Consider the following 57,671-nt stretch of genomic DNA (forward strand, 5'->3'; position numbering starts at 1 on the left):
CGGGCAGTAACGTGGACCGGTCCCCCGCTTCATTCCCGAGTACATCGCAGACAACTGCAGATTATCCTGAATCACTTCATGGGTAAATTCATTCGTATAAGTCAGCCAGCAAGGAATTTGCTCGGTGATTCCCTCCGTCGTTTCATAGGAAAAATGCTGCGGCTCATCATCCCCCGGCTGAATTTCCGTTTTAGAATAGTCAATGGTATGACTGTTCACCCTTGGCGGTGTGCCTGTTTTAAAACGGGTTAGCTCAAATCCGAGTTCCTCCAGGTTTTCCGACAGCTTAATCGAAGCACGCTGGTTATTCGGACCGCTTTCGTATTCCAGATCGCCCATCAGCACTTTGCCGCGCATGAATGTACCGGTCGTAACGATCACGGTTTCCGCCGAATAGGCTGCTTTGGTTTCGGTGATAACGCCTTTTACGACCTCATCCTCCACGATCAGTTCATTGACCATGCCCTGACGGAGTGTTAGATTTTCCTGGTCTTCAAGAATTTGCTTCATATCTTTTATATACATCGGTTTATCGGCTTGTGCGCGCAGTGCCTGCACAGCTGGGCCTTTTCCGGTATTGAGCATGCGCATTTGAATATAGTTCCGGTCAATCACTTTAGCCATTTCCCCGCCTAGGGCATCAATTTCCCTGACGACGATTCCCTTTGCCGGGCCGCCGATCGACGGGTTGCATGGCATAAAGGCGACCATATCAAGATTGAGGCTGAGCATCAGGGTTTTTGCACCCATCCGTGCAGAGGCAAGACCTGCCTCCACGCCGGCATGCCCTGCCCCAATTACGATCACATCATAATGGCCGGCATGATACGTCATAGCTGTTCATCCTTTCTTTACTATTTTTATTTACCTAAGCAGAATTGGGAAAATAGCTGATCAATCAGGCTGTCACTCGCCGTATCGCCAATGATCTCTCCTAAAAATTCCCAAGTTCTTGTGACATCAATCTGGACAATATCCATCGGCATGCCCATTTCAATGCCTTCCATCGCATCTTCCAAGGCCTGTTTTGCCTGCCTGAGAAGCTGGATATGCCGGACATTGGACACATAGGTTAAATCCCCCGTGTCGATGTCTCCGGCAAAGAAGGTTTCCGCAATAGCGGTTTCCAGTTCATCGACCCCTTTCTCTTCAATTAAGGAAGTCGTCAGCACGGGCTTTCCTTCTGCCAGTTCATGGACACGTTCGAGGTCCAGTTTTTGTTCCAGATCGGTTTTATTTACAATCACGATATATTCAAGCCCCTGAATTGCTTCAAAGAGCTTTTCATCCTCTTCGGTTAGTGCATCATTATTATTCAGCACAAATAAAATCAAATCGGCATCCTTGAGTACCTGGCGGGAACGCTCCACCCCGATTTTTTCGACAATATCTTCAGTTTCGCGGATCCCTGCCGTATCAACCAGGCGGAGCGGCACCCCGCGCACATTGACATATTCCTCAATAATGTCCCGGGTGGTGCCGGGCACTTCGGTCACAATCGCCTTGTTTTCCTGCACCAGCGTATTCATCAGGGAAGACTTTCCGACATTCGGACGGCCGATTATCGCCGTGGCGAGCCCTTCCCGGAGAATTTTCCCCTGTTTGGCTACCTGCAGCAGTTCCTCGATTTCCGCATGAACTTCCTTCGTTTTCACACGCATCATTTCATGCGACATTTCCTCGACATCATCATATTCCGGATAGTCAATGTTTACCTCGACATGGGCGACTGTCTCCAGCAGCGACTGGCGGTATTTCTGGATCATTCCGGACAAGCGCCCATCCATCTGCTTGAGCGCAACAGACATCGCTTTGTCCGTTTTTGCCCGGATTAGATCCATCACTGCCTCGGCCTGGGACAAATCAATCCGCCCATTCAGGAAAGCGCGCTTCGTGAACTCTCCCGGCTCGGCCAGTCTCGGTCCCTGGCTGAGTACGATCTCCAGCACGCGGTTGACCGCCACCATGCCTCCATGGCAATTGATCTCCACGACATCTTCCCGGGTAAACGTTCTTGGCGCACGCATGACGGAAACCATTACTTCCTCAGCCGCTTCCGCTGTGTCCGGGTCGATGATTTTCCCGTAATGCATCGTATGAGAATCCACCTGGTGTAAGTTTTTCCCCTTAAACAGGGCAGCCGCCACTTGGATCGCCTCAGACCCGCTCAGCCGGACAATCGAAATCGCCCCTTCCCCGGTTGGCGTCGATATCGCAGTAATTGTGTCTGTCTCCATCATCTGCACCTCCATTCTTTTTCTAATTTCCATCTATATCAACAACGAATTTATTTTATCGCCACTAACAAACTAGAATAGCATATTTTGCCTAAAAAAGAAACTTATCCACAAAAGTTTCTATAACAAAAAGAAAAAACCGTTTATCCACATGTGAATAAGCGGTTTTGTTTGCGTGAATCAAGGTTAACGGGGATGGCCCTTTCTGGGGATTTCTTTCCCGTCATGGCTTTTCAACTCACCTTGTTCGTCCAAACTGTCAATTTTTCCGTCAATTGTTCCTTCCATATAGCCATCTTCTACCTGTTCATGCGTGGTTTCTGTTCCTTGTGTCAGTTCATCCTGTCTTTCTTCTGCAGGATCGTACTTTTTCCCGGCATTTTTCCGATGTTTATGATCCAATTCGACCAGGCCTCCTTTCATTTACGCTTAGGTTTTCCTTTTACCAAAAGAGAATACAAAAAAACCTCGGATGGCCCGAGGTTTTCTTTCATACTACTATGATGGTTGAATTACAATATGGCGATGCGGCTCATCGCCGGCAGAATAAGTCTTTACGGCTTTTTGCTGCAGCGCATTATGAATAATTTTCCGTTCAAATGCCGGCATCGGCTCGAGTGCCACTTTTTTGTTCAGAGTCTCGGCTTTTTCCGCCATTTTTACGGCAAGGGACTCCAGGGTTTCTTTCCGGCGCTGGCGATATCCTTCTGCATCGACGGTTACCGAATAAAACTGATCCTGATTTTTATTCAGTGCAAGATGCACAATATATTGCAGTGCATTCAGCGTCTGGCCCCGCTTTCCGATCAAAATGGCGATGTTTTCTCCGCTCAGTTCATAGGTGACATGATTGTCTGTGACGGTGGTTTTTACCATTGCCTCAACATTCATCTTTTTGACCACATCTTCAAGGAAGGTCGCGGTTTTTTCCACCGGGCTGCTGATCTTCACCGCTTTTACAACGGCTTGCTTGGTGCCAAAAACACCTAAGAGTCCTTTCTTCCCCTCATCAATGACTTCAATTTCGGCTTGGTCCCTCGTGGTGTTTAACTGCTCTAGTGCTGACTGGACCGCTTCTTCAACAGTTTGTCCACTCGCAGTTACTTCTCTCACTTTTTGTCTCCTCCATTAGCTGGATTTGCAGTCATCATTGGTTTATTGATTAACAATGTCTGAGCAATCATAAAGATGTTACCGACAATCCAGTATACTGCCAGGGCAGCTGGCATGATAAATGCAAAAACACCAATCATAATCGGCATTACCCACAGCATAATCGTCATCTGTGCCTGCATTTGCGGGTTTTGTGACATGCCGCGGTTGTTCGCCATCATTAGTTTGGACTGCAGGAATGTGAAAAATGCAGTTAACAATGGCAGAATGAAATATGGATCCGGTGCTCCTAATTCAAACCATAGAAAGCTGTGGGTCTGAATCGCCTCAGTCCGCATAATTGCATGGTACATGGCAATCAGTATCGGCATCTGCACAATAATCGGCAGACAGCCTGCAAGCGGATTAACGCCATTTTTCTGGAATAGAGCCATCGTTTCCTGCTGCAGCTTTTGCTGGCTATTGGCATCTTTGGAACTGTATTTTTTCTGGAGCTCTTTCAACTCTGGCTGAATTTCCTGCATGGCTCGGGAGCTTTTCAGCTGTTTGACGTTTAATGGCAAGAGCACAAGCCGGATAAGAATAGTAACAATAATAATTGCTAATCCGTAGCCTTCCACAAACAAATCAGCAAAGAACGCAATCAGCCAAGACAATGGATAAACGAAGATCGTATTCCATATCCCTTCACTTTCTGAAGTGATTGGCTGTTCAATTTGCATACAGCCGGAAAGCAATGCCACCATCCCCATCAGGGTGAGCAGCAGTATATATTTTTTTCGCAATGTCGTTCCTCCTAAATTAAAGAAAACTGACTATCCTAAAAAGCATTAGCAGTGTTTTACATGAATGCTGTTAGAAATTGATCTCGCCTTTTGCATCAGTTTCTTTCCATCAATCAATAACTACAGGCTATTTTAACCTACTTGCCTAAAAGATTCTATCTTAATGTCGTGATTTTCTCTGATTGTTTTTCAGCAGGCACTCTTTGTACAGCAAATGGTTCAGACTTTTTCTGATTTCCTCTTGTCCCATGTCTTTGGTTGGCTTCCTCGCGATGATCACAATGTCATATTCTTCCCGGATCTGAGCCTCCATCTCCTGAAATGCCTGGCGCAGATAGCGCTTGATCCGGTTTCTGGTAACAGCGTTTCCAATTTTTTTCCCGACCGACAGACCGACCCGGATATGTTCCTGGTCCGGCTTTTTAACATAATAAATCACAAGCTGCCTGTTGGCAAATGACTTGCCATGCTTAAATGCCGCCTGAAATTCCTCATTCTTTTTTATCCGAAATGCTTTTTTCATGCCGATAAATCACCTTGTTTTTCTATGTACATCTCAATTTATAAATTTTGTTATTCATAGTTGATAGAAACAGCGACGTAATCCACCGCTCCGGAAATACCCCTCGCTTTCCGCGGGAAGCTGCCGAGCCTCCTCGCGCTGTCGCGCTGCGGGGTCTCGCCTATGCTTTTCATCCCGCAGGAGTCTCGGGGTATTTCCTCCGCTAACGGTGTGCTTTTTAAAAGCAACCAAATAGCTCCCACTCTGTTGGTGGTTGATTGGAGCTGACGGCAGTCGACTCCTGCGGGAAAGCCACTGCCTGCAACAGAAATCACTATCAAGGGTGGTAGTTGATTTAAACAGGATTAGAGTCAAAAACCACATCAGTCAGCGGAGGAAATATACGGAGACTCCTGGGAGGAATGGCCTCGGTGAGACCCCGCAGTGCGATAGCACAAGGGGGCTCACCAGCCACCCGCGGAAAGCGTAGTATATTTCCGCAGCGGCGATCATATACGTCACAGTTTATAAATATTTTCAAATAACAGCCTTTCTATTAAAGCAGAAAAGACCACTGACAGTCAGTGGCCTATGCAGACAATACTTTTCTACCTTTACGGCGGCGGCGCGCAAGTACTTTACGGCCATTTTTTGTGCTCATACGGGCACGGAAGCCGTGTACCTTTTTACGTTTCCGGTTATTTGGTTGATACGTTCGTTTCATTTTCCTGCACCTCCCTAAGGGCAATCCTTATCTAACGTAATGTTTCGTCCATACCCTAGACAGTCTTAGTAATTATACGTAAAATCTCCCCTCGCTGTCAACATCCTTTTCGTTTTTCCTCTGGATCTACTCGTTTTAGAATCATCTTCAGCATTATGTTCCATTCATCTCTGTACTATAACACGTGAACCATGCTTTTCCCCACCAGCCCGTTATCCACACCCCTCTGTTCAGCAAAAAACGACAAAAATTTTCTATCCACATCATCCGTCGACAAGATACGCACAAATTCTATGGCTGTTGGTAAAATTTATAGACAAGGATGGGTTTTTGTGGATAAGTGTCGAAAAACCATTGCATCGCTTACTTTATTTTGGTATTATTATTGTGTTTAACACTTGTGGATTCTAACAGAGAAAGAAAAGTTACCCACAATTTGTGGATAATCTGTGGATACTTGTTCACAGATCCATGAATAAACTTATCAACAGGAATGTGCATATCAAGGATAAATCAACGAGACCCTTACATATTCCATTATTTCCTGTCCACAGCATCATTAAAAGGACAGTTCCACAAAACTAGACGGCAGCGCTTGTATTCAGCCTGCCTATCATCATGTATAGTCATCCCAAGCCTTTCCATCAGCCCAGACACCGGGAGAGGCTTTTTCTGTCCTGATCAGGAGGATTATTTGGTTTTTTATACAGACTGTTTCAGAAAAGACTTTTAGTTAATTCTATATTTCGGGCTGCGGGCCAAATTAAGAGCCTTATATTAAATCGAAAGGAGGAGAACCGCTTGGAAAATATTCACGAACTATGGGTGGCAACCCTGGAAAAAATAGAAGAAAAAATCAGCAAGCCCAGCTTTGATACTTGGCTGAAAAACACCCAGGCGGAAGAATTAAGGGATACTACCCTGATTATTTCCGCCCCCAACGAATTCGCCCGTGACTGGCTGGAAAATCAGTATACCAACCTGATATCAGACACGCTCGAGGAAATTACCGGGACCCGCTTGGCTACGAAATTTATTATTCCGGATACGGCGCCGCAAGTGGAAGAAACCGCACCAGTACCGAAACCACAGCCGAATGGAAATGAATCGGAGGATACACCGAAATCCATGCTTAATTCAAAATATACATTTGACACCTTTGTCATTGGCGCGGGAAACCGTTTTGCCCATGCTGCCTCTCTGGCTGTTGCCGAGGCGCCCGCCAAAGCTTACAATCCATTATTTATTTATGGTGGCGTTGGTCTTGGCAAAACCCATCTGATGCACGCGATCGGTCATTATGTGATGGAGCATAATCCAAGTGCAAAGGTTGTCTACATGACATCCGAAAAATTTACCAATGAATTCATCAATGCGATTATGGACAACAAAACGAGCAGCTTCCGTAATAAATACCGCAGCGTCGATGTGCTGTTAATCGATGATATTCAGTTTATTGCCGGAAAAGAATCGACCCAAGAGGAATTTTTCCATACCTTTAATACCCTGCACGAGGAAAGCAAGCAGATCATCATCTCCAGTGACCGGCCGCCCAAGGAAATTCCGACATTGGAAGAGCGGCTTCGTTCGCGCTTTGAATGGGGATTGATTACTGATATTACGCCGCCTGATCTGGAAACACGGATTGCGATTTTGTCGAAAAAAGCCAAAGCGGAAGGACTGGATATTCCCAATGAGGTGATGCTCTACATTGCCAATCAAATTGATACGAATATCCGCGAACTGGAAGGTGCCCTGATCCGTGTCGTTGCCTACTCATCCCTGGTGAATCAGGATATTGATGCATCACTTGCTGCGGATGCTCTAAAGGACATCATCCCAAGCAGCAAGCCGAAAATGATTACGATCAATGGCATCCAGGAAGCCGTCGGGCAAAAATATAATATCCGGCTGGAAGATTTCCTGGCGAAAAAACGCACCAAATCAATCGCTTTCCCGCGCCAGATTGCGATGTATCTATCCAGGGAACTGACCGATTTTTCGCTGCCGAAGATCGGACAGGAATTTGGCGGACGCGACCACACAACGGTCATCCATGCCCATGAAAAAATAGCCAGAATGCTGGAAAATGACACATCCTTGAACCGGGAAGTGGAAGATATTAAGGAACAGCTGAAATCTTTTTAATCCCAAAAGCGGAAGCGCCCGATTAGCGACGTATGGACTGCGCCTGGCCACGCCAGGTGGATCAGCGGTGGCGCGGGAGGCCGGTTTTAGTCGGCTTTTCTTAAACTTCCAGCCGATGTTGACTTATCGTACGAAGGTGAAGGAAGTCTACCCAGCTTTAGCCCTGGAGCTAGCCGAGGCACATAGCTTGTGCACAGTGTGTAAAACGATGCACCCTTATGAACAACTTGTCCACAGTTGATAACTCAGTGAGATATTTGATTTAACCTGCTTATCCACATAGTCACAGGCCTTATTACTTTTATTATGATCTTTTTTTATAAAAAAATAATATATAATAGAACATCCCTAGGAGGATTTTTCCATGAAATTTATCATTCAGCGTGATCAGTTAATTGCAAGTGTCCAGGATGTCATGAAGGCCATCTCGTCTCGCACCGTGATTCCCATACTTTCCGGAATGAAAATAGAAGCAAAACCGGATGGTATTACTCTGACTGGAAGTGATTCTGATATTTCGATAGAATCCTACATTCCGGCAGAGGAAAATGAAATGGTCCACATTGAACAGATTGAACCGGGAAGCATCGTTCTGCAGGCAAAATATTTTCCCGACATTGTCCGCAAACTGCCAGAGAAAACCGTGGAAATTGAAGCCGATGATCAGTCCCAGATCACGATTCGTTCAGGAAAAGCGAAGTTCAGCCTGAACGGCCTGGATGCGGAAGAATATCCACAGCTTCCAAGACTGCAGACCGAAGACAGTTTTGAGATGCCTGGCGATTTGCTGAAAAGCATGATTAAGCAGACGGGGTTTGCCGTCTCCACGATGGAAACACGGCCGATATTGACAGGGGTTCACCTTAAACTCGACGACAACAAACTTACCTTTACCGCAACAGACAGCCACCGTCTGGCCTCCAGGGAAGTTCCAGTCGAGGCAGAAAATACATCATTTACCGGTGTAGTCGTGCCGGGAAAAAGTCTCAGCGAGCTGAACAAAATTCTTGCTGATACAGAGGATAAAGTGGAGATCAATGTCACCAATAATCAGATCTTGTTCCGGACAAAACGGATTCAGTTCCTCTCCCGCCTCCTGGACGGAAATTATCCGGAAACATCTCGCTTGATCCCTGAGCAGAGCAAAACTGTGCTCCATGTGAAAACAAAGGAATTGCTGAGCACGATCGACCGGGCATCCCTGCTTGCCAAAGACGAACGCAATAATGTGGTTCGCCTCACGACACAGGAAAATCAGGTCGTGGAAATTACCGGGAATTCCCCGGAAGTTGGCACAGTTACCGAGGATGTCGCTATCTCATCTTTGGAAGGAGAAGATCTGAAAATCTCCTTCAGCTCCAAATACATGATGGATGCACTTCGGGCCATTGAATATGACGAAGTAAAAATCGATTTCACCGGTGCAATGCGCCCGTTCATTATCCGGCCGGCTGACGGAGACCCTGTGCTGCAGCTGATCCTGCCGGTAAGAACCTATTAAAATAGCTAAAAACGAAGCTCTTATCTTAAGCGGATAAGGGCTTTTCTTTTCGGCTGGAAAGAATGTAAATATAAGGCATTTGCGGATTGCCGAGAAAATAATTCATTGTACAGCCCCCGTAAAATCATTTTTAAACACATAATGAGCGTTTTTTTTAGTTTTTAAGGGGTTAACCTTCCCTTTAAGAGAAATCTTTAGTAAAATAGGTATATGAAGTTATTTTACGAATCAAGCTTAAAAATCAATGGCTAAATACCGAATGAAACTTGGTGAGAAGATTGCATGAATCCATCGAAATCCAGACGGAATATATTCCGCTGGGACAATTCGTCAAGCTGATCAATATTTTGGAGTCCGGGGGCATGGTTAAGGCATTTCTCCAAGATGAGGGTGTGCTGGTAAATGGCGAACGGGAGCACCGGCGCGGCAGAAAACTCTATCCCGGAGATGTGGTGGAAATCGCGGAGGCCGGATCCTACCTTGTGACAAAAGAGGCTTGATGCATGCATATTGAACAGCTCAGATTAAAAAATTACCGCAATTACCGGGAACTGGATATTGCTTTTGATGACAAAATTAATGTGATCGTCGGCGAAAATGCCCAAGGGAAGACCAATCTGATGGAAGCGATCTATGTATTGGCCTTCTCCAAGTCCCACCGCACCCCGCGGGAAAAAGAACTGATCCGCTGGGACGAGGAATTTGCGAAAGCGGAAGGCCGGATCCGCAAACGCGGGCAGACGCTGCCGCTGGAGATAACCATTTCCGGCAAAGGGAAAAAAGCCAGACTGAACCATCTGGAGCAAAGACGGCTCAGTGACTATATCGGTGCACTGAATGTTGTGATGTTCGCCCCGGAGGATCTCACGCTTGTCAAAGGGCCGCCGCAGATCCGCCGCCGGTTCATTGATATGGAGCTCGGACAGATCCAGCCGCGTTATATATATCATCTCGGGCAGTATCAGAAAATACTCAGGCAGCGAAATCATTTATTAAAACAATTGGCTCACAGGCAGACGCAGGATACAACCATGCTGCAGGTGCTGACCGATCAGCTGGTGGAACATGCCGCTTCCTTACTGGAAAGGCGGTTTGTTTTTTTGGACTTGCTCCGCAAATGGGCAGGTCCGGTCCACGAAGGCATCAGCCGCGGATTAGAAAAGCTGGAAATCAGCTATCAGGCGAGTATTGAAGTATCAGAAGAGGCAAATAAGGAAAAAATAGAAGACATCTATGCCAATAAATTCTGGGAGATCCAGGAAAAGGAAATCGACCGGGGCACAACAATGATCGGCCCCCATCGTGATGATCTTACATTTTTCGTGAATCAAAAAGATGTACAGACATTCGGATCCCAGGGACAGCAGCGCACCACCGCCTTGTCGGTGAAGCTGGCCGAGCTCGAGCTGATCTATCATGAGGTCGGTGAATACCCGATTCTGCTTTTGGATGATGTGCTGAGCGAATTGGATGATTTTCGCCGGTCCCATTTATTAAATACGATTCAGGGAAAAGTTCAGACCTTTGTCTCGACCACCAGTGTGGACGGGATCGATCATGAGATCCTGAACGGGGCGGAAATGTTCCATGTTCGGGACGGAACCATAGATTCCTAATCAAGGAGGCATCCTCCATGTTTATTCATATCGGCAATGATCATGTCATCCAATCCGAAGAGGTCATTGCGATTGTTGATTATCATTTGATTTCTTCGTCCACCATCATGGAAGAAATGATGGTACGAGCAAAAAATGAGAAAAAAGTATTCGGCCCGACACGCGATGCGAAATCGGTGATGATCACCACCGGCAATATTTATTACAGCACCCTTTCCGTGAACACATTGAAAAAACGGGCAAGCATGATTTCCACCATCAGCAAAATGGATGATTTTTCCGATGAGCTGACGGAAGAACTGGAATAAAGACAAAGCGAGTATGAAGAAATGAAGGTGAGATTATGGCGGAAGAAAATCAGCTGGAGAACCAAGCGTATGGTGCCGATCAGATTCAGGTGCTGGAGGGGCTTGAGGCAGTTCGCAAGCGTCCCGGCATGTATATCGGAACAACAAGTGAAAAAGGATTGCATCACCTCGTCTGGGAAATTGTCGATAATAGTATTGATGAGGCCCTGGCTGGCTACTGTGATCATATTCAGGTGATCGTGGAAGAAGACAACAGCATCACGGTCCAGGACAATGGACGCGGTATCCCTGTCGATATTCAGAAAAAGACTGGCAGACCGGCTCTGGAAGTCATTATGACAGTTCTGCATGCCGGCGGGAAATTCGGCGGCGGCGGCTATAAAGTTTCTGGCGGACTGCATGGTGTCGGGGCATCGGTCGTTAATGCCCTTTCTTCCAATCTTGAGGTACACGTGCATCGCGACGGGAAAATCTATAATTTAAACTTTAAACGCGGGGTGCCGCAGGGGGAAATTGAAGTCGTCGGGGAATCGGATAAGACGGGTACCATCACCCATTTCACCCCGGATGCGGAAATTTTCACGGACACCGTCGCTTTTGATTTTGAGGTGCTGACTCAGCGGCTGCGCGAGCTTGCCTTTTTGAACAAAGGACTGACGATTACGGCAGAGGACAAACGGACCGATGAAGAGCCTGTCAGCTATTATTACGAAGGCGGCATCAGTTCATATGTGGAATATATCAACCGCAACAAAGAAGTACTGCATGAGCCGTTCTATGCCGAGGGAGAAAGCCAGGGCATTTCTGTGGAAGTCGCTATTCAGTACAATGAAGGCTTCAACAGCAGTCTTTTCTCCTTTGCCAACAACATCCACACGTATGAAGGCGGCATGCATGAATCCGGCTTCCGCACTGGCCTAACAAGGGTAATTAATGATTATGCCCGGAAGAAAAATTTATTTAAAGAGAATGACCCGAACCTCTCTGGTGATGATGTGCGGGAAGGGATGGCAGCCATTGTCTCGATAAAGCATCCCGATCCGCAGTTTGAAGGACAGACGAAAACCAAGCTGGGAAACAGTGAAGTCCGTACCGTTACTGATTCGGTGTTTTCCGATAAGTTTTCCCAGTTTTTATTTGAAAATCCATCCACGGCAAAAATTATCGTGGAAAAAGGGCTGATGGCTTCCCGCGCCCGGATGGCGGCGAAAAAAGCACGGGAATTAACCCGCCGCAAAAGCGCGCTCGAAGTGTCCAATCTGCCCGGAAAACTGGCGGACTGCTCTTCCAAAGATGCCAGCCGCAGTGAACTGTACATCGTGGAGGGTGACTCTGCGGGCGGTTCAGCGAAATCCGGGCGGGATCGCCATTTTCAGGCTATCCTTCCACTCCGGGGAAAAATTCTCAATGTGGAGAAAGCGCGGCTGGATAAAATTTTATCCAATCGGGAAGTCCGTTCGATGATTACAGCACTTGGCACCGGGATCAGCGAGGACTTCGATATTACGAAAGCACGCTATCATAAAATCGTCATCATGACCGATGCCGATGTCGATGGAGCCCACATCCGGACATTATTATTAACCTTTTTCTACCGGTATATGCGCCCATTGATTGAACATGGTTATGTTTATATCGCCCAGCCCCCGCTGTACAAAATCCAGCAGGGGAAAGCTGCCCATTATGCCTATAATGATGCGGAAATGGAGCGGATTGTAAGCGAGCTGCCGCAGACACCGAAACCGGGCCTGCAGCGCTACAAAGGGCTTGGCGAGATGAATGCCGAGCAGCTGTGGGATACCACAATGAACCCGGAAAATCGCACCCTCTTACAGGTTGATTTAGCGGATGCCATCGAGGCCGATCAGGTCTTTGACATGCTGATGGGCGACCGGGTAGAACCTAGACGAGTATTTATTGAGGAAAATGCCCGGTATGTAGAGAATTTGGACGTGTAAATAGATAAGTGAGGGTTCTTTACCCTCACTGGTGGTTAATATCCGTTACCGCTGCTTGGTGGGGCTGACGGACAATTTCACTGTGATCAAGTGCACGATTAACAGCTGCCATTTATTGCGGTGATGCTTAATGCAGCTGGAAGGAGGAACGAAACGATGGCAGAGCAAGAACGCCCGCCTGTTCAGGAAATCAATCTCAGTAAAGAAATGCGTACATCCTTTCTCGATTATGCGATGAGTGTCATTGTTTCCCGGGCACTGCCGGATGTGCGTGACGGCATGAAACCGGTCCATCGCCGGATCCTGTACGCCATGAATGATCTGGGGATGCATGCGGACAAGGCGTATAAAAAATCAGCCCGTATTGTCGGGGATGTAATCGGGAAGTACCACCCGCACGGAGATTCCGCTGTCTATGAAACGATGGTCCGGATGGCACAGGATTTCAGCTACCGGAACATGCTGGTGGACGGACACGGCAACTTCGGCTCAGTGGATGGCGATTCCGCTGCGGCGATGCGGTACACCGAAGCGAGAATGTCCAAGATTTCCATGGAACTGTTAAGAGATATTAACAAAGATACGATTGACTACCAGGATAACTATGATGGTGCGGAGCGGGAGCCAGTTGTTTTGCCGGCAAGATTTCCTAATCTGCTGGTCAACGGAGGAGCAGGAATTGCAGTCGGCATGGCAACCAATATCCCACCGCATAATCTCGCTGAAACCATCAATGCGGTGCTGGCGGTCAGTGAAAATCCGGAAATCACGATTGACGAACTGATGGAAGATTATATTCCCGGCCCGGACTTCCCTACTGCCGGGCAGATTCTCGGGAGAAGCGGCATTCGCAAAGCCTATGAAACAGGCAAAGGTTCGCTTACATTAAGAGCGAAAGTCAATATTGAAGAAGATGCAAAAGGCAAGGAAACGATTTTAGTGACCGAGCTGCCGTATCAAGTCAATAAAGCCAGACTGGTTGAGAAAATCGCGGAGCATGTGCGGGAGAAACGGATTGAGGGCATTAGCGATCTCAGGGATGAATCCGACCGCAATGGCATGCGCGTTGTTATTGAACTAAGACGTGACGCCAATGCCAATATTGTCCTGAATAATTTGTACAAACATACCGCGCTCCAGACTACATTTGGCGTCAACATGCTTGCTTTGGTGGACGGACAGCCGCACGTTCTGACCATCAAGCAATGCTTGGAGCATTATCTCGAGCACCAGAAGGTCATTATCAAACGCCGCACCGCTTTTGAATTGCGCAAAGCAGAAGCACGGGCGCATATTTTGGAAGGACTGCGCGTGGCGCTGGACCATCTGGATGAAGTCATCAGCCTGATCCGCAATTCCAACACCGCTGACATTGCCAGGGATGGATTAATGGAAAACTTTGATCTGTCGGAAAAGCAGGCACAGGCTATCCTCGATATGCGTCTGCAGCGCCTGACCGGCCTAGAGCGGGAGAAAATTGAAGAAGAATACAAAGAGCTGCAGAAGAAGATTGAGGAATTAAAGGCAATTTTGGCCGATGAGGAAAAAGTTCTGGAAATCATCCGGGAAGAGCTTACCGAGATAAGAGACAAGTATCAGGATAAACGCCGTACGGAGATTGTTGCCGGCGGGGCTGACTTTTTCGAGGATGAGGACTTGATCCCTGAGGAAAACATTGTCATTACTCTCACACATCAGGGCTATATCAAACGTCTGCCAGCCTCCACGTACCGAACGCAAAAACGCGGCGGCCGTGGCATTCAGGGTATGGGAACCAATGAGGATGACTTTGTGGAACATCTTGTGTCCACTTCCACCCATGATACGATTCTTTACTTTACGAATAAAGGGAAGGTCTATAAAACGAAGGGCTATGAAGTACCGGAATTCAGCCGGACGGCCAAAGGAATTCCGATCATCAACCTGCTGCAAGTGGAAAAAGGGGAATGGGTCAATGCGGTGATTTCCGTGAATGAATTCAGTGAAGACTATTTCTTTTTCTTCACCACCAAGCACGGTATTTCCAAACGTACCTCGCTCTCACAATTCCGGAATATCCGCAAAGGCGGACTGATTGCGGTGGGACTACGCGAAGAAGATGAGCTGATTTCTGTCAGGCTGACCGATGGTACAAAGGATATGATGATTGCGACAAAAAACGGCTACCTGATTCGTTTTGAGGAAACTCAAATCCGCACCATGGGCCGTACTGCTGCCGGGGTGAAAGGTATTTCGCTCCGGGGTGACGATGAAGTTATCTCCATGGAAATTCTCGAAGAAGGCTCTAATGTTCTCCATGTGACCAATAAAGGCTTTGGCAAGCAGACACCGGAAGCAGAATACCGCCGGACCAACCGCGGCGGCAAGGGAATTTTCACCTGCAAACTGGCGGAGAAAACGGGAGATGTCGCAGCAGTGAAAGCTGTTACCGGTGAAGAAGATCTGATGCTGATCACTGTAGCAGGTGTGCTGATCCGCATCCCGGTACAAGACATTTCAGAAACCGGACGGAACACGATGGGTGTGCGACTGATCCGTCTGCAGGAAGAGGAAGAAGTGGCAACCGTCACGAAGATTGAGCAGGAAGAAGAAATAGAAGAGGGTTCTGAAGAAGCATCAGATACTGATACAAATGAAGAGGAAACTGCAGAAGAAGCGTCAAATACAGAGACAAACGAAGAATAAGTAATGGCGGCTCGGAAGCGGGAATGAAGTCAATCATTTTTGCCCGGGCCGTTTTTTGTTTTAGAGCAAAGGGGGAGAACGATGCGTGTGAGGGCAGCACAGCTTGTTCCAGGCTGTATTTTACTGAAGGATGTGACAGGGAAAACCGGAAGACCGCTGATTGCAAGAAAGACTGTCTTAACCGAAGCACATTTGGACATCCTGAAAATGTTTTTAGTCGAGAACGTGGAAGTGGGCCAGACATTGGAAGACGGCAGTACTTTTGTACCGGAGGATGTACCGGATAAAGAACCCAAACGCCAGGAGCCCGCAGCAGAGACCAAGCTTTCTTTTTCAGAACATTTCCGGCTTGTCGCAGCAGGCTATGAAAAGCTGTTCCAGGACTGGCAGAATGGGGTGCCCATGGATATTGCTGCCGCCAGAAAGTTTATTCTCCCGCTTTTGGAGCAGCTGGAGGGAATGGAGGAGCTGCATACCTGTATTACCAGGCCATCGGGATTTTACCAGCATAATGCCACGGTTGCCGTTCTGGCAGCAGCGACGGCGAAAAAGCTCGGCTGGACGAAGGGCGAATGGCTGCAAATCGGGCTGGCTGGTTTCTTGAGTGATTGCGGCATGAGCCGGCTTGATCCGCATATGATCTCAAGCGGGGTTTGGCTCTCTGATGAGGCGGATGAGGAGATGAAAAAGCACTCCACATACTCGTACCGGATGCTGGAAAAAGCCCCTGCCATTACGAAAAAAGTAAAACTGGCCATGCTGCAGCATCATGAACGCCTGGATGGAAGTGGCTATCCGCTCGGTGTCGCCAATGAACAGATTCATCCATCGGCCAGGATCCTTGCGGTGTGCGATGCTTATTCGAGACAGCTGATTAATCAGGCAAACGGTCATGTGGCATCCCCCTACCAGGCGCTGGAGGCGATTCATGAGGGAAAATTCACCCGGTTTGATCATCAAGTGGTGGAAGCGCTGAGCAAGCTGATTGTCAATTTTTCCATCGGCTCCAAAGTGAAGTTGTCCGATCAAACCACCGGCCAGGTCGTCTTTATGGATGAAAAACATCCCGTGAGGCCGCTCGTTCAGCTCCACGGGCAGGATGCTATTGTCCCATTGAAGGAACGAAGTGATTTGTATATTAGTGAGGTGCTGCTGTCTTAGGCGGTATTTTTAGTAATTGCCATTGTCTTGTTGATAGAAAGTGCGGCATGGACCATCGCTACGGAAATACCCCTCGCACCTGCTGAGCGCTGGTGAGCCTCCTCGCGCTGTCTCCGCTTGAGGGGTCTCACCTATGCTTATCATCCCGCAGGAGTCTCGGGGTATTTTCTCCGCTGGGTGATGCGCTTTGTAACTTAATTCACAGCTATCCACTCTGTAGAGGGTTGATCTTCGCTGTGGGAAGCCGACTCCTGCGGGAAAAGCAACAGCTAGACCTGAGCAGGAAGCGGTTTTCTTCCGAGGAGGCTGAGGCGTTGCCCGCGGAAAGCGGCTTCCCGTAGCGGAAATCAACAAGCACTCATGTCGGTAAAACAACATATTCCTTTTATATCGGACGAGTAATCACAGCTCCGATTTTTATTAAATCAGCCCACCCCAAAGTGTTTTCAACATGCCCAAAAGGGGTATACTCACAGAATTATATTACAGATTAGCGATTCACTGCTGCAACAGGAGGACATCATGAAACAGTTACCATTTATCCCAATTATCGTCGGAACAGACATCAATGCCTATAATATGGCGATTTCATTTCATGAAGCCTATGGAGTCAAACCGATTTTAATCGGCAAAATGCAAATGGGCTTTACCAATCTCAGTTCGGTGATGGAACGGATTGAAATCCATCCAGATCTGACGGAAAACTTCGTGCCGGTGCTCACAAAACTGGCGGAGAAACTCCAGACAGACGGAAAAAAACTGCTGCTGGTCGGCACCAATGATGCTTATGTAAGGTTAATGATTGAAAATGAACAGGAACTTAAACGGCATTACGTGTTTCATTCCATTGGCGAGCCGCTCATGAATCAGCTTCAGAATAAGGCAAACTTCTATCCCCTCTGTGATGCGCACGGGATTGAAACACCGAAGACATTTATCTATGACTGTGCAAATCCCGTGCCGTTTAACGAACCGATGACCTACCCGGTGATTATCAAACCAAGTAATGGCATTGAGTATTATGCCAACTCTTTTCCCGGGCAGAAGAAGGTGTACCGGGTCGAAACCGAGGAGGAAGCAAAGGGTGTCATTGACAAAATTACCGAGAGCGGCTACCGGGATGAGCTGATCATTCAGGATTTCATTCCGGGTGATGACACGTATATGTGGGATTCGGTGGTTTACATCAATTCCCGGGGGAAAACCGAGCTGGTGACATTCGGACAGGTCGTGCTGCAGGAACACACCGCAACGGCGATCGGCAACTATACGGCCGTGATTTCCCGCTATCACGAAGAAATGATGCAAAAACTGCAGCAGTTCCTCGAATCGGTCGGCTATGTCGGCTTTGCCAATTTTGATATGAAATATGACGAGCGGGACGGCAAGTTCAAAGTGTTTGAAGTGAACATCCGCCAGGGTCGCTCCAGCTATTACGTGACAGCGCTCGGCCATAATATGGCTTCCTATCTCGTGGAGGACCTGATCGAAGGAAAAGATAAACCCCTCACCTATCTGGATGAGGAGTTTCTGTTTTCGGTTGTGCCAAAAGCAGTTCTGCGCAAGTTTGTGGACAACAAGGACGTGAGACAGGATGTCAAGCGCCTGATCAAACAAGGCCGCTGGGGCAATCCGTTATTTTATAAAAACGACAAAAGCTTGAAGCGGAAATTGTATTTGCTGCTCAGGCAGATCAATTATTACCGTAAATATAAAAACAATAGCTGGTAAGTTACGCCGCAGCCTGTGTTCCTGAGAGGAACGCTGGGTGCGGTTTTTGCATTTAACTCTCTTGGTAGGGAAAGCGCTGAAACTAGAGCTACAACCGCTGAACCGAGTGTAATCCAGACCAACATACACTCCGCTCTGCCCACTTTCACTCTATCACTGCCCCTGCTTGAGAATCTCCCCCACGAGAAAAGGTATTTTCCCGACGGCTGCCCTCAAGTAATGACAGATCACTGAGTAATCTATGTCGGCTTTGGCGGCGAACAGCTCTCCCCAGTACTCCGTTTCATAGCGACTGATCATGCTCAGGTTGTATAAAAGCAGATAATGTACCAGCACTTCAGGCAAGGGACGCGCGGCATCGCGGTTTTTTGGAAAATAGATCTCTTGTTTTTCCATATGCAGCTGAAATGGCGCAGTTCCCGACGATAGTGGCTCTGCCAGCTCCACATTTAGTGTATTCTCCTTCGTATCGGCATGAAGGATGGCCGGCAGGTAGGCGGAAATCCGGCTGATAAACGCCCTCTCGGTTAAATGATAGCTGTCCAGTAATATGTGGGGAAAGCTCAGACTGGTAGTACCTGCCCTGCCAATGGAGACCGAGGGTGCACTGCCCCCAAGCGAAAGAAAGTCACTCATCTCAGGTATCCGTCCGAAAAGATCTGCCATCTGTATTTTGGAAAACGTCGTGAATTCAATAGCAAATACATGGTGGGCGGCATAGCTGAACAGGCCATTCTGCTGAATCTTCACCTCATCCTGCAAAAATGTATAATCTTTCTTCTTCCGCTTTCTGGCAGACACCCCGTGTGCCAGCATCGAAGTCGACTCCGGATAGTCCGGTCTGCTCGTTAACAGACAGGCCTTTAACAAATGCACCAGCCCGTAAAAATACAAAAGCGGCTGTAAGCGGATATCCACCCGTTCTGCCTCCTGAAGGAACATCTCCCCCTCCTCCAGGTAGTACATGAACCGGCTCGAGTTCTCAAAGCTTTTGGCCCCTGCTCCAGGCATATCCAGCTTTTCGTAGCACGCCTGCAAATAGCTCTGGCTGTTTTCCAGATTTTGCAGATAGGTATAAAATGCCTTGGTCCCCGCTTGATCCATCTAGGTTCTCCTCCCGTTAACAAAATTTAGAATCTATTTATTTTGATCAACATGTTGAAAAAGCCAAATTGTTGGCGTATTGTATATTAAAATAGGATTATCTGCTTAGTATATCCGCGTATTTTGGAAGGCATGCAGAAAAACGTGCCACCCCACGCTGAACGAATACTTAACCATTAAAACAAAGGAGGAAAAAATCATGCGCGAAGACAAGTTTGCAAAAGAAGGATTGACATTTGATGATGTGCTGCTTATGCCGGGAAAATCCGAGGTGCTGCCAAAGGACGTGCAGCTTGATACCGAACTCTCCCCCAGCCTCAAGCTGAAAACGCCGATTATCAGTGCCGGAATGGACACCGTCACCGAAGCGGAAATGGCAATTGCCATGGCGCGACAAGGCGGACTCGGCATCATCCACAAAAATATGTCTGTGGAGGATCAGGCCGAACAGGTAGACAAAGTCAAGCGATCGGAAAGTGGTGTGATCACCAACCCATTTTTCCTGACACCGGAACATCAGGTTTATGACGCCGAGCACTTGATGGGCAAATTCCGCATTTCCGGAGTGCCAATTGTCAACACGATTGAGGAGCAGAAACTGGTCGGCATTTTGACCAATCGCGATTTGCGCTTTATTCAGGATTATTCCATTCCGATTTCTGAAGTGATGACAAGCAAGCGCCTCGTCACCGCACCGGTTGGCACCACCTTAAACGAAGCGGAAGAGCTGCTTCAGCGCCATAAAATTGAAAAACTGCCGCTTGTTGATGAGGAAGGCATCCTCAAAGGGCTGATTACGATCAAGGATATTGAAAAAGTAATCGAATTTCCCAATGCTTCCAAAGACAAGCAGGGCCGGCTGATTGCTGGAGCAGCGGTTGGTGTAACTGCGGACACAATGAAGCGGATCGAGAAACTTGTCGCTGCCGGTGTTGATGTGATCGTGATTGATACGGCACACGGCCATTCCAAAGGCGTGATCAACCAGGTGAAAGCTGTACGCAACGCCTATCCGGAGCTCGGTATAATTGCCGGAAATGTGGCTACTGCTGAGGCAACGAAGGAATTGATTGAAGCAGGTGCCTCGATTGTTAAAGTCGGTATTGGTCCCGGATCGATTTGTACAACACGCGTAGTTGCCGGTGTCGGCGTACCGCAGATCACGGCCGTCAATGACTGTGCCGCGGCAGCAGAGGAATATGGCGTACCTGTAATTGCCGATGGCGGGATCAAATATTCCGGCGATGTTGTGAAGGCTTTAGCCGCGGGCGCGCATGCGGTGATGCTTGGCAGCATGTTTGCCGGGGTTGCGGAAAGTCCTGGCGAAACGGAAATTTTCCAGGGCCGCCAGTATAAAGTTTATCGCGGCATGGGCTCTGTCGGTGCCATGCAAGCAGGCTCCAAGGACCGCTATTTCCAGGAGACCAATGATGCGAAAAAGCTGGTGCCAGAAGGTATTGAAGGAAGGGTCGCCTACAAGGGACCACTGGCAGACACGGTGCACCAGCTCGCCGGAGGGCTTCGTGCCGGAATGGGCTACTGTGGCACTGGAACGATTGACGCGCTCAGGCAGGATGCTCGGTTTATCCGGATTACCAATGCCGGCCTGCGCGAGAGCCATCCGCATGATGTGCAGATCACGAAGGAAGCACCGAACTATTCGGTGTAATTTTTCAGGGATGTCTGTAAATGGGGACATCGCCTTCACGTTATTTAAAGGTGGGATACGGTGTCCCATGTATATGTAATAAAATTTTCATAGACGGGGTACCAGAAACATCATTCCCCGTCTATTTTTTTGTTGGTGAATGTGGTAAAATAATCAAGGACATAGAAAAATAGAGTTCCAGAAAAACATAGATTAATCTACAGGTGGAGGTACGTGAAAGGTGAAATATACGAGAAAGAAAATGTTATTGTCGCTTGCCCTTATAGCCTTAATGATAAGTGCTGTTTTTGCCCAGCCACTTTCCGCACAGGCAGCTGCACCGCCGGAATTGGATGCGGAATCAGCGATCTTGGTAGATGCATCGTCCGGTAAAATCCTGTATGCGAAAAATGCGGATATGGCCATGCCGCCTGCCAGTATGACCAAGATGATGACCGAATACCTGGTGCTGGAGGCAATTGAAGAAGGGCAGATCAGCTGGGATACGACCACACAAATCAGTGATTACCCTTACAGCATCGCTCGTAACCCGAACTTTTCGGGGGGTGTTGGTATAAGGCAGAATCAAGACTATACGGTACGTGAATTATATGAAGCGATGGCCGTTTTTTCCGATAATTCGACAACCATCGCACTTGCGGAACTGATCGCAGGCACGGAAACCGAATTTGTGCAAATGATGAACGATAAAGCGGAAGAACTGGGACTTCCTGAATATAAATTTGTCAATTCCACCGGGTTGAACAACGCTTCGCTTGGCGATAACCGCCCGGAAGGAACCGACCCGAACGGCTCCAATCTGTTGTCGGCCGAGTCGGCTGCCCTGCTCGCTTATCATCTGGTGAATGATTTCCCGGATGCACTGGAAATCTCCAGCATGACGGAAGTAGAGTTTGCCGGGCATACGATTGAAAACCTGAACTGGATGCTGCCACATGATGCGACCTTCCTGCAGCAATTTCATTATGAAGGCATGGACGGCCTGAAAACCGGGAACACCGAGCTTGCCGGCTATACATTTACCGGTACGGCGAAACAAAATGGCACCAGACTGATTTCTGTGGTGATGAAAACCGACAGCAAACAGGCACGTTTTCAGCAAACCGCCAAACTGATGGATTACGGATTTAATAATTTCGCAACCCAAGAAATTGTCCCTGCAGGCTATCAAAAAGAAGGAGAATCCACTCTTCCTGTAGCCAAAGGGAAAGAAAATGAGCTCGCCGTCTCCACGGCCGAAAGCATTACCCTGCCGGTAAAAAACGGTGAGGAAGACTTATACAGCGTGGAGTACCAGATTCCGGAAGAAACCCTCAATGAGGACGGTGAACTGATTGCCCCGATTGAAGAAGGAGAAACCGTCGGTACGGCAACGCTCGTCTATGAGGGAGAAACGGATCACGGCTATATTTTTGACGAAACAAGCGGAACGGTGAATCTCGTCGCAAACAGCACCGTGGAAAAGGACAATTGGTTCATGCTTAGCATGGGAGCAGTTGGCGACTTTTTCGGCAACATGTTCACCACATCCGTGAACTGGGTTAAAGGATTATTTTAAGGGAACGATAAACGAAGAGCTTACAGGGGGAAATAACATGACCAACAGAGGTACAGAGCGCGTCAAACGCGGAATGGCAGAAATGCAAAAAGGCGGCGTAATTATGGATGTCGTCAATGCCGAGCAGGCAAAAATCGCTGAGGAAGCAGGCGCGGTTGCTGTTATGGCATTGGAACGGGTTCCTTCCGATATCCGTGCGGCCGGCGGGGTAGCGCGCATGGCGGATCCAACGATCACAGAAGAAGTGCTGAATGCCGTCTCCATCCCGGTAATGGCCAAAGCCCGCATCGGCCACATTGTCGAAGCCCGCGTATTGGAAGCAATGGGCGTGGATTATATTGATGAAAGTGAAGTACTGACACCAGCAGATGAAGTGTATCATCTTAGCAAATCGGATTACACGGTACCATTTGTCTGCGGCTGCCGCAACCTGGGAGAAGCAGCACGTCGAATTGGTGAAGGTGCCTCCATGTTGCGGACCAAAGGTGAACCGGGAACCGGGAACATCGTAGAAGCTGTAAGCCATATGCGTCAAGTGCAATCAGAAATTCGCAGACTAAGTTCCATGTCCAAAGATGAGGTCATGACTTATGCCAAGGAAATCGGCGCACCATTTGAATTGTTGCTGGAAATTCGCGAGGAAGGCCGGTTGCCAGTCGTTAACTTTGCTGCTGGCGGAATCGCTACTCCATCCGATGCTGCGCTGATGATGGAACTGGGCGCAGACGGGGTATTTGTCGGATCCGGTGTTTTCAAATCGGCCAACCCGGCGAAATTTGCCAAAGCGATTGTCGAAGCAACGACACACTATCAGGATTACACGCTGATCGCTGAACTTTCCAAAGATCTTGGCAAAGCGATGCAAGGGCTTGATATGAGCACCCTGGAAGCGCATGACCGCATGCAGGATCGCTCTGAATAGAAAGAAGGAATAAACATGACAACCATTGGTGTACTCGCCCTGCAAGGTGCTGTCCGCGAGCATATCCGCACCGTGGAAGCCTGCGGGGTGCAGGCAGTCGAAATAAAACGCAAAGAGCAATTGAATGAAGTGGACGGATTGATTTTGCCCGGCGGGGAAAGCACGACAATGCGCCGGCTGATCGACAGCTACGGATTTTTTGATGCCATCCGGCAGTTCGGTGGTGAGGGCAAGCCGATTTTCGGTACCTGTGCTGGGCTGATCCTGATGACAAGTGCCATTGAAGGTCAGGAGCAGGCGCATCTTGGACTGATGGACATGAAGGTGGCGCGCAACGCTTTCGGGCGTCAGGTGGCCAGCTTTGAAGCGGAACTGAAAATTGCCCATGTAGCAGAGGATTTCAATGCCGTGTTCATTCGCGCGCCATATATCACTGAAGCCGGGCCGGATGTCGAGGTGCTTGCCACCTATCAGGACCGGATCGTGGCAGCACAGGCAGGCCATTATCTCTGTGCAGCATTTCATCCGGAACTGACCGACGATGACCGTTTCATCGCCTATTTTGTACAGATGGTGAAAAAATCCTTGCAAACACTTGCATCTTAAATGAAACTTGGCTATGATATAACATAATCATAAAAAGTGCTGACAGGAAGCAGTAGCAGCTGTTCCTTCCGAAGAGAGTCGATGGCTGGTGTGAATCGATGCTGGAAGGCTGTGAATCCATCCTTGAACTGGTCTGCCGAACCGCTTATTTAAGCAGACCCGGCCAGGTGCCGTTATCACCTGTGAGCCGGAAGAGTGTATCTTCAACAAGGGTGGCAACGCGGGAGGCAAACTCTCGTCCCTATATTTTATAGGGGCGGGAGTTTTTTGTTGTTTGAAATATATTAAAAGGAGTGAATGATGATGAAAAAAGCTCTGTTGAACATTGATTACACGAATGATTTTGTGGCGAAAGACGGGGCATTGACTTGTGGTGAACCCGGGCAGAAAATTGAGCAGGAAATGGTTCGCATCACGGAAGATTTTATAAAAAACGGTGATTATGTCGTTTTCGCTATCGATTATCACCAAAAAGACGATGCTTATCATCCGGAGACAAAGCTTTACCCGCCGCACAATATCGAAGGGGAAACAGGCAGGGAATTATACGGGGAGCTGCAGTCGGTATATGAAAGAAATAAAGATAAACAACATGTCTATTGGCTGGATAAAACAAGATACTCTCCGTTTGTGGGAACAGACCTGGAAATCAAACTTCGGGAACGCGGGATAACAGAGGTCCACTTGGTCGGATGTGCGACGGATATTTGCGTATTACACGCTGCCGTATCTGCATATAACCTTGGTTTTGATGTGGTCGTCCATCAGCATGCGGTCGCAAGCTTTAACCCCGATGGTCACGAATGGGCACTGCAGCATTTTGAGAATGCACTTGGCGCGGAAATTATCAAATAAGAGTATTGTGTTAAACCGTCGAATCAAACTGCACCACCATCACACAATACAAACAACCAACCATCACAAAAGGAGGAACTACCAATGCTTGATATGAAATACTTGCGCAGCAACTTTACCGAGGTGAAAGAAAAACTCGCCCATCGTGGGGAAGACTTAACGGATCTCGACAAATTCGGCGAGCTTGATGAGAAGCGCCGAAGCCTGATTAGTGAAACCGAAACCCTGAAAGCGAAACGGAATGAAGCATCCAAGCAGATTTCCGTATTGAAAAAGGAAAATAAAGACGCAGATCCGGCCATTCAGGAAATGCGTGCTGTAGGCGAGCAAATTTCCACCCTGGATAAGGAGCTAAAAGAAACAGAGGAAACGCTGCAACAATTGCTGCTTTCCATCCCGAACATTCCGCATGAATCCGTACCTATTGGTGAAGATGAAGGCGATAATGTAGTGGCCCGCGAATGGGGCGAGCAGCCTGCCTTTGGCTTTGAAGCACAGCCGCACTGGGATATTGCGGCCGATCTCGACATTCTTGATTTTGAACGCGCCGCAAAAGTAACGGGAAGCCGGTTTGTCTTTTACAAAGGTCTTGGCGCCCGGCTGGAGCGTGCGCTGCTTAACTTTATGATGGATCTGCATGCCGATGAGCATGGATACGAGGAAATGCTGCCGCCGCAGATTGTTAATGAAGCGAGCTTAATCGGCACAGGTCAGTTTCCGAAATTTGCCGAAGATGAATTTAAACTGGAAGAAACCAATTATTATCTGATTCCGACAGCAGAGGTGCCTGTCACTAATTACTATCGGGATGAGATTCTAATGGTAGACGATCTCCCGAAAAAATATACGGCCTACAGCACCAATTTCCGTTCCGAAGCGGGTTCTGCCGGCCGTGATACCCGTGGGCTGATTCGCCAGCATCAATTCAATAAAGTCGAGCTGGTTCATTTTACCAAGCCAGAAGATTCCTATGACACACTGGAAACATTGACCGGCCATGCGGAGAAAGTGCTACAGCTGCTGAAGCTCCCTTACCGGGTGATGAGCATGTGTACGGGGGATCTTGGCTTTACCGCAGCAAAGAAATATGATATTGAAGTATGGATCCCAAGCCAGGAAACGTACCGTGAAATCTCTTCCTGCTCCAATTTTGAGGATTTTCAGGCGAGACGGGCAGGCATCCGCTTCCGCAGGGAAACGAATGGAAAGCCGGAATTTGTCCATACCCTGAACGGATCCGGCTTGGCGCTTGGCCGCACCGTAGCAGCCATTCTGGAAAATTACCAGCAGGAAGACGGGACTGTCACAGTACCTGAAGCATTGCGCCCGTATATGGGCGGAAAAAATGTGATCAGGTAAGGTTTGTTCTAGTAAAAAAACAGGCATTCTAGTGAGTGATCTTTCACTCTCCAGGGTGCCTGTTTTTTTTCGACAAAATCCGACGAGTGACAGGCACCATTTCAAATCTTTCATTTCTCCCCTGACATCAATCAATAAACTTAACAAACCACCCAAAAACCATTAAAATATAAAAGTTAGGAGTGATGACTTATTTATCTGGAACAACAAGAAGCTATATTGCATAATCCTACAGGTAAAAAGCGTATGGGGCTGGCGCTGCTTCTTGGTCTGCTGGCATTTCTGGGGCCGCTCAACATCGATATGTATTTGCCCAGCTTTCCCGGGATTGCCGAGGATTTAAATACAAGCGCCACCCTTGTGCAAACCAGTTTGACCGCATGTTTACTCGGACTTGCGATCGGTCAGGTGGTTATTGGACCAATCAGTGATGCACAGGGCAGAAGAAAGCCCATATTAATATCTACTTCTCTTTTTGCATTGGCATCCATTCTCTGTGCATTTGCGCCGAATATAGGAATATTAATTGCCGCACGGTTTTTACAGGGATTCACTGCATCTGCAGGGGTTGTGCTGTCACGGGCAGTCGTACGTGACGTGTTCAGCGGTAAAGCCCTGACGAAATTCTTCGCGCTTTTAATGGTGATCAATGCCGTCGCTCCCATGATCGCACCAATGGCTGGCGGGGCAATCCTGTCGTTTGAATTCGCAAACTGGCAGGCCATTTTTATCTTTTTAGCCCTTATTGGTATTTTGATTGTTGCCATCGTTAGCATGAAGTTGAAAGAGACACTGCCGCCGGAGAAGCGGATCCCCAGCTCACTCGGCGCATCGGTCGTGACCATGGGCAGTTTGTTAAAAGACCGTTCGTTCATTGGCTATGCATTGGTCGTCGGATTTGTCCATGGCGGAAGTTTTGCCTATGTATCGGGGACACCGTTTGTCTATCAGGAAATTTATGGCGTTTCCCCGCAAACATTCAGTGTGCTGTTTGGTATAAATGGACTGGCTATCATCACAGGCAGTTTCATTATTGGACGCTTTGGCGGAATTATTCCGGAAAAAACCTTGCTCCAGACAGCCGTCACGATCGCACTGACCGCAACGTCCATTTTGCTTCTTATGACGATCATTGAAGGACCGCTAGCCTCGATTGTCATCTTGATTTTCATTTACATGACGACTATGGGAATGGTGATCACAAGTACCTTCACCCTGGGTATGGCCAAACAGGGACACCGCGCCGGAAGTGCCAGTGCCGTCTTAGGTATGCTCCCACTGCTGCTCGGCTCTGTCTTCTCCCCACTGGCCGGCATTAATGAAGCATCTGCTGTGCCGATGGGAGCTATATTATTTTCTACGTCACTTATCGGATTTATTGCTTTCTTTTTGCTGGTGAAAAAGGTGTCGACAGAGGAATGATGGATATACAGAAAAACCGACTCTTTTTTAAGGGTCGGTTTCTATCCATACGATTCATTATTTTACTGTTGCTTTTAGATCCACATCGATGCCATTTTGTGTCATCTTGGAATATGGGCATCCTTTATGCGCCTGTTCCACATATTCATCTGCTTTTGCCTGATCAATACCTTCAAACTCAACTTCGATTTCAGCACCAAGTTTGAATCCGCCATCTGATTCATCTTTGAGTAACTTGGCAGTTGCGATCACGACACGTTTTACATCATCAGCTTTATCTTTCTTCAACACGCCATCGAGCGCACTATTATAGCAGGCACTATACGCAGCTGCGAAAAGTTGTTCCGGATTGGTTTCGTTCGTGTCGTCACCGGACATCTCTTTAGGCTGTTTCACGTTCAACTTAAAGGAATTGTCTTCACTATGCACTTCGCCGCCTCGGCCGCCGGTATTAAACACTTTTGCTTCATAAATACTCATCAATCATTCAACTCCTTTTTCTGAATTACATTAAAACTATTCCTTAAAAGTGCTGGTATTAAACATGTTGTTTGATTATAAAGTTTAATTCTCTACCCCACTAACCTCAAATGAGCGTACAATGTCTAAATAGCTATCCAGCAATTTATCATACTCCTCAGCTCCAAAAGCGATATCAAAAAAGATTTCATACACATGTCCATCTACTTCTTTCAAAAAATAATATTCTTCATATGTACCAAATTCGACACGAACAGCGGTGGTGATGGCAGAGCCATTTTGTATAGGAATCTTCAAAGGGTTGAATGGATCGATTTTTGGTATCCAGCTCCCCGTACGCCTCAGCTTTCCAACTGTGCAATTCAATCAGTGTATTCGCTATACTTCAGCAATCTCCAACTTTTCATTAGGATTAATTTTGGCAGAATCCAGATGCTCCCCTTGTAAACGCGGCATTAATGAATAACTCCAGCCAAATATACCCTCTGAATGATCAATTAAATATGGAGACGGAACAACAACATTCGTCTTTTCTTGAAGATTTTCCACAAAATATTGTTCTCCAAGAAATTGCCCTGGATAAAGGGGATTTCCTTTCAACACAAATTCTCCCGCTGTTGATGAAATTAGGATCGTTTGCCCCATTACACCATTTGCAGGTCTCTGTGAGGATAGGAGTTTCCCTTTGTTAAACTTATTCAGCATTAATTGCAATTGGTCGTTCGTTACATCGCCTAATTTATTGGATGCGAAAATTATTTTGGTTGTCAAAGAATCCCTCCGATGAAAGGCTACAAACCGTCTATAAACTGTCCCTCTTCCTCCATCATCCCTCCACAAACTCCATTTCAGGCATCCATTGCGACATGTGCTCCCGAACGTCTCTGTAATAGCCACCGGCGCCCTCCAATTCTTTGTCTGTAAGCTGATACATCGGGAGGACCCGGTAATTGCTTTCATTATTAAAATCGACAAAGGTAGGCATAAACTTCGGTTTCGTAACCTCTATTTCTTCTTCCCCGTTCGCCCCAGTCGTCTGGCTAATGGTCAATTTCAAAACCCCGCCGATTTGGTTGTAAAATTCATCCTGCCCTGACAAAAAGTTGCCCAGCGAATAGGCGACAAAGCTCTTGTTTCCATTCTTTCCTTCCACCCATTCCAGCGGCTGCAGTACGTGCGGATGGTGGCCCAAGACCACGTCAACTCCTTGGTCGGCGGCAAATTGTGCCAAATTCTTTTGCCGGTCATTTGGCATCGGTTCGTATTCGTCGCCGAAATGGAGGCTTAGTACCACCACGTCTGCCTCATCTTTAGCTTTGGTGATTTCCTGCGCCATCGCCTCTTTATCGATCAAATTAACTAAATAGTCCTTCCCGTCTGGCACTGGAATCCCGTTCGTGCCATAGGTATAAGCCAAAAAAGCGACAGATATTCCCACATCCGTCTGATAGATTCGGAGCGTTTCGCTATCTTTCTCATTTTTAAAAGCACCGGTGTACATCATATCCATGGCTTCCCAGTTCCTGATCGCCTGCTGGATGGCTGGCTCCCCGCGATCCAGAGTGTGATTATTGGCGATGGTGACCACATCCACACCGACGTCCTTTAAAGCATGGCCAACCTCCAACGGACTGTTAAATGAAGGATACGAAGATAATCCAATCTCCTCTCCGCCAATCATCGTTTCCTGATTCGCCACGGTAATCGTCGTGTTGTTTAAGAAAGGGCGAACCCGCTCCAGCATAGGGAGAAAGTCATACCCGTCCTTTACCGCTGCATCGTTATAAACACGGTCGTGAATCAAAATGTCGCCAACCGCCGTAAGAGTTATTTTCCTGGTAATGGCCTTTGGCTCCACCCGCTTCATTATCTCAATTTCCCGCTGCTTTTCTATGGGACTAGCTGTTTTTTCATCCTGACTACAAGCTGCAAGCAAAAGAAAAATCAAAGCAAAAACGAAGGCTATTCTTCTTGTCCGCATATCAGTACTTTCTCCTTAGGACTTTTGTTTTATTTTATCATAGAATTTAGTCAGGAGAATACTTAATTTGAAAGCATTTACATTTATTTTCGAAAATCAGGGCTTAACTGACTCCACACATCGAATTTATTTCCATCAAGATCGCTGAATACAAAATTTCTTCCGGCATGTCCCCTGTTTTCAATCGCACCGACGCTTATCTGTTTGCTGATAAAATCCCTATGTAGAGCCTCTAATGCTTTTATTCCATCCACCTCAAAGGTCAAAGAAAAGCACTCTTCCCCGTAAGTGTCATAGAAATTTGCTCGCTGACCTTCCTTCGATTTCACAAGAAAGAAACTCTGGTCTGCCAAATTCAAAATAGCCTTATCTTCGTCTTGATAGTTTAATTTCGCTCCCAGATTACTTACATACCAGTCAGTGGAAAGCTGAACATCTTTAACTGGCATATAAGTAGTCCCAACTCTTAGCAAGCTCATTTTATTTTCCCCTCTGCTTTTTTTGAATAAGCCCAAAACCTAGTCCCATGGGATCAACGAGATAGGCAAGAAAAAAATCATCAAACTCCATTTTCTCGCGCACTATCATCGCTCCATATTCCTTTGCCTTGGAAATTGCATCATCCATGGACTCAACTTCAATCTGAATACGAGTACCGTGCGGATAATCCTTAGGACCTTTTGCGATTCCTCCGTTGATTCCGGACTCTGCATCTTTCCCTGTCGTCACTGAACGGTAATCCCAATGGGGTTCTCCAGTCTCCCAGCCAAAAACAGCGGAATAGAATGTTGCGGCCTTCTCAGGTTCCTGGCTGTTGAGTTCGAAACCAATTACTTTTGCCATTCGCTCTCCTTCTTTCCATATAGATTATTTAGCAGTTTCCAAGATTAAATAGTCCTTTGTTTTATCAATTGGTATGTTATGTTTATCAGCAAAATCCTGTAAGTCAGTATAAATTTGCTCTGGATAGAAATTCATGATTCGAAAATGGCGATGTTTATTATATTGTACAATCACGCATTTTCTGCCCCACCCGACACGTTTAAATTTCATAGCGAGGATTTTATTATAGGTAACCTCTTTTCGATAAATTATTAATGAAAATAGAAGTATCTGGTATGTTATGGAGCCGTCTGTTATCTTAAACGTAAAGGTAATAAACAGTGTTGCAATGATAAACAGAAGAAAAAGAATTAAGAAATAAAGCATCACAGTGTACTCCCAATTTGTTAGGATTAACGATACGATAAGCATTAAAAAAAGAAGCTGAACTACTCTTTCTGTTTTTGCATGGTAAAACAAATCGACACCACCTAGCCCACTTATACTCGACTTATATTTTATCCATAATTACCTGATTCTCATGTCCATCTTCAATGGTGGGCAAATCTTTGTCTGCCTGATCATTAATAATATAGTCATAGATCATCTCCAAGAAAGGGTGAAATGCCGGATAATAAGCACTTGCCTCCTTTGATAGATGTGAAGGGACTGCCTCGTGTGATGGAATCTCTATTTTTTGTAATGGTTCATTTATTCTACCAAAACTAAGTTGTTTATCGTTTTTTAACGTGATCGTTCCCTCACTTCCAAACACGTCTATGCTGGAACCTAACCCGTGATTCACTCCTGAAACGAGCTGAACGGAAAAAGTGGTATCGTTATCCATCTTTCCATGGATAAAGAAAGCATCATCCGCATCCCGTGTTTCTCCTGCACCTTGGGGCACGTGCGTGTGCAGTAAACCGTTTACAAATTCCACTTCACTTTGTGTCATCCATCTTAAACAATCAATCATATGGGTGCCTAATGCACCAACATTCCGCCAAACTCCTGTTTTCACGATCATCTCCTTCTTTCTGACGATATTTCTTTGGTTAAGTAACAAATCGGACAAGGAGATGCCCCCTTGCCCAAAAAAACATACCATATCCTATATCGCTGTTACCCCGCCATCTACCGGTAATTCCACACCTGTAATAATCGCAACTTTTTCTTTTAAACGACTCATTTTCTGGGGCCCTCTTGTTTTTAATAAAATCTTTCTATAATTCCAATATTACTTTATATAATGGACCCATGCAAAAGTTATCATCGTCTTAGGCAATTAATATTTGGATCGCTTTTCCTCTATCTGTATTTGAGGATTTTCGTTCAATAATAACTCAATGAATTTATCTTCATTCTTTGGAGATATGGTCATTACGTCGTATTTGCCATATAAAATTTCTAACCGATCCATGGCTAAAGCAGGTGCTGAAAATGGATTCTTTACTTTTCTAATCGTTTTTATCTCTTCAATATCCGTCTCCCACTTAAATCCTCCAAATTGCACCTTTAATGTTGCCCCTTCGATTTTATATCCAGTTCCAAACCATATCCAAATTAGGTATCCTATTATAATAAATCCGACAACCCCGCCAAATGCAGATTCTAGTCGAAATATGAAGGTTTGAGAAAGAAAAATGACGGTGCCCCAAATCACTATAAAATACAAAGTGTCTTTTTTCGATACGAAATACATTTGAGCCCCTCCTTTCTTCAATTGCTAAATATACGCTTCAGTTATTGGAAAGGTTTCAATTTAACCCCTTGAAGCGTTGGAATTTTCACCCGAAGCTTTTGAGTGTTCCAACTGATGAGGATTTTCAAAAACCGTTAATGTTCGCCTAGAGTGCTGAAATATTGCTTCCAGTACTTTAAGGAAAATTTCTCCAAAAACCCGTTGACAAATATTCAAAAACATAGTAATCTAAAAAACAATCAAATGAATAACGGATACTTCTTATTCCGAGAGGTGGAGGGAATTGGCCCTGTGAAACCTCGGCAGCGGGCGCTTTTGCGTACTGTGCCACATCCAACAAGCTAAAGCTTGGAAAATAAGAAGAGCGGTGGATACATAACATGCCAATCTCTTCTTATATCTTAAGGAGGGATTTTTTCGTTTTACCAGGATAACTAAAAACATAAAAACTTCTTATCCAGAGAGGTGGAGGGGCTGGCCCTTTGATGCCTCGGCAGCGGACTCATTACATGAGTACTGTGCCAATTCCAGCAAGCGATCGCTTGACAGATAAGAAGAGGGAAAAGATGTGTGCCTCTTCTTATTTACATTAAGAAGGGGCATTTTTTATTTAAAAACACAAAAAGGGAGAGAGACACATGATTACCCTGGAGCATGTCAGCAAGGTCTATGACACGGGCATAAAGGAAATAACAGCATTGGATGATGTGAATCTGCATATTGAAAAGGGAGAAATTTATGGTGTGATTGGTTTTAGCGGTGCGGGGAAAAGCTCGCTGGTCCGCTGTGTGAACCTGCTTGAGCGACCGACCGCCGGGAGCGTTACCGTCAACGGGCAGGAGCTCTTGCATCTCTCGCCCAGGGAGTTGAGGGAAGCCAAAAAGAATATTGGCATGGTGTTCCAGCACTTCAATCTGCTGAATTCCAAGACGGTGTTTACGAATGTGGCGATGCCTTTACTCCTTTCCAAAACACCAAAAGAAGAAGTGAAACAGCGTGTAACGGAACTGCTGGAATTCGTGGGCTTGAGTGATAAGGCGGATAATTATCCGGATCAGCTGTCGGGCGGGCAGAAGCAGCGCGTCGGCATTGCCCGCTCGCTGGCGACACAGCCATCGGTGCTTTTATGTGATGAAGCGACATCTGCTCTGGATCCAGAGACGACCAATTCGATTTTAAAGCTTTTGAAACAGATCAATCACGAATACAACATCACGATTCTGATCATCACCCATGAGATGGGCGTGATCCGGGAAATTTGCGACAAGGTGGCCGTGCTTGACCGTGGAAAGGTAGTCGAAGCCGGATCAGTGTTTGAAGTATTTTCTGATCCGAAAACAACAATCGCGCAGAATTTTGTCCGTTCCGTGATGCATGATCAGCTGCCTGATTCGGTCTATCAGCTTATCAAGGCGCAGGATGAAGCGCATCAGATTTACCGGATTGTCTTTATCGGTGAATCGACCGGCTCTCCCCTGCTCTCGCAAATCGCCAAGCAATTCCCTGTCGAAGTCAATGTGCTATTCGGAAATATCACAGAGCTCCAGGGCATCCCGTTTGGCAATCTGATTGTCAAATTTGATGGTGAACCAAAAGAGATTAATCGTGTGCTGATGCATATACGCCACTCAGATATCACATTGAAAGAGGTGTTGGCAGATGCTGGTTGATTGGCAGCAAATTGTGACCGCTTTATGGGAAACCATTGCCATGGTATCGTTCTCCCTCCTGTTTGCCGTTTTGATCGGCTTGCCGCTGGGCATTCTGCTGGTTGTCACCAGGAAGGGACATTTATGGGAAAACAAGCAAGTATTTGCCGTATTAAATGCAGTAGTTAATCTGTTCCGCTCGGTTCCTTTTATTATTTTGATGGTGGCGGTGATTCCATTCACCCGGCTGATTGTCGGCACCTCAATAGGGACAGCGGCAGCAGTTGTGCCGATGATGCTTTTTTCCGGACCCTATATTGCCAGATTAATTGAAAACTCGCTCTTAGAAGTAGACCCTGGGGTGATGGAAGCGGCGCAGGCAATGGGAGCTACACCTCGCCAGATCATTCTCCGCTTCTTGATTCCGGAGGCGCTCAGTTCCCTGCTTCTAGGCATCACGATTGCGACGATCGGTCTGGTCGGCGCATCGGCGATGGCAGGAGCAGTCGGCGGCGGCGGACTCGGTGACTTGGCAATTACGTATGGCTATCAGCGGTTTGACACGGTCGTGATGGTGATCACAGTGGGAATCCTTGTCATCATGGTGCAGGGCCTGCAGTCCACCGGGAATATTTTATCGAAAAAAATCAGAAGAAGATAAAGGAGAGAATCGATCATGAAAAAATTAGCCGTTTTTAGTTTTCTTATTTTATTTGCGATTGCGGCAAGTGCCTGCTCGAGCGGGAACGCCGCTTCTACGGTGAGTGTGGGGATCAGCGGATCGGACACGACCGTTTGGGATTTTGTTGCTGAAAAGGCTGCTGAGGAAGGGATTAACGTCGAGATCGTCCGCTTTTCCGATTATGTGCAACCTAATTTAGCTTTGGCTGAAGGAGAAATTGATGCCAATGCATTTCAGACGGTTTCCTATTTCGATGCGTTTATTGAAGAACATGATCTCGACCTGACGCCGATTGCTACAACCGTGATTGCTCCAATGGGCTTGTATTCGGAAAAACATAGCTCTGTGGAAGAAATCCCGGAAGGCGGGACGATCGCCTTGGCAAAAGAAGCGACAAATATGGGCCGCGGGCTGCTTTTGCTTGAGCAAGCGGGGCTGATCAAATTAGAAGAAGGCTTTGACGGCAATGGCTCCCTCGATAAAATCGTGGAAAATCCGAAAAACCTCAGTTTTGAACTCTTGGTTGCCGGTCAGACACCGCGCGTGCTGCCGGATGTCGATGCTTCCATCATCAATAACGGGATTGCTGTGGATGCCGGTTTCAGCCCGCTGGATGACTCGATTTTTCATGAAGACGAAACAGCAACCCCATACATCAACCTCATTGCTGTCCAGGAAGAGAATAAGGATGACGAAACGCTGAACCGCCTTGCCGAGATTTACCAGTCCGATGAGGTGATGGAACTGATCAATGACTATTATGACGGCAACCAAATTCCAACATTTGTTCCATTGAGTGAGATTGGACACTAAAAGAGAAGAAAGGATGAGGGGAAAATGGCAACTGCAATCGACCGTTTAGAGGTAGTGAAAGACCGCATCATCAGTAATATTGAGGAACATAAGGAGAAATATATTGAAACGAGCCACGCGATTCATGAACATCCGGAGATTGGCAATCAGGAGTTTTTTGCCGCTGGACGGTTAATAGAGCTGCTGATTCAGGAAGGGTTTGATGTGGAAAAACAGGTGGCGGGGCATGAAACGGCATTTCTGGCCAGGAAAAAAGCGAGCGCTCAAGGACTGACGATTGGGCTGCTGGCGGAATATGACGCTCTGCCGGAGATTGGTCACGCATGCGGGCACAACCTGATTGGCACAACCAGTGTCGCTGCTGCTATTGCTTTAGGTCATGTCATTGAGGAGGTCGGCGGAGAAATTGTGGTGCTTGGTACACCGGCAGAGGAAGGCGGACCAAATGGAAGCGCCAAGGGAAGTTTTGTCAAGGCGGGTCTTGTCGAGGATTTAGACGCGGCGATTATGCTGCATCCCGGTGCAGAAACAATGCTAACAGGACCTAGCTTGGCGGTGGACCCGCTTGACTTTGAATTTTTCGGCAAACCGTCCCATGCCTCTGCCTACCCGGAAAAAGGCATCAATGCCCTGGATGGCGTGATCCAGCTGTTCAATGGAATTAATGCATTAAGACAGCATCTGCCGTCCGATGTGCGAATTCACGGGATTATTACCGACGGCGGGGATGCACCCAACATTGTCCCGGAATACGCCAAGGCAAAATTTTTCATCCGTGCCGCCTCACGTCCTGTGCTTGATGAGGTAACAGGAAAAGTGAAGGCGATTGCGGAGGGTGCTGCCCTTGCTTCAGGCGCAACGGTGAAAATCACTGCTTTTCAGAATGAGGTGGATAATTTTATTCTGAATGACCGGTTTGATGCTGTATTTAAGGAGGTCATCGAGGGGCTTGGGGAAACGGTGAAGGAGAAAAAGAAAACGGCCCTCGGCTCCACAGACGCGGGAAATGTCAGCCAAGTCGTGCCAACCATCCATCCGCATATTAAAATTGGGCCGAATGATCTGATCGGCCATACCGCCAGGTTTCGTGAGGCTGCTCGTTCGGAAAAAGGCGATGCGGCGCTGATTGTCGGAGCAAAAGCAGTTGCTCTTACTGTTCTGGAGCTACTGACGGATGCAAAGGTTTATGGGGAGGTTTATCAGGAGTTTACGGAGCGGAAGAAGATAGAATAAAGATTTGATCAGGATGCACGGATATGCGCAGCGGGGGCACGAATTTTGCCGATATTTGGTGAATGCAGAAGCACCGCTGATGTTTTCCGGTGGAGTGAGTAGAGTTTTGTGTCTGAACTGCTGAAGTTTAGGTTCCAATCGATGGAGTTTTTTCGCAAACCGCTGACATTTTACCTAGAGCGCTGAACCACTGTCCCGAGTACTGCACCAAAAAACTTCACCATCCTGTTTGACATAGAAAACGGCGGCATGGTATATTAGATCTTGTCGTCATGGAGGTATACCCAAGTTTGGCTGAAGGGATCGGTCTTGAAAACCGACAGGCGGGTCAAACCGCGCGGGGGTTCGAATCCCTCTACCTCCTCCATTAAATTAGCGCATAAAATTTGGAGATAAAAAACCGCTGCAGCTTGTGGCGGTTTTTTCTGTTTACAGATGGCAAGAATAAGGAAATCAATGGATAACACACATGGTATGGAAAGGAGGTTTTCTATATGAACGGAAAAATTGCATTTATCGGTGCGGGCAATATGGCGGAGGCTGTCATTTCCGGGATTGTGCATCAGGGGATTTTGCCTAAAGAGCAGATCACAGTAACAAATCGCTCCAATGCAGAGCGGCTGGAAGAGATCAGCAACACCTATCAGGTGCGCACCAGCATGGATAAGGAGCAGGTGGTGCAGGAGGCGGATATGGTTCTTTTGGCGACCAAGCCATATGACTTGGAGGAAATGCTCACCTCGATCCGCAGTCATATTCAGCCGGAGCAGCTGATCATTTCGGTCGTCGCCGGGATATCGACGGATTTCATTTCCCGGCTCATCGGCAAGGAGGCACCAGTCGTACGGACGATGCCTAACACTTCTGCGGCAGTCGGTGCTTCAGCCACCGCGATTGCTGCAGGGAAATACGCCGGGGCAGAGCACATCAGACAGGTGGAAGCACTGTTCAACACGATTGGCTTGACTCAGGTCGTAGAAGAGGTGGATATGCATACCGTGACGGGCATTTCCGGCAGCGGACCGGCCTACATTTATTATTTGGTGGAAGCCATGGAAAAGGCTGCGGTCGAAGCGGGACTCGATCCGGAGACCGCCCATGAGCTGATTATCCAGACTGTTGTCGGCGCAGGAGAAATGCTAAAAGATTCCGGTGAACCAGCTGCCCTTCTGCGGAAAAAAATTACCAGTACAAAGGGAACGACCGAGGCTGGGGTTCAATCCTTGGAGAAGAACGACTTTGCTGCGATTATCAAGGATTGTGTAGAGAGTGCGAGGAAGCGGTCTGTTGAGTTGGGTAAGGAAGAATAGAAGGCATTTAGTGGAGAGTTGGGGCAAATTACCTCTACTCCTGCAAAATAACAGGGTGCTTCCTCTCCGGAGCACCCAGCTGTTAGCTTTTTTTATTCAAATAAAGAATCTATTTGCTGAAGCTACTTATTTAAAAGTAAGTCAAGTATTTACACTAGCGCCAACCTATACACCTCTATATATGGCTCTTTGTAAAAAATATGAAGCTAACACTTTTGGCTCTTTATGATCAAAGTTGTTGGAAGAAACTTTGCTTTTTCATATAAGTACCAGCTATTCGAATGCTTTTTTATATCATCTTCTGATAAGCGAACATCTTCCACAATTCTATTGATTTTAAATCCGTGATTAATCAATGAATTGACATATGTACTTAGTCGATATTGTTGCATAATAGCAGGATCGGTCCATGCTTCATGAGTGTAAGGGCCTTCCTCGTGATATGGTTTGTTAAATATTAGGGAGTCTTCTTTACTGCTTACACGATTAAACAGTGGGTGTTCCCAACTAAATATAAAGGTACCGCCTGGTTTTAAGTATTTATTAACATTTGATAATGTCTTATGAAGATTTGTTGTCCAACCTAAGGCAAATATAGAAAATACAATGTCAAAATAATTATCAGGCAGACCTGGATCTTCCTCCATCGGTGACTCAAATAAATTTATTGTGGAATTACTGTTTTTTAATAATTTGTTAGCAGCTTTTATTTGTTTTTTTGATAAATCTAACCCCCATAGCTCACCAGCGTTTTTTTGATCCATATATTGCAATGAATGCCCACTACCACAGCCAATTTCTAAAATCTTTGCCCCTTTGACGTCACCAAATAAATATAGTTCCTCTTCACTTGGCGCAAAAGGTCCATATTCTGGAAGCGGGTTCCTTCCATAAAATCGATCCGCAACTTTATCCCAACTTTTCTTATTGGCATGAAGCACCTCAAAACTCACAAACTCGCCCCCTCGTAGAATTTAATTTATTTGGTCTTACCTGCAAAAAATCTTTTCCCCTTTTGATATTCTAACGAACGTATATTTGCATTCTATCATAAAACTTTTTCTTTTCAAAATATCATTTCAAATCAGCTTCCCCTGCGCCCCTTTTAACAATAAAAAAAGGATACCGAATCATTGTGTGATCTGGTACCCCCGTTTAGTATGATTAGCCATTCTGAACAAATTATTTAATCAATTCCCTTGTCGTCCGCTGCCTTCCATGCTGAATAAAGCTGCCGACCTTCTCCAAAATTGGTTCGACCGACTCTTCCGGCTTCATCAAGTCATAATCAGAGATATTCAGACGCAAAATCGGGCAGGCGTTGAAGTTATTAATCCAATTTTCATAGCGTGTGTGCATTTCCTCCCAATAGGAAATCGGTGTATTCTTTTCCATGTCCCTGCCGCGTGCATGGATGCGGGAAATGATATCATCAAACGAGCCTTCGAGATAAATCAATAAGTCCGGATGCGGAAAATATGGTGTCATCACCATGGCATCGAATAAATTGGAATATGTCTCAAAATCGGTTTTCGACATCGTGCCATTATCCGCATGCATCTTCGCAAAAATCCCTGTATCCTCATAAATCGACCGGTCCTGGATAAAGCCCCCGCCATATTCAAAAATCTTCTTTTGCTCCTTAAAACGCTCGGCGAGAAAATAAATCTGCAGATGAAAACTCCAGCGTTCAAAGTCCGCATAAAATTTCTCCAGGTATGGGTTGGCATCCACTTTTTCCAGGGACGTTTTAAATTGCAAGGCCTGCGCCAGATGATGGGTCATCGTCGACTTTCCGACCCCCACTGTGCCGGCCACTGTTATTATACTGTCATGCGGGATGTTGTATTTTTCCCGTAGGTTCATTGTGGTTCTCCCTTTCATCAATAAGGATTCTTTTCTGTGTACGTGGCCTTATTTACACTATGAGTGCGTGAATGAGGCGTTCGTGTCATCATCTCCTTGATGAGAGCACGAACGAGACACTTTTTTCGTCATTCGAGTCTTCATAACCATGATGAGAGCACGAACGAGACACTTTTTTCGTCATTCGAGTCTTCATAACCATGATGAGAGCACGAACGAGACACTTTTTTCGTCATTCGAGTCTTCATAACCATGATGAGAGCACGAGCGAGGCACTTTTTTCGTGATTCGTGTCTTCATAGCCATGATGAGAGCACGAGCGAGGCACTCTTTTCGTCATTTGTGTCTTCATAGCCATGATGAGAGCACGAATGAGTCACTTTCTTCGTCATTCATGTCTTCATAGCCATGATGAGAGCACGAACGAGACACTTTTTTCGTGATTCGTGTCCTCATAGCCATGATGAGAGCACGAATGAGTCACTTTCTTCGTCATTCATGTCTTCTTCCCTATATTTCCTAAGTAAAAAATAGCTTACTGCCTAGCCGCTGCTGTTTCATCCAGCCGGGCGTTCACCTGATCGATAATCCGCTCCAGGTCTTCCTGATAACGGACAAAATCAGTCGTGTTCCCGTCGATTCGTATCACCGGAATCTCCGGATGTGTGCGCTCAAATTCATTCATGTAGTCCTCGTAATCCTGGGAGAGCTGTGCCAGGTAGGAAGCTTTGATATTTTGCTCGATATCCCTGCCGCGCCGCTGGATCCGTTCAAGAATTGTGTCCAGGCTGGCATGCAGGTAGATCACCATATTCGGAGCAGGCAAATCATCGGTCAAAATCTGATAAATCTGCTCGTATTTGGCAAATTTCTCCTGCGGCAGGGTTCGTTTGGCAAACAGCATGTTCTTGGAAATATAATAATCCGCCACCACGGCTCTGTTCTTCTGCAGGTAATCCCGCTCAATGTCCTCCAACTGCTTCACGCGGTTGCAAAGGAAAAACATTTCGGTCTGAAAACTCCATGCTTCGATATCTTCATAAAACTTGCCGAGAAACGGGTTTTCCTCGACAATTTCTTTTAGTAAATGAAAATCAAAATGGGCAGACAGCTTCTTGGCAAGGGATGTCTTGCCAATCCCGATCGGCCCTTCGATTGCTATATACGGCACACCATTCATGGCTATTCCTCCAATCTGCACGCTAATTCGACAGATAGTATTTATTTTATCACAGATTTAGTGGTGATACTATGGATGGCTGCTCCGATCTCTGCGGGTTAGTCGATTGTACAAACCGCCAAACCCACTCCATGCCGCCCGCTGCCAAAAAACGACAAAGCAAGCAAGGAAGTTTGCCTTTGCAACAGAAAAGAAATCTTGTATAATAAATGTTATCTTGTCAAAATCTGGCCTCGTAGCTCAGGGGATAGAGCATTGGTTTCCTAAACCATGTGTCGCAGGTTCGAATCCTGCCGGGGCCGCCACTTCCATAACGCTGTTTTTGCCTATCATATCTGTGACTCGCCATGCATATATATCAGAAAATTCATAAAGGAAAGGGGAAGAAGCTGCTATGAATCTGACAAAACAGATTTTGATTGCACTTATCCTTGGGGTTATAGTCGGGATCGGACTGACCTTTGCGCCAGACAATTTTTCATCACCGATTGACACATATTTCCTGACACCGGTTGGAGAAATATTTCTTAACCTGATCATGATGATTGTGGTGCCAGTTGTCTTTGTTTCTATCGTTTTGGGCACCGCCGGGTTAGGTGACCCTTCGAAATTGGGATCCATCGGTGCAAAAACGATTTCGTTCTACTTAGTAACAACCGCGGTTGCCCTGTTTATCGGGCTCGGACTTGCTTTTCTTCTGCAGCCCGGGCAAGAAGGCGTATTTGATGTCGAATCGGCGGATTATCAAGCAGAAGAAGCACCGCCGATTATGGAGACGTTTGTCAACATTATTCCGGAGAACCCGGTTGCCGCAATGGCAAATGCTGACATGTTGCAGATCATCGCATTTGCTTTATTTATCGGTGTTGCCATGGCTTTTCTCGGGGAGAAAGTAAGTGGGATTCACCGCTTGTTTGAGCAGGCGAATGATATCATCATCTGGCTGGTTAATATCGTTATGATGACCGCGCCATATGGGGCTTTCGCCTTGATTGCTTCTGCGATTGCCAATGCCGGACTGGACGCGATCGGCTCCATGGCCATGTACATGATCACGGTTATTTTAGGTCTGATCGTCCATGGTGCTGTGACCTACTCAACGGCAATCTGGACACTTGGAAAAGCGAACCCACTCAAATTTTATAAAGGCTTTATCCCTGCCATGTCCGTGGCTTTCAGTACAGCCAGTTCGAGCGGCACCTTGCCTGTCTCGATGAAAACGGCACAGGAAAATCTGGGTGTGAAAAAGTCGATCAGCAGTTTTGTCCAGCCGCTTGGGGCAACAATCAATATGGACGGAACTGCGATTATGCAGGCGGTTGCGACCGTGTTTATCGCCCAGGTTTACGCGATATCGCTTGATTTTACGGACATCCTGATGGTTGTTCTTACAGCAACACTTGCTAGCATTGGTACCGCCGGGGTCCCTGGTGTCGGGCTGATTATGCTGGCAATGGTGCTGAATCAGATTGGATTGCCTGTCGAGGGCATCGCGCTGATCGTTGGGGTTGACCGGATCCTTGATATGCTGCGTACTGCCTTGAATATTACAGGGGATGCGTCAGCCGCCTATATCATTTCTGAAAGTGAAAGACGCAAGGAAGAAAAATCAGCGAATACAACTGGATAGAGATAGAAAAACCACACCAGTGCAGGCATTGGTGTGGTTTTTTTGGTTGCTTACGAGAAAATTATAAATTATGCGTATTGTGGATAGCATAGCCAGCGTATGCCCCGGCCAGCTCCAGCGCTAAAGCTGTAGTGGACTTCCCTCACCTCCGTACGATAAGTCAACATCGGCTCGAAGTTAAAGGAAGGCCGACTAAAACCGGCCTCCCGCGCCAACGCCGGCATACCCCTTTTGCAGGGGCATGTTTCCTTTATCTCCTCCGAAAGAATGATCAGCTAAAACCGCCGCTTTGCGCGGCAACGCTGATCCACCCCGCATGGCGGGGCGCAGCCCATACGTCGCTAAACGGGCGCTTCCGCTTTTGTTCTTCTATAATATTTTGGGTAAAAGCAGATTTCACTTGCTGTGAAATTACCCCATAAAATCACTGATCGCTGTAACCAGACTGTAGATTCCCAGAGCAAAACAGATAATAACAATAATGGTCCCAAGCACATTCATTTTCACCGAATTTCTGTAGTTGCCAAGCAATTTTTTATTGTTCATGATGATCAGCAGGATAAGCGCAATACCTGGCAAGAGAATTCCGTTCAGCGCTTGTGCGAAAAGCAGGACCTCCAGTGGTTCAATATTTAACACAAAGGAGAGAATGCCGATAAGGATAACAGTACTGAAGACCGCCTTGTAACGCCAGTCATTCATTCCCTTTTCCCATTTCATCATACTGCTGACGGTAATGGCAGCCCCGAGTGCAGCGGCTGTCATGGATGAAAAGCCGGCAGAAAAGATGCCAACAGCAAGAAATGGTTCAGCCCAGCTTCCCAACAGTGGTTCCAATTGCAAGGCCAAATCTGCAACGGTTTCGACTTCAATACCTCTCATTAACGTACCGGAAGTAATCAGGATGGCTGCTGAAATAAAACCGCCCATACCAATTGATATAAAAATGTCCCAGCGGGAATCTTTCAAATGAGAGGCATCGTTCCACCTTTCCTGTACGGAACTGGAGTGTATAAAGAGGTTGTATGGAACAACCGTTGTCCCAACCAGTGCAACAATGGTAATGATTGAACCGGCGGGTATGGAGGGTGCAAAGATTCCTGAAAAGATACCACCCAGGTCAGGCTGCGCAACAAACATGGTGGTAATAAAAACGATACTCATGACGATCACAAGCCCAATCATGAGTTTTTCTATTAACTTGTAACTGCCGCTTAAGCCAAGCAGCAATACGATTACCCCTACGATTGGACCAATGATATTGATGGACCACCCCGTCAATGTCGAAATACCAAGTGAAGTTCCATTTATGTCCCCGCTCATATAGGCGGCAGATCCGATAAAAATAGCGATCATGACAAAACCGGTTACCGTATATTTTAGAACTGGATGTTCGAATTGGTCACGAATTGCTGTACCCAGGCTTTTTCGGGCAATGATCCCCAGCCGGGCAGCCATAATTTGCAGCACCATCGTTGTGATGATGGAGAAAACAAGCGCCCATAAAAGCGCATATCCAAAGGAAGCACCGGCTTGGGTTGCCGTGGTGATGGTTCCGGGGCCGATAAAGGACGCAGCAATAATGGCACTCGGACCAATCGTTTTCAGCCTTTCTTTGAATGTTCTTTTCTTTGTTGTAGCTTCTGATTGAACCACATCTTCACCTCAATTAACCTTATTATGCAAAAAAAGATATAAATGGTGTATACCCACCTGTTTAATTTAAAAAACATTTTTGACAAATTTCGGCATTCCAATAAGTTTTTTCATCGGGAGGGGATAATGAGGCAGGCCTTTTACCGGATCGTTCCAAAAAAACCTTGATGCTCTCTCAAATCATATCACTTTAAAATGTCCGCAAAATGTTTTAGAATAGAAATCAGTTAGCTAAATGTTTTAACAATTTCACGTAATTCAAATTGTAATCGGTTGCAACCAAATCCTAAAAATGAGGTGATCAGATGGATGTACAAAAATTGCCTGCAAGAGAGGGTCAGCATAATCTGGCAGACTATGAAAAGGCTCGCGAGAATTTTTCCTGGGAGGATATGAAAAAGAATTTCAGCTGGTATGAGACCGGGAAAGTAAATGCAGCTTATGAGGCGGTGGACCGTCATGCCGAGGATCCGGAGAAGCGGGATAAGACAGCGCTTTTATATTCCTCGCCGGACCGGGAAGCTTCCCTTACATTCAGTGAACTTCGCGACCAGAGCAATAAGTTTGCCAATGTGCTGAAGAAGTACGAGGTGAAGAAAGGCGACCGGGTATTCCTGTTCATGCCGAGGAGTCCGGAGTTCTATGCGGCTTTCTTTGGCATTTTGAAAGTGGGAGCAGTTGCCGGGCCGCTGTTTGAAGCGTTTATGGAGCAGGCAGTGCGCGACAGGCTCGAGGACAGCGGGGCCAGCATGCTGGTTACGACACCGGAGCTTCTGGAGCGGGTGCCGCAGGAGGATTTACCTGATCTGGAAAAAATTGTGCTGGTTGGCGATGATACAGGGAATGATATTGATTTTCACAAGGAAATGGACGCAGCATCAGAGGAATTTTCCATCGAATGGGTGGATCTCGAGGATGGCATGCTGATCCATTACACTTCCGGATCGACAGGCAAGCCAAAAGGAGTTTATCACGTTCATAATGCGATGATTCAGCATTATGCCACTGCAGAATGGGTGCTGGATCTGAAAGACGATGACATTTACTGGTGCACCGCAGACCCTGGCTGGGTGACTGGCACAAGCTATGGGATATTTGCTCCATGGCTTTATGGGGTGACGAATGTGGTACGAGGTGGACGGTTTACGCCGGATGACTGGTACGGAACACTTGCTAAGTATGATGTCACCGTATGGTACACGGCGCCGACTGCTTTGCGCAAACTGGCCAGTGCCGGGAAAGAGGCTGTCGACCGGCATGATCTTTCCTCCCTGAGGCATATGTTAAGTGTCGGCGAGCCGCTGAATCCTGAGGTGATTATCTGGGGAGAGGATGCGTTTAATCTCAGAATCCATGATACATGGTGGATGACGGAGACCGGGGCAATGCTGATTGTCAATATCCCTGCGATGGAAATCCGCCCGGGCTCGATGGGCAAACCTATACCAGGGGTAGAAGCCGCCATTGTGGATAATGAAGGAAATGAGCTGCCACCGAATCAAATGGGCAATCTGGCGATCAAAGAAGGCTGGCCGTCGATGATGCGCGCCATCTGGAAACGTCCGGAAAAATTCGAGAGCTACTTTATCAATGGCTGGTATGTCTCCGGCGACAGCGCCTACATGGATGAGGATGGCTACTTCTGGTTCCAGGGCCGCCTTGATGATGTAATCAATACTTCGGGTGAGCGGGTCGGACCATTTGAAGTGGAAAGCAAACTGATCGAGCATCCTGCTGTTGCCGAGGCTGGAGTAATTGGCAAACCGGATCCGGAGCGCGGGGAAATTATCAAGGCATTCATCACGCTGAATGAAGGCTATGAAGCTTCCGATGAACTGCAGGAAGATATCCGGCAATTTGTCAAAACCGGACTGAGTGCCCATGCAGCACCAAGGGAACTGGAAATCACCGACTCAATTCCGAAAACAAGAAGCGGTAAGATCATGAGGCGTTTGCTGAAATCATGGGAGCTTGGGCTTCCGACAGGTGATACGTCGACATTGGAGAAATAAATAAAAAAAAACCATTGGCCCATGGGGTCAATGGTTTTTTGATGATAGAGGGGGAAGTACCAAGCTTTCCTCACTGCTTCTTTATTAAGCCGAAGCAATATCATCTAAAGCAGGTCCGAATGTTTCAAAATGAATATCGTGCTCCGCTGCGCCGTACTGATTTAAAAGCTGATAAACAGCACGCATGAAGCCTTTTGGCCCGCAGAAATAAAATGCTGCGTCTTTCCCAGGGAGTGTTTCCTCGAGCCACTCACCATCAATGTGCCCGACTTTATCATATACATCTTCTGCTTGTGGGCTGTCATAGATAGTGCAGCTCTTGACTTGTGGATGCCCTTCTGTAATTTCATGTACACGATTTTTCATCGCATGCACACTTCCAGACCGTGCTGCATGGATATAGATCACTTCACGCTCCGGCTGTGTGGTAATCACGGTTTCCAGCATGCTGAGCATTGGAGTCAGTCCCACACCACCACTAATCAATACGAGCGGCCGTGTATCTTTTTGGTCCAGGAAAAAGTCCCCTGCTGGTGCGCTGATTGGCAAGATGCTTCCTTCTTCAACACTTGTGTGCAGGTGATTCGATACAATCCCTGCAGGCTTGCCATTCTCTTCATCTTCGCGTTTTACACTGATGCGGAAGGTGTCCTCACCAGGTGCACAGGACAAACTGTATTGTCTCAGGTGCGCATATGGTTGCCCTTCGATTTTTACTTTCACCGTGATGTACTGACCAGGCTGATGGACAGGCAGTGTCTTCCCATCTACCGGTTCAAGATAGAAAGAAGTAATAACTTCACTCTCTTTAACCTTTTTCACGACTTTAAAATCACGGTAATCTACCCAGCCTCCGGGAGCTTCCTGTACTTGATCATACATTTCTTTTTCCACGGAAATAAACACATCGGCAATCTCGCCATATGCCTTTTCCCAGGCGTTCAAGATGTCATCGGTTGCTGCATCCCCGAGTACTTCTTTAATCGCCAGCAGCAGGTAGTGACCGACAATCGGATAATGTTCCGGCTTGATATTCATGCTTCGGTGTTTTTCGGCAATCTGTTTGACGACCGGCAGAATTTCCTCCAGATTATCAATGTGCATCGCCGCAGCTAACACCGCGTTGGCAAGCGCTTTTGGCTGGTCGCCTTTTCGCTGGTTCGTCATGTTGAAATAGTTTTTTAATTCGGGTTTCTCACTGAGCATTCGCTGATAAAAATGTTTGGTAATCGCTTCACCATGTTCCTGCAACACGGGTACTGTCGCTTTTACAATGTCTCTGGTTTGCTGATCCAGTCCTTGCTTTGTTTCGGTTGTCATGTGAAAGCACTCCCTTTAAAATTTAAACATGTATTTTGAATACATCTTTATTGTAATACAAAAATAGCCCGGATAACCGCGGTTTTTGTTACAATAATATGAAGGTTTTACGAAGGAGAATAACCATGCAACTAAAAAAATATACCGATTATTCCTTGCGAGTGCTGATTATTGCCGGGATGAAAAAAGAAGGCGAGTTGACCAGCATCAGCGAGGTTTCCGGGGTCTTTGGCATTTCCAAGGAACATGTGCGAAAAGTCGTGCATGATTTAAATAAAATGGGACTGATTGAAACGGTCAGGGGGAGAAATGGCGGCATTCGGCTGGCGGAACCGGCATCCAGTATTAATGTCGGTCACACTGTACGCATGCTGGAAAATGACTTTGCTCTATTGGGCTGTTTTGATGAAGGACAAAAGCATTGTGTAATTTCTCCTGGTTGTACACTGAAGCATGCATTGAATAAGGCGCTGCATGCCTTTTTCCAGGTGCTTGATGGCTATACACTGAAGGATTTAATCGAGAATGAGGAAGAACTACGGGGATTGATGGGCATTCATTAGATGTTTTATTTCGCTGGGAGCCGGGTACAGCAATAATATAGAGTTAATGAAAGGAGCGGATCAACATGGCTAAAATAGCTACTGTTATTACCGATATGTTTGAAGACGTGGAGTACACCGACCCGGCACAAGCTTTCAAGGAAGCCGGACATGACGTTGTAACGATTGAAAAGGAAAAAGGCAAAGAAGTAACCGGGAAAAACAAAGATGCGACCGTGAAGATTGATCAAGGCATTGATGACGTGAAACCAGGCGATTTCGATGCGTTATTTATCCCAGGGGGAATGTCCCCAGATCAGCTACGCGCAGATGACCGCTTTGTGAAGTTTGCCAAATCGTTTATGGATGATATGAAACCAGTATTTGCGATCTGTCACGGGCCGCAGCTGCTGATCACGGCAAAAACACTGGAAGGCCGCAAAGCAACCGGCTTTAAGTCGATTCAGGTCGACATGGAATATGCCGGCGCCGAGCTGGTTGATCAGGAAGTAGCGGTTTGCCAGAACCAGCTGGTAACAAGCCGTCAGCCGGATGATATCCCGGCATTTAACCGTGAGGCATTGAAACTTTTATAAGAACAAATGAGAAGAGCCCTTCATCGCATCGTGCGGTGAAGGGTGTTGTTTTGTAAAGATGTTAGATTCTAAAGCCGAAAGTAAGCATTACACCGTCCTCAAATGAAGGCGGTGTAAAAATAATGTTTTTAATTTATAGTGCAATTGCTGCATAACACTTCTAAACAAATGTTCTACAATCGCGCCCTTTAACTGAAAAATTATAAGCTTTATCAGTTTAATTCTATAATGTCTTGTTTGTTTCCATACTCAATAACTACTTTAACTTTTTCATCCCAAAGCTTCTCATTTTCATCAAACCGTGAAAACCCACCAGTTTTAAGCTGATAGGTACCATCGCTGGTCCTTTTTGCTTTAAAGAATTTCTGTTGACTTTCTCCTTCTTTTTGAAGGCTTAATATTTCATCACCTATTTTAAAGAATAAAGTAAGATTTTCTCCTGTATAATCATTCTTAGATGTGATTTCTAACTTGTGGTTTGATTTAATCAAATTCTCTATATTAAAGTATGTTCCTGAAACACTATCTTTCACTTCCCAATTCTCAGTGGAAGCTTGTTGTGAAAAAGAAAACTCAATTTGTTTTTGATCATTGACGTTTTTACCTTCTCCTGAGCATCCCGCCACAAAAATCAATACTACTGATAGAGAAATGATACCGAATAACTTTTTCATTCAATCACTCCCTTTCTAATTTTCGCACTTTTTCTCGATAACTATTATTTCAAACCTCTGTTATTTTCACAAGGGGTTATTCCACTAAATGGCCCTTAGATGAACCTAAACCGCCGACAATGACTGGTTTTATTTGGTGGGCTTCCAAAAGGTCCGTTAATACTGCCGCCACACCAACCATTTTTTCAAATGTACTTTTACTTTTTAGTTGATCTAGCTTATCTGTTGCCCGCTCAATCGAACTCATAATATCATACCCGATCACTAAGATACTTTACTTTTCCTGTGATTTCAGCTTCTTTCCATTTTTTGGCATAAACGATCAAGTATTTTTATTTCATCGGGATCCCGCGGTCTCGTGCGGCATCTTTTTCCGGAAGGACGTGTACGCAGCATTTTTCTTTCCACTTCATTCTTTCGTTGTGAAATGAAATCATCCAATTCCTTAAAATCTATACTTTTCAATTCCAGCACCTCTAATCAAATTCTAGGTAAAGGCTACAAGTTCAGCATTTTTATTCTTGGCTTTTCTGATGAAAATAATTTCACAATGAATCCAGATAAAAATGACAATAAGGTATACAAAATTGCCCAAAACAAGAAAGAGGAATTAAACACGGCAAAGATTGCCACAACACCAATTAACGCAACGACGATAGGTGTTATATACATATTTTTTAAGATATAACATCCAAAAGCACCCATTATAAGAGCAATCGCCGGAAAAACAAAAAGAATGGATATGACTAACTGGGCAGAGCTCATAACCTATCATTCCCCCTGTCACCACACAACCTTTAGTTGAAGGCAAACGGAATTGCATAAATAGCATCACCTTGTTCCCAACTTGCGTAAATAACGTAAATATAATTATTAGGTTCATTTGGGAGGGTTATGGTGTTATTTGTAATGGATACTAAATTATTACCACTATTTTGCAAAACTTCACTTTCCATTTTAGAAGGTTCATCGTCAAAGGTAATTTCTAATTCTGCATTTGATGAAATTATATTATTGTCCATATCCTCAACAAGATTAGATGGTGCTGGTGAATTAGCGCTTGCTACACGATTATCATTAGACCAGGAATATGTACCTCTTTTATATGACACTTCTTCACCATCCACTGTAAACGTTGGTTCCGGTGGTTCCAATTTACCCGCTGTTTGCTGCTCACAAGAAACTAAAAGAAGACAAATAATAGCAATAAAGGCAACAAAAGATTTGATGTTTTAACCCCCATCCTTGCTTACGCTGATTCAGTTTCAACTAAACAAGTTGATTTGCCGGAACCAGGTAAGTTATTTCCTTGATGAAGCAACAGCGATGATGAAAAATATAAAAAATACCACACCTACTCCTAATAATAAGGATACCAAGCTCATATATTACCCACCTTCGATTTCTAATTTATTTCTCCAGAAAAGCGTTTCGTTTATTGAATAAGGAAGTTTTTACTTCAAGGTTTCGTTTTGACAAAAGATAATGTGATCATCCGGATCCAAGACGTGTAGATCATCAGCGATGTATCCGCGCAACCACAGCACACCCTCAATTCGTCTCAGATAGAAGCCTTTCGGAAAGTCGACGTCTTCAGATAATATCTCCGATGCTATTTTAACAGCGCCATACGGAGATCGATTTCGCCAATAAGGCTTCCCCAAATAACCCTCAGGTTGATCCAGATACTTCAATCTTAAGTATGGACCTAGCTCAAGCGGACATAATTTCAAGCCAAACTGGTTCGCTTTTTTATAAACCTGGGGTATAGTAGCTCCTTCCGGAAAGCCAAGATCACGAACTTTGAGCTCAACAGTTCTCACACTGTATGCCTTTTCTGAGCTGGTAAACTTATCATCATCGAATAGCTTCTCTCCAAGCTTGTTCATCAAAATAGATTGTTGCTGCAATTTCCCAAAAAGCTGCGATTTCGTAAGACCACCAATCTCAACCGTTCTAATAGTAGTTTTGCAATCCGGATATATATTATGTTTTTCAACACTCATTTGAAACCACTCCTTACGAATTGGTTTTATAGGCTTAGACTGCAATCTGATCCTTTAGTTGAAGATCATCACCCATACCAACAAAGGATTATCTTATAAAAAAAGCACGATCGATTAACCATAGTATAATCGATCGTGCAAAATTTTTAAATATCTTTATTGTTATTTATCACCACTTATTCTTACTTTCTTATTCCAGCTTCCTAATCGTAAAATTATCCTCCAGCAATAGCCAGTTCTGGGGAAAAGCAAGCCCCAGCTTCCAGTAGGAGATTCCAAGCAAGTTGAGTTCCTTAATCAGGTCAAATTTAGCCTGGATCGACCGGGCATCCTCAAACCATACTTCGTGCCGGTTTCCTGCATCATCCGTATAAAAATAAAACGGTGCCTGGGAGGTCGGGTCATATTGGATAGCGACGTTCTGTTCGCGTGCGCGGGTGATGGCCTGCTGCGGGCTGATTGCTTCCGCGGGGTCCCCGCCCTCGACAAACGGCAAGGTCCAATCATAGCCATATAAATTTTGTCCCAGCAAAATTTTATCTGCCGGCATTTCGGTAAGGGCATATTCGACAACTTCACGCACCTGAGGAAGTGGTGAAACAGCGAGCGGCGGCCCGTAGCTGTAGCCCCATTCATACGTCATCAGTACAACAAAATCGGCAATTTCCCCATGAGCAGCATAATCATGCGCCTCATACCACGCACCCTGCTGCTCAGCGCTCGTCTTTGGCGCCAGAGCTGTGGACATTAACAGCCCGGCTTCGGCAAGACGCTGTTTTGCCGTCCGCAAAAAATTATTGTAAGCCTCTCTGTCCTCCGGCGGCAAAAACTCCAGATCAAAGTGTACATCGGTAAATCCATTGGCCGTGGCTGTATTGATGATGCTGTCGAGCAAGGTATTCTGCACTGCCTGCACCGTTACAATAATATGCCCCAGATCTTGGCTGAATTGCCCTTCTTCCAGATTCGTTACTACCATCATCAATGCGGTATTATTTTGTTCGGCAGTTTGCAGCAAATTGCCCAGGGGCGGCGCCTCCAGGGTGCCGTCGCGGTTGACGTTATAGCTGAAAAGCGCGAGGTAGGTCAAGTAAGGTGTATTTTTGGCTGCGGCATTTTCCAATGTTTGGGAAACTGTATCGCCAAACGGTTCAATATAGGCGTTGGAAGTGATCGGCGGCTGCGCTTGCTCCGGGATATATAAACGAAAACCGACCTGAAGTGTTTGATTGACCGGAATATTATTTACCTGCGCCAGTTCCTGATAGGTCGTATTGTATGCTTGAGCGATGGAATAAAGACTCTCCCCCGGCTGGACAAAGTGAAACCGCCCGGCAATCGGAACCACCAAAGCCTGCCCGACGACGAGGTTATTTGGTGCATCCAATTCATTGGCATCAATCAGTGCTGTGGTTGTCGTGTTATATGTAGCGGCAATGGCGGACAAGGTATTTCCCGGCTGAACGACATGTATCTGCAAAAAATCCCTCCTTATACGAAATATGCTCTTACATCGTATGCAAAGGAGGGGTGGGATATGCCTAAAAAGGCTCGATATTCGCTTTCATCACGGTACGCATCAGGTACAGGGCGTATTCAGTGCCCTCCGGTTCTTCCGAAGCCATGCAGTTTTCCGGAATGGTCATTTTAAATCCATACATATAGGCGTCTTTGGCGGAAAACAAAATACAGATGTCGCCGGCAAATCCGGCCATAATCAAATGGGTTTTGTTAATCTCATTCAGCAAGGATTGGAGCGGCGTCTGGAAAAAGGCGGAATGCTGCGGTTTGATGAGAAAATAATCATCCTCCGACGGATGTAGCGCATCAATAATGTGCTCGTTTGCCTGATTGCGGCAGTGATCGATCAGTTTGTGGTAATCTGCTTGCCACAATCCGTAATGATCATTAACATAGATGGTAGGCAAATCATGTTCTCTTGCAAATTCTTTCAGCTTTATAATATTCGGCAGGACTTCATTGGTGTGGCGGAGTAAATCTTCTCCCCCTTCAAAGTCAAAATCGTTGATGACATCAACGAATAGTACTGCGGTGTTATCCAGTGATTGTTTCATCGATATCCTCCTAATGGATATGAGACTTGCTTTAAGTATTTCCTTTTTCGTGCAGATAAAAACTTATGAGAAATGTTGGGATTCTATGATGGATAAGAAATTTATGCGTGCCGCGATCAGAGAAGCGGAAAAAGCCCGTGCGGCAGACGAAGTTCCAATCGGGGCGGTGATCGAGTTTCAGGGCGAAATTATTGCTGCCGGGTACAATCTGCGGGAGACGTCACAGGAAACGTTATCCCATGCTGAGCTAGTCGCTATGCAGGAAGCGAATAAACGAATCGGCAGCTGGCGGCTGGAGGATTGTACCCTATACGTCACCTTGGAGCCATGCCCTATGTGCGCAGGAGCGATTGTGCAATCCCGCATCAAGCGTGTGGTGTATGGAGCTCCTGACCCCAAAGCTGGCTGCTGCGGAACCCTGATGAATTTGCTGGACGATGAGCGTTTTAATCATCAGGTGAAATGGACGAGTGGAGTGTTGGAGGAAGAATGTGCTGAGTTGCTGCGGGGGTTTTTTCGGGAGCTTCGGGGGAGGAAGAAAAAGTGAAGTTTGTGGTGGTATTTTGGTTTTAATAGGTTCATACATATGATGAAAGCACGAATGAAATGATTTCTTCGGCGTTCGTGTCCTCATCCCCGTGATGAGAGCGCGAATGAGGATTATTCTTCGGCGTTCGTGTCCTCATCCGCATGATGAGAGCGCGAATGAGTATTATTCTTCGGTGTTCGTGTTCTCATCCCCGTGATGAGAGCGCGAATGAGGATTATTTTTCGGTGTTCGTGTCTTCATCCCCGTGATGAGAGCGCGAATGAGTATTATTCTTCGGTGTTCGTGTCTTCATCCGCGTGATGAGAGCGCGATTGAGTTATTTTCTTAGGCATTCATGTCTTCACTCCCATGATGAGAGCACAAATGAGGTATATGCTTCTGCATTGGTGACTTCATTCCCTTAGTAAGTAACCAAACGAAGATTCCCGCGTTTATTAAGCGTCTTCCTTTCACCATCAACCTCAAAAAACATCCCGAACATACTGAAAAAATGCTACAATATAGATAAGAAGCAATTAAGGAGGAGAACAGATTAATGGAAAGCTTAAACAGGCCCAAACGATTCGGGGAAATTCTTGATGTCGCTTTCAGGCTCAGCAAACAGCATTTCTCCAAGTTTTTTCTGATCGTACTGCTGCTTATCGGCCCCCTGTATTTGCTGCGATCCCTGACTTTGTTGATGGGCGGAACGAGTTTTTTTAGGGAAACCGCAAATGGGAGTAACTTTCTTGAACAAACACTCAATAGTTTTACGATGACAACCGACACAACATTGGCACAGGGTCTGGCGGGAAGTTTTATTGATATTCTAACCATTTTTTTCATCCCTGTAGCTTATGCTGCGGTATTATTGGCAGTTGCGCGTTTAAAAAATGGGGAAGACTTCGCAGTCGGTGAGGTGATAAAACAGGCATTTTCCAAGTATTGGTCGTTATTGGGTGGCACGCTGTTATTTGCTCTTATTGCGTTTGCGATGATTTTCGTACCGCTGATTGCTGTTATCATCGTAGGAACTATTAGTATGTTTGCTGACCCCATCGCAGGAATTCTCATCATCCTGATACTGGGATTGGGCATTGGACTCACAGCCGGCTATTTCCTGATGCGCTGGAGTTTTTTTCTCGGTTTCACTGTTTTTGAAGATCGCGTACCAGGACTGGGCGACAGCTGGCGCTTAACCAAAGGGAACAGCTGGAAGGTATTTGGCCTTTTTATTATCTTTTTCCTGATCTTTGCCGCTATCGGCCTTGCCGTTGACGCGATTCTTGTTATGTTGCTGGGCAACAGCGTCTTGTACTCGATTATGGTCAACCTGGTCACCCTATTTACTTCGATGATATTTATGGTTGGCTATGCCGTGATTTATTTCGATTTAAATGTCCGTCATGATGGAGCAGATTTAGAGCATATGATTGATGATTACGAGAATGCCAGTGTGCAAAAGTAATAGAGAAAAACGCGCCCAAGGTGGATGGTGATAGAATTGGCGAACACAGACCGGGCAAGAGAAGAACTGCAGCAGATCCTGCAGCAAAACGAATATCAGGTTTATTATGAGGACAACCGGAATTTTCTCGAAGTCTTATGGGATCGTGTGACAGAATGGCTTGGAGAGATCCTGAACGAATTATTTGCCGGAGTGGATCCTGCCGGCGGTTTTGCGGATGCCGTTCTGGTTATCATCATTGCCGCTGTTGTGATTCTCTTGGGCGTCGTCCTTTTTTACCGTTTCCGTCATTACCGGAGAAGCCAAGGGTTTACTCAAATCAGACCACTACAGTCGATACATGGAAGCGATTGGTCATTTGATCAGCATTTGCAGGTAGTCCGGCGAAAGGAAGAAAATCAGGATTATACAGGAGCCGCGCGTCATATGTTCCTGGCGCTGCTGCTTTATTTTCATGAACGGGAGTGGCTGAAGGCGAGGAATTGGAAGACGAACTGGGAATATTTTGCGGAGCTTCAGGAGGTTAATCCGCAATTGGCCGAATCGTTTTATCGCCTGGCACTGGTATTTGACGAGGTGTTTTACGGGGAGCGGACGTTATCCGAGGATGACTATGTCTATTACCGCGATGAGGCGATGAAATGGCTGGATGATAAACCCGAGGAAGTTTCCGGGGAAGGTTAGGGGGAACAGCGGACTTGAATACATCAAAAACAGGCAGGAGAGCATTGCCGGGTCTGATTGCTGTTCTCCTTTTATTTATCGGAATCAGTTACATAGCTGCACCGGAGAAATTAGAGGAATATCCTGCCTTTGTGTCAGAGTCTCCGGCGCCTGCCGGGGTGAAAGCTTTTTATACATACCTTGATCGCGAGTTGGCTGCTGTGGAGCGATGGACTCAAACTCCTGAGCTATTGCCTGAGGATGACGGAGGCCGGACGCTCGTTATGGTAGGACCGTCGTTCGTTCCGGACAGTAGGGGTATGATGTCCTATGTCTCTTTTATGGAAGCAGGCAATACGATTCTGCTGCTGAAAACAAATCCGGCTGACATGTTTGGTATAGAGACCATGTCTGTGCAGCAGCCATCTTCTAGCGTCACGGATCAGAACGGAAATACCTATCAGGCAGACGTGCAATCCATGTTTCGGATAGACTCACAAAACGAAGAAAATGTGTTACTGTCCGATCAAGCAGGCGTGATCGCGGTGGAGAAAGATTATGGCAGCGGCAGATTAATAACTGCTGTTACTCCGGAATGGTTAACCAATGAGAACATTTTGAAAAACGATCACCTGGAACTTGCTTTTTCCCTGCTGCCGGCAGATCAGAATGCACTGTATTTTGACGAATATGTTCATGGCTCAGGCAATGCGCCGGCCCTAACGACAGTTTACCCGCAATGGATGCTGGTGCTTGCGCTTCAAGCCATTTTGCTGGCGATTATATGGCTGTGGTATCATGGCAAACGCTTTGGCCCT

General features: G+C 46.3%; 57 protein-coding genes, 2 tRNA genes, 2 riboswitches and 1 other annotated feature (2 of these 62 only partly in view). Of the genes, 31 read left to right on the plus strand and 28 right to left on the minus strand.

Annotated features, from left to right (window positions below):
- The 7 genes from mnmG to rpmH all read right to left on the minus strand — a co-directional run.
- Positions 1-834, minus strand: the 5' portion of a protein-coding gene (gene mnmG / locus CEG13_RS09790; RefSeq protein ID WP_100011697.1) for a tRNA uridine-5-carboxymethylaminomethyl(34) synthesis enzyme MnmG. It extends 1,053 nt beyond the left edge of the window; the window shows 834 of its 1,887 coding nt (coding positions 1-834); it begins with the start codon at positions 832-834; the stop codon falls past the left edge of the window.
- Between the two features lie 26 nt (positions 835-860).
- Positions 861-2,237, minus strand: a complete 1,377-nt coding sequence (gene mnmE, locus CEG13_RS09795) for a tRNA uridine-5-carboxymethylaminomethyl(34) synthesis GTPase MnmE (protein ID WP_100011698.1) — start codon at positions 2,235-2,237, stop codon at positions 861-863.
- Positions 2,238-2,423: 186 nt separating this feature from the next.
- On the minus strand, positions 2,424-2,639 hold the full coding sequence (locus tag CEG13_RS09800; protein ID WP_239984618.1) for a YozQ family protein: 216 nt from the start codon (positions 2,637-2,639) through the stop codon (positions 2,424-2,426).
- Positions 2,640-2,735: 96 nt separating this feature from the next.
- Positions 2,736-3,350 (minus strand): RNA-binding cell elongation regulator Jag/EloR, encoded by a 615-nt coding sequence (jag, locus tag CEG13_RS09805; RefSeq protein WP_100011700.1) that lies wholly within the window; start codon positions 3,348-3,350, stop codon positions 2,736-2,738.
- Positions 3,347-4,135 (minus strand): YidC family membrane integrase SpoIIIJ, encoded by a 789-nt coding sequence (gene spoIIIJ / locus CEG13_RS09810; protein WP_100011701.1) that lies wholly within the window; start codon positions 4,133-4,135, stop codon positions 3,347-3,349. Before spoIIIJ ends, jag begins: the two co-directional genes overlap by 4 nt.
- A 160-nt stretch (positions 4,136-4,295) precedes the next feature.
- Positions 4,296-4,658 carry a ribonuclease P protein component gene (gene rnpA, locus CEG13_RS09815; RefSeq protein ID WP_100011702.1) on the minus strand — a complete coding sequence of 121 codons (363 nt, stop codon included), beginning with the start codon at positions 4,656-4,658 and terminating at the stop codon, positions 4,296-4,298.
- Positions 4,659-5,226: 568 nt separating this feature from the next.
- Positions 5,227-5,361, minus strand: coding sequence for a 50S ribosomal protein L34 (gene rpmH / locus CEG13_RS09820; RefSeq protein WP_077616212.1), 135 nt, complete (start codon positions 5,359-5,361; stop codon positions 5,227-5,229).
- Positions 5,362-6,162: 801 nt separating this feature from the next.
- Here rpmH and dnaA point away from each other — a divergent pair.
- The 9 genes from dnaA to CEG13_RS09865 all read left to right on the plus strand — a co-directional run bounded on the left by dnaA (position 6,163) and on the right by CEG13_RS09865 (position 18,469).
- The gene (gene dnaA / locus CEG13_RS09825; protein WP_100011703.1) at positions 6,163-7,509 is read left to right on the plus strand and encodes a chromosomal replication initiator protein DnaA; all 1,347 of its coding nucleotides are present in this window, start codon (positions 6,163-6,165) and stop codon (positions 7,507-7,509) included.
- Positions 7,510-7,873: 364 nt separating this feature from the next.
- Positions 7,874-9,010 carry a DNA polymerase III subunit beta gene (dnaN, locus tag CEG13_RS09830; RefSeq protein ID WP_100011704.1) on the plus strand — a complete coding sequence of 379 codons (1,137 nt, stop codon included), beginning with the start codon at positions 7,874-7,876 and terminating at the stop codon, positions 9,008-9,010.
- A gap of 278 nt (positions 9,011-9,288) precedes the next feature.
- On the plus strand, positions 9,289-9,510 hold the full coding sequence (gene yaaA / locus CEG13_RS09835; protein ID WP_100011705.1) for a S4 domain-containing protein YaaA: 222 nt from the start codon (positions 9,289-9,291) through the stop codon (positions 9,508-9,510).
- 3 nt (positions 9,511-9,513) lie between these two features.
- The gene (gene recF, locus CEG13_RS09840; RefSeq protein ID WP_100011706.1) at positions 9,514-10,626 is read left to right on the plus strand and encodes a DNA replication/repair protein RecF; all 1,113 of its coding nucleotides are present in this window, start codon (positions 9,514-9,516) and stop codon (positions 10,624-10,626) included.
- Positions 10,627-10,643: 17 nt separating this feature from the next.
- Complete coding sequence (gene remB / locus CEG13_RS09845) at positions 10,644-10,934, plus strand: extracellular matrix regulator RemB (protein WP_100011707.1); 291 nt, start codon at positions 10,644-10,646, stop codon at positions 10,932-10,934.
- A 35-nt stretch (positions 10,935-10,969) separates the two neighbouring features.
- Positions 10,970-12,892 carry a DNA topoisomerase (ATP-hydrolyzing) subunit B gene (gyrB, locus tag CEG13_RS09850; RefSeq protein WP_192869536.1) on the plus strand — a complete coding sequence of 641 codons (1,923 nt, stop codon included), beginning with the start codon at positions 10,970-10,972 and terminating at the stop codon, positions 12,890-12,892.
- A gap of 156 nt (positions 12,893-13,048) precedes the next feature.
- Positions 13,049-15,577, plus strand: a complete 2,529-nt coding sequence (gene gyrA, locus CEG13_RS09855; protein ID WP_100011709.1) for a DNA gyrase subunit A — start codon at positions 13,049-13,051, stop codon at positions 15,575-15,577.
- A gap of 81 nt (positions 15,578-15,658) precedes the next feature.
- Positions 15,659-16,738, plus strand: coding sequence for an HD-GYP domain-containing protein (locus CEG13_RS09860; protein WP_100011710.1), 1,080 nt, complete (start codon positions 15,659-15,661; stop codon positions 16,736-16,738).
- Positions 16,739-17,260: 522 nt separating this feature from the next.
- A complete protein-coding gene (locus tag CEG13_RS09865) occupies positions 17,261-18,469 on the plus strand; it encodes a carboxylate--amine ligase (RefSeq protein WP_192869537.1) in 1,209 nt (402 codons plus the stop codon).
- A 153-nt stretch (positions 18,470-18,622) separates the two neighbouring features.
- Here CEG13_RS09865 and CEG13_RS09870 read toward each other — a convergent pair whose 3' ends face one another.
- Positions 18,623-19,573, minus strand: a complete 951-nt coding sequence (locus CEG13_RS09870) for a YaaC family protein (protein WP_100011712.1) — start codon at positions 19,571-19,573, stop codon at positions 18,623-18,625.
- Between the two features lie 199 nt (positions 19,574-19,772).
- Here CEG13_RS09870 and guaB point away from each other — a divergent pair, with 199 nt between their 5' ends.
- The 7 genes from guaB (at position 19,773) to CEG13_RS09905 (ending at position 27,964) form a co-directional block, all read left to right on the plus strand.
- On the plus strand, positions 19,773-21,242 hold the full coding sequence (guaB, locus tag CEG13_RS09875; protein WP_100011713.1) for an IMP dehydrogenase: 1,470 nt from the start codon (positions 19,773-19,775) through the stop codon (positions 21,240-21,242).
- A gap of 220 nt (positions 21,243-21,462) precedes the next feature.
- Complete coding sequence (locus tag CEG13_RS09880) at positions 21,463-22,800, plus strand: serine hydrolase (protein WP_239984619.1); 1,338 nt, start codon at positions 21,463-21,465, stop codon at positions 22,798-22,800.
- A 37-nt stretch (positions 22,801-22,837) separates the two neighbouring features.
- Positions 22,838-23,722: a pyridoxal 5'-phosphate synthase lyase subunit PdxS gene (gene pdxS, locus CEG13_RS09885; RefSeq protein WP_100011714.1), complete on the plus strand. Its 885-nt coding sequence runs from the start codon at positions 22,838-22,840 to the stop codon at positions 23,720-23,722.
- A gap of 15 nt (positions 23,723-23,737) precedes the next feature.
- Positions 23,738-24,328 (plus strand): pyridoxal 5'-phosphate synthase glutaminase subunit PdxT, encoded by a 591-nt coding sequence (gene pdxT, locus CEG13_RS09890; RefSeq protein ID WP_100011715.1) that lies wholly within the window; start codon positions 23,738-23,740, stop codon positions 24,326-24,328.
- A 30-nt stretch (positions 24,329-24,358) separates the two neighbouring features.
- Positions 24,359-24,574, plus strand: a binding site (T-box leader).
- Positions 24,575-24,631: 57 nt separating this feature from the next.
- Positions 24,632-25,183, plus strand: coding sequence for a cysteine hydrolase family protein (locus tag CEG13_RS09895; RefSeq protein ID WP_100011716.1), 552 nt, complete (start codon positions 24,632-24,634; stop codon positions 25,181-25,183).
- Between the two features lie 84 nt (positions 25,184-25,267).
- On the plus strand, positions 25,268-26,542 hold the full coding sequence (serS, locus tag CEG13_RS09900; RefSeq protein ID WP_100011717.1) for a serine--tRNA ligase: 1,275 nt from the start codon (positions 25,268-25,270) through the stop codon (positions 26,540-26,542).
- Positions 26,543-26,758: 216 nt separating this feature from the next.
- A complete protein-coding gene (locus CEG13_RS09905; RefSeq protein WP_100011718.1) occupies positions 26,759-27,964 on the plus strand; it encodes a Bcr/CflA family efflux MFS transporter in 1,206 nt (401 codons plus the stop codon).
- Between the two features lie 57 nt (positions 27,965-28,021).
- On the opposite strand, the gene CEG13_RS09910 is transcribed toward CEG13_RS09905, so the two are convergent.
- The 8 genes from CEG13_RS09910 to CEG13_RS09950 form a co-directional block, all read right to left on the minus strand.
- Positions 28,022-28,444: an Ohr family peroxiredoxin gene (locus tag CEG13_RS09910; protein WP_100011719.1), complete on the minus strand. Its 423-nt coding sequence runs from the start codon at positions 28,442-28,444 to the stop codon at positions 28,022-28,024.
- 84 nt (positions 28,445-28,528) lie between these two features.
- Positions 28,529-28,810, minus strand: coding sequence for a hypothetical protein (locus tag CEG13_RS19095; RefSeq protein WP_100011720.1), 282 nt, complete (start codon positions 28,808-28,810; stop codon positions 28,529-28,531).
- Between the two features lie 12 nt (positions 28,811-28,822).
- Positions 28,823-29,215 carry a protein kinase family protein gene (locus tag CEG13_RS09920; RefSeq protein ID WP_100011721.1) on the minus strand — a complete coding sequence of 131 codons (393 nt, stop codon included), beginning with the start codon at positions 29,213-29,215 and terminating at the stop codon, positions 28,823-28,825.
- Between the two features lie 55 nt (positions 29,216-29,270).
- A complete protein-coding gene (locus tag CEG13_RS09925; protein WP_100011722.1) occupies positions 29,271-30,425 on the minus strand; it encodes a CapA family protein in 1,155 nt (384 codons plus the stop codon).
- Positions 30,426-30,508: 83 nt separating this feature from the next.
- A complete protein-coding gene (locus CEG13_RS09930) occupies positions 30,509-30,904 on the minus strand; it encodes a VOC family protein (protein WP_100011723.1) in 396 nt (131 codons plus the stop codon).
- 1 nt (position 30,905) lies between these two features.
- Positions 30,906-31,268 (minus strand): VOC family protein, encoded by a 363-nt coding sequence (locus tag CEG13_RS09935; RefSeq protein WP_100011724.1) that lies wholly within the window; start codon positions 31,266-31,268, stop codon positions 30,906-30,908.
- A gap of 490 nt (positions 31,269-31,758) precedes the next feature.
- Complete coding sequence (locus tag CEG13_RS09945; protein WP_100011726.1) at positions 31,759-32,322, minus strand: Gfo/Idh/MocA family protein; 564 nt, start codon at positions 32,320-32,322, stop codon at positions 31,759-31,761.
- Between the two features lie 210 nt (positions 32,323-32,532).
- Positions 32,533-32,949: a PH domain-containing protein gene (locus CEG13_RS09950; RefSeq protein ID WP_100011727.1), complete on the minus strand. Its 417-nt coding sequence runs from the start codon at positions 32,947-32,949 to the stop codon at positions 32,533-32,535.
- Positions 32,950-33,207: 258 nt separating this feature from the next.
- A riboswitch (SAM riboswitch) is annotated at positions 33,208-33,311 on the plus strand.
- An 88-nt stretch (positions 33,312-33,399) separates the two neighbouring features.
- Positions 33,400-33,505: riboswitch (SAM riboswitch) on the plus strand.
- A gap of 82 nt (positions 33,506-33,587) precedes the next feature.
- Between CEG13_RS09950 and CEG13_RS09955 the strand changes: the two genes are divergently transcribed.
- The 6 genes from CEG13_RS09955 to proC all read left to right on the plus strand — a co-directional run bounded on the left by CEG13_RS09955 (position 33,588) and on the right by proC (position 38,636).
- Entirely contained in the window at positions 33,588-34,619 is a 1,032-nt protein-coding gene (locus CEG13_RS09955) for a methionine ABC transporter ATP-binding protein (protein WP_100011728.1), read from the plus strand.
- Positions 34,609-35,259, plus strand: a complete 651-nt coding sequence (locus tag CEG13_RS09960; protein WP_100011729.1) for a methionine ABC transporter permease — start codon at positions 34,609-34,611, stop codon at positions 35,257-35,259. Before CEG13_RS09955 ends, CEG13_RS09960 begins: the two co-directional genes overlap by 11 nt.
- A gap of 15 nt (positions 35,260-35,274) precedes the next feature.
- The gene (locus CEG13_RS09965; protein ID WP_100011730.1) at positions 35,275-36,093 is read left to right on the plus strand and encodes a MetQ/NlpA family ABC transporter substrate-binding protein; all 819 of its coding nucleotides are present in this window, start codon (positions 35,275-35,277) and stop codon (positions 36,091-36,093) included.
- 24 nt (positions 36,094-36,117) lie between these two features.
- A complete protein-coding gene (locus CEG13_RS09970; protein ID WP_100011731.1) occupies positions 36,118-37,326 on the plus strand; it encodes a M20 family metallopeptidase in 1,209 nt (402 codons plus the stop codon).
- A gap of 274 nt (positions 37,327-37,600) precedes the next feature.
- Positions 37,601-37,693: transfer RNA gene (locus CEG13_RS09975), tRNA-Ser, on the plus strand.
- A 127-nt stretch (positions 37,694-37,820) separates the two neighbouring features.
- Positions 37,821-38,636 (plus strand): pyrroline-5-carboxylate reductase, encoded by an 816-nt coding sequence (gene proC, locus CEG13_RS09980; protein WP_100011732.1) that lies wholly within the window; start codon positions 37,821-37,823, stop codon positions 38,634-38,636.
- A 206-nt stretch (positions 38,637-38,842) separates the two neighbouring features.
- Here the strand turns inward: proC and CEG13_RS09990 are convergent, their stop codons facing one another.
- From CEG13_RS09990 to CEG13_RS10000, 3 genes are all read right to left on the minus strand, one after another.
- A complete protein-coding gene (locus CEG13_RS09990) occupies positions 38,843-39,589 on the minus strand; it encodes a class I SAM-dependent methyltransferase (protein WP_100011734.1) in 747 nt (248 codons plus the stop codon).
- Positions 39,590-39,818: 229 nt separating this feature from the next.
- Positions 39,819-40,502 carry a deoxynucleoside kinase gene (locus CEG13_RS09995; RefSeq protein ID WP_100011735.1) on the minus strand — a complete coding sequence of 228 codons (684 nt, stop codon included), beginning with the start codon at positions 40,500-40,502 and terminating at the stop codon, positions 39,819-39,821.
- 535 nt (positions 40,503-41,037) lie between these two features.
- The gene (locus CEG13_RS10000; protein ID WP_100011736.1) at positions 41,038-41,682 is read right to left on the minus strand and encodes a deoxynucleoside kinase; all 645 of its coding nucleotides are present in this window, start codon (positions 41,680-41,682) and stop codon (positions 41,038-41,040) included.
- 229 nt (positions 41,683-41,911) lie between these two features.
- Between CEG13_RS10000 and CEG13_RS10005 the strand changes: the two genes are divergently transcribed.
- Positions 41,912-41,987, plus strand: a tRNA-Arg gene (locus CEG13_RS10005).
- A gap of 89 nt (positions 41,988-42,076) precedes the next feature.
- Positions 42,077-43,312, plus strand: coding sequence for a dicarboxylate/amino acid:cation symporter (locus tag CEG13_RS10010; RefSeq protein WP_100011737.1), 1,236 nt, complete (start codon positions 42,077-42,079; stop codon positions 43,310-43,312).
- A gap of 411 nt (positions 43,313-43,723) precedes the next feature.
- Here CEG13_RS10010 and CEG13_RS10015 read toward each other — a convergent pair whose 3' ends face one another.
- Positions 43,724-44,968, minus strand: coding sequence for an Nramp family divalent metal transporter (locus CEG13_RS10015; RefSeq protein ID WP_100011738.1), 1,245 nt, complete (start codon positions 44,966-44,968; stop codon positions 43,724-43,726).
- Positions 44,969-45,273: 305 nt separating this feature from the next.
- Here CEG13_RS10015 and acsA point away from each other — a divergent pair, with 305 nt between their 5' ends.
- Positions 45,274-46,980 (plus strand): acetate--CoA ligase, encoded by a 1,707-nt coding sequence (gene acsA / locus CEG13_RS10020; RefSeq protein WP_100011739.1) that lies wholly within the window; start codon positions 45,274-45,276, stop codon positions 46,978-46,980.
- 84 nt (positions 46,981-47,064) lie between these two features.
- Here the strand turns inward: acsA and hmpA are convergent, their stop codons facing one another.
- Entirely contained in the window at positions 47,065-48,300 is a 1,236-nt protein-coding gene (gene hmpA / locus CEG13_RS10025; RefSeq protein WP_100011740.1) for an NO-inducible flavohemoprotein, read from the minus strand.
- Between the two features lie 125 nt (positions 48,301-48,425).
- Here hmpA and CEG13_RS10030 point away from each other — a divergent pair, with 125 nt between their 5' ends.
- Complete coding sequence (locus CEG13_RS10030; RefSeq protein ID WP_100011741.1) at positions 48,426-48,863, plus strand: Rrf2 family transcriptional regulator; 438 nt, start codon at positions 48,426-48,428, stop codon at positions 48,861-48,863.
- 65 nt (positions 48,864-48,928) lie between these two features.
- A complete protein-coding gene (locus tag CEG13_RS10035; protein WP_100011742.1) occupies positions 48,929-49,438 on the plus strand; it encodes a type 1 glutamine amidotransferase domain-containing protein in 510 nt (169 codons plus the stop codon).
- 212 nt (positions 49,439-49,650) lie between these two features.
- Here the strand turns inward: CEG13_RS10035 and CEG13_RS10040 are convergent, their stop codons facing one another.
- The 7 genes from CEG13_RS10040 to CEG13_RS10070 all read right to left on the minus strand — a co-directional run bounded on the left by CEG13_RS10040 (position 49,651) and on the right by CEG13_RS10070 (position 54,193).
- The gene (locus CEG13_RS10040; RefSeq protein ID WP_100011743.1) at positions 49,651-50,112 is read right to left on the minus strand and encodes a hypothetical protein; all 462 of its coding nucleotides are present in this window, start codon (positions 50,110-50,112) and stop codon (positions 49,651-49,653) included.
- Between the two features lie 76 nt (positions 50,113-50,188).
- The gene (locus CEG13_RS18745) at positions 50,189-50,359 is read right to left on the minus strand and encodes a hypothetical protein (protein WP_158234669.1); all 171 of its coding nucleotides are present in this window, start codon (positions 50,357-50,359) and stop codon (positions 50,189-50,191) included.
- Between the two features lie 251 nt (positions 50,360-50,610).
- Positions 50,611-50,877 carry a DUF2651 family protein gene (locus tag CEG13_RS10050; RefSeq protein WP_100011744.1) on the minus strand — a complete coding sequence of 89 codons (267 nt, stop codon included), beginning with the start codon at positions 50,875-50,877 and terminating at the stop codon, positions 50,611-50,613.
- A 32-nt stretch (positions 50,878-50,909) separates the two neighbouring features.
- On the minus strand, positions 50,910-51,266 hold the full coding sequence (locus CEG13_RS10055) for a hypothetical protein (RefSeq protein WP_100011745.1): 357 nt from the start codon (positions 51,264-51,266) through the stop codon (positions 50,910-50,912).
- A gap of 300 nt (positions 51,267-51,566) precedes the next feature.
- Positions 51,567-52,118, minus strand: coding sequence for a helicase (locus CEG13_RS10060; RefSeq protein ID WP_100011746.1), 552 nt, complete (start codon positions 52,116-52,118; stop codon positions 51,567-51,569).
- Between the two features lie 190 nt (positions 52,119-52,308).
- Entirely contained in the window at positions 52,309-53,598 is a 1,290-nt protein-coding gene (locus CEG13_RS10065) for a LysM peptidoglycan-binding domain-containing protein (protein WP_100011747.1), read from the minus strand.
- A 61-nt stretch (positions 53,599-53,659) separates the two neighbouring features.
- Positions 53,660-54,193 (minus strand): cysteine hydrolase family protein, encoded by a 534-nt coding sequence (locus tag CEG13_RS10070; protein WP_100011748.1) that lies wholly within the window; start codon positions 54,191-54,193, stop codon positions 53,660-53,662.
- Positions 54,194-54,278: 85 nt separating this feature from the next.
- On the opposite strand from CEG13_RS10070, the gene tadA reads away from it, so the two are divergent.
- The 4 genes from tadA to CEG13_RS10090 all read left to right on the plus strand — a co-directional run.
- Positions 54,279-54,740, plus strand: a complete 462-nt coding sequence (gene tadA / locus CEG13_RS10075) for a tRNA adenosine(34) deaminase TadA (RefSeq protein ID WP_100011884.1) — start codon at positions 54,279-54,281, stop codon at positions 54,738-54,740.
- A gap of 538 nt (positions 54,741-55,278) precedes the next feature.
- Complete coding sequence (locus CEG13_RS10080; RefSeq protein WP_100011749.1) at positions 55,279-56,190, plus strand: DUF7847 domain-containing protein; 912 nt, start codon at positions 55,279-55,281, stop codon at positions 56,188-56,190.
- A gap of 24 nt (positions 56,191-56,214) precedes the next feature.
- Entirely contained in the window at positions 56,215-56,874 is a 660-nt protein-coding gene (locus CEG13_RS10085; RefSeq protein ID WP_100011750.1) for a DUF4129 domain-containing protein, read from the plus strand.
- A 14-nt stretch (positions 56,875-56,888) separates the two neighbouring features.
- Positions 56,889-57,671, plus strand: the 5' portion of a protein-coding gene (locus CEG13_RS10090; protein WP_100011751.1) for a DUF4350 domain-containing protein. It continues 336 nt past the right edge of the window; 783 of the gene's 1,119 nt are visible here — the first part of the coding sequence; its start codon is at positions 56,889-56,891; the stop codon falls past the right edge of the window.

Source organism: Lentibacillus sediminis (assembly GCF_002763455.1).
GTDB lineage: Bacteria > Bacillota > Bacilli > Bacillales > Amphibacillaceae > Lentibacillus_D > Lentibacillus_D sediminis_A.

Excerpts from the sequence above, each read along its gene's own strand:
- gyrB (WP_192869536.1), top strand. The coding sequence starts at position 10,970 with ATGGCGGAAGAAAATCAGCTGGAGAACCAAGCGTATGGTGCCGATCAG.
- rpmH (WP_077616212.1), bottom strand. The coding sequence starts at position 5,361 with ATGAAACGAACGTATCAACCAAATAACCGGAAACGTAAAAAGGTACAC.
- CEG13_RS09970 (WP_100011731.1), top strand. The coding sequence starts at position 36,118 with ATGGCAACTGCAATCGACCGTTTAGAGGTAGTGAAAGACCGCATCATC.
- CEG13_RS09935 (WP_100011724.1), bottom strand. The coding sequence starts at position 31,268 with ATGGCAAAAGTAATTGGTTTCGAACTCAACAGCCAGGAACCTGAGAAG.
- rnpA (WP_100011702.1), bottom strand. The coding sequence starts at position 4,658 with ATGAAAAAAGCATTTCGGATAAAAAAGAATGAGGAATTTCAGGCGGCA.
- CEG13_RS10060 (WP_100011746.1), bottom strand. The coding sequence starts at position 52,118 with ATGAGTGTTGAAAAACATAATATATATCCGGATTGCAAAACTACTATT.
- CEG13_RS09895 (WP_100011716.1), top strand. The coding sequence starts at position 24,632 with ATGAAAAAAGCTCTGTTGAACATTGATTACACGAATGATTTTGTGGCG.
- recF (WP_100011706.1), top strand. The coding sequence starts at position 9,514 with ATGCATATTGAACAGCTCAGATTAAAAAATTACCGCAATTACCGGGAA.
- CEG13_RS10070 (WP_100011748.1), bottom strand. The coding sequence starts at position 54,193 with ATGAAACAATCACTGGATAACACCGCAGTACTATTCGTTGATGTCATC.
- mnmE (WP_100011698.1), bottom strand. The coding sequence starts at position 2,237 with ATGGAGACAGACACAATTACTGCGATATCGACGCCAACCGGGGAAGGG.
- CEG13_RS09995 (WP_100011735.1), bottom strand. The coding sequence starts at position 40,502 with ATGAACCTACGGGAAAAATACAACATCCCGCATGACAGTATAATAACA.
- CEG13_RS09930 (WP_100011723.1), bottom strand. The coding sequence starts at position 30,904 with ATGAGCTTGCTAAGAGTTGGGACTACTTATATGCCAGTTAAAGATGTT.
- CEG13_RS09960 (WP_100011729.1), top strand. The coding sequence starts at position 34,609 with ATGCTGGTTGATTGGCAGCAAATTGTGACCGCTTTATGGGAAACCATT.
- CEG13_RS09860 (WP_100011710.1), top strand. The coding sequence starts at position 15,659 with ATGCGTGTGAGGGCAGCACAGCTTGTTCCAGGCTGTATTTTACTGAAG.
- gyrA (WP_100011709.1), top strand. The coding sequence starts at position 13,049 with ATGGCAGAGCAAGAACGCCCGCCTGTTCAGGAAATCAATCTCAGTAAA.
- CEG13_RS09870 (WP_100011712.1), bottom strand. The coding sequence starts at position 19,573 with ATGGATCAAGCGGGGACCAAGGCATTTTATACCTATCTGCAAAATCTG.
- CEG13_RS10035 (WP_100011742.1), top strand. The coding sequence starts at position 48,929 with ATGGCTAAAATAGCTACTGTTATTACCGATATGTTTGAAGACGTGGAG.
- proC (WP_100011732.1), top strand. The coding sequence starts at position 37,821 with ATGAACGGAAAAATTGCATTTATCGGTGCGGGCAATATGGCGGAGGCT.
- serS (WP_100011717.1), top strand. The coding sequence starts at position 25,268 with ATGCTTGATATGAAATACTTGCGCAGCAACTTTACCGAGGTGAAAGAA.
- CEG13_RS10040 (WP_100011743.1), bottom strand. The coding sequence starts at position 50,112 with ATGAAAAAGTTATTCGGTATCATTTCTCTATCAGTAGTATTGATTTTT.
- CEG13_RS09925 (WP_100011722.1), bottom strand. The coding sequence starts at position 30,425 with ATGCGGACAAGAAGAATAGCCTTCGTTTTTGCTTTGATTTTTCTTTTG.
- CEG13_RS09955 (WP_100011728.1), top strand. The coding sequence starts at position 33,588 with ATGATTACCCTGGAGCATGTCAGCAAGGTCTATGACACGGGCATAAAG.
- CEG13_RS10050 (WP_100011744.1), bottom strand. The coding sequence starts at position 50,877 with ATGAGCTCTGCCCAGTTAGTCATATCCATTCTTTTTGTTTTTCCGGCG.
- CEG13_RS18745 (WP_158234669.1), bottom strand. The coding sequence starts at position 50,359 with ATGAGTTCGATTGAGCGGGCAACAGATAAGCTAGATCAACTAAAAAGT.
- CEG13_RS09910 (WP_100011719.1), bottom strand. The coding sequence starts at position 28,444 with ATGAGTATTTATGAAGCAAAAGTGTTTAATACCGGCGGCCGAGGCGGC.
- CEG13_RS10085 (WP_100011750.1), top strand. The coding sequence starts at position 56,215 with ATGGTGATAGAATTGGCGAACACAGACCGGGCAAGAGAAGAACTGCAG.
- CEG13_RS10000 (WP_100011736.1), bottom strand. The coding sequence starts at position 41,682 with ATGAATGGTGTGCCGTATATAGCAATCGAAGGGCCGATCGGGATTGGC.
- acsA (WP_100011739.1), top strand. The coding sequence starts at position 45,274 with ATGGATGTACAAAAATTGCCTGCAAGAGAGGGTCAGCATAATCTGGCA.
- CEG13_RS09950 (WP_100011727.1), bottom strand. The coding sequence starts at position 32,949 with ATGTATTTCGTATCGAAAAAAGACACTTTGTATTTTATAGTGATTTGG.
- guaB (WP_100011713.1), top strand. The coding sequence starts at position 19,773 with ATGCGCGAAGACAAGTTTGCAAAAGAAGGATTGACATTTGATGATGTG.
- CEG13_RS10010 (WP_100011737.1), top strand. The coding sequence starts at position 42,077 with ATGAATCTGACAAAACAGATTTTGATTGCACTTATCCTTGGGGTTATA.
- CEG13_RS10030 (WP_100011741.1), top strand. The coding sequence starts at position 48,426 with ATGCAACTAAAAAAATATACCGATTATTCCTTGCGAGTGCTGATTATT.
- tadA (WP_100011884.1), top strand. The coding sequence starts at position 54,279 with ATGATGGATAAGAAATTTATGCGTGCCGCGATCAGAGAAGCGGAAAAA.
- CEG13_RS09965 (WP_100011730.1), top strand. The coding sequence starts at position 35,275 with ATGAAAAAATTAGCCGTTTTTAGTTTTCTTATTTTATTTGCGATTGCG.
- pdxT (WP_100011715.1), top strand. The coding sequence starts at position 23,738 with ATGACAACCATTGGTGTACTCGCCCTGCAAGGTGCTGTCCGCGAGCAT.
- remB (WP_100011707.1), top strand. The coding sequence starts at position 10,644 with ATGTTTATTCATATCGGCAATGATCATGTCATCCAATCCGAAGAGGTC.
- dnaN (WP_100011704.1), top strand. The coding sequence starts at position 7,874 with ATGAAATTTATCATTCAGCGTGATCAGTTAATTGCAAGTGTCCAGGAT.
- pdxS (WP_100011714.1), top strand. The coding sequence starts at position 22,838 with ATGACCAACAGAGGTACAGAGCGCGTCAAACGCGGAATGGCAGAAATG.
- CEG13_RS10080 (WP_100011749.1), top strand. The coding sequence starts at position 55,279 with ATGGAAAGCTTAAACAGGCCCAAACGATTCGGGGAAATTCTTGATGTC.
- hmpA (WP_100011740.1), bottom strand. The coding sequence starts at position 48,300 with ATGACAACCGAAACAAAGCAAGGACTGGATCAGCAAACCAGAGACATT.
- CEG13_RS09865 (WP_192869537.1), top strand. The coding sequence starts at position 17,261 with ATGAAACAGTTACCATTTATCCCAATTATCGTCGGAACAGACATCAAT.